The organism is Corallococcus sp. AB018, from assembly GCF_003986945.1.
In the GTDB taxonomy this organism is placed as follows: Bacteria; Myxococcota; Myxococcia; order Myxococcales; family Myxococcaceae; genus Corallococcus; species Corallococcus exiguus.
Genome location: NZ_RAWR01000036.1, coordinates 1 through 54,307, shown reverse-complemented (window position 1 = coordinate 54,307; position 54,307 = coordinate 1). Strand labels below are relative to the sequence as shown.

The following is a 54,307-nucleotide window of genomic DNA, read 5'->3' as shown; positions in this document are numbered from 1 at the left end:
GTCTGGGCCCAATCATTGGCGGAGCGGCCGCTGGCGTCGCGCACCGCGGGGGAGGCTCCCTGGTGGCGCAGCTGGTCGGCCACCTCCGTGCGGCCGAAGAGGACGGCGAACATCAGGGCCGTCTGGCCCAGCCGGTTGGTCTGGTCCACCGCGCAGGGCTGGGCGGAGAGCAGCTTCACCACGTCCGCGTAGCCCTTGAAGGCGGCGCCCATGAGGGCCGTGTTGCCCCGGTTGTCACCCGCGCACGCGTCCGCCCCGGCGTCGAGCAGCGCCTGCACCGTCCGGGTGTGGCCGTGATAGGCGGCGAGGATGAGGGGGGAGAAGCCTCGCGTGTCGCGGGCCTCCACGGGCGTGCCGGCCTTGACCAGCCCCTGGACGATGTCCGTCTCGCCTTCGCGCGCGGCGGCGAGCAGGTAGCGCTCCGCGTCGCTGGTGGCGAGCAGCCGTCCGGCGGGCGTCGCTGGAGCGCGCAGGGACATCCACGCGGCGGTCAGCACCGTGCACACCAGCATCACCAGACCCAACGAACCGAGCAGCAGCTTGCGAACCATGAGGGCGTCTCCGGCGAAGGAAGCGTGAAGGAGAGAGGGGGCCGCCGTGGCGTCACCGGCGGCCCCGGTGCGTCAGGTCACGGCTGGCCGGTGGTGGCGAGCGGGGCGATGGTGGCCTTCGCGTCGTCCAGCTTCACGTTCACGGCCTTGGCCAGGCGCGTGCCGTAGTCCGCGTTGGCCGCGTAGAAGTGGCCCACCATGCGCGCCTTGACCTTCGCGTCGCGCACCTGGCCCAGGTCGCCAGCCAGGTTCTGGATGAGCCGCTCCTTGCCGACCGCGTCGAGCGCCGTCCAGAAGGCGCCCGCCTGCGCGAAGTTGTCCGTCTTCGCGATGGGGCGCTGCTGCGTGGTGCCGGTGAGCGGCGCGTTGGAGAAGAGGGCGGAGGGCGTGTCCTGCGTCTCACGCGTGATGCTGGGCTCGTAGTTCACGTCCGACTTCGTGTTGCCGCTGTTCATCGCGCCGGCCTGGCTGTTGTTCTCCACCGCGGCGCGCGCGCGGTTCACCGGCAGCGACAGGTAGTTGGCGCCCAGGCGGTAGCGCTGCGTGTCCGCGTAGGAGAAGAGGCGGCCCTGCAGCAGCCGGTCCTCGGACGGCTCGATGCCCGGCGGCATCACGCCCGGGGAGAAGGCGGACTGCTCCGTCTCCTCGAAGAAGTTGTCCGGCATCTTGTTGAGGGTGAACCTGCCCAGCTTCACCGGAGGCAGCTTGTCCTTGGGCCACTCCTTGGTGGCGTCCAGCGGATCGAACGTGAAGCCGTCCAGGTCCTTGGGATCCAGCACCTGCACGCTCAGCTCCCACGAGGGGAACTTGCCGGCCTGGATGTTCGTGTAGAGGTCGTGCGTGGCGTGCTGGAAGTCCTCGCCGCCCAGCTTCGTGGCCTCCTCCACGGTGAGGCCCTTCACGCCCTGCTGCGACTTCCAGTTGAACTTGACGTACTTCACCTGGCCCTTGGCGTTGACGAACTTGAACGCGTGCACGCCGTTGCCGTCCATCTGCCGGTAGCTCGCCGGGATGCCCAGCTCCGTATAGAGCTGGGTGAGCATGTGCGTGGATTCCGGCTGGTGACTGAAGAAGTCGAAGAAGCGGTTCGGGTCCTGCCGGTTGGTGATGGGGGACGGCTTCAGCGAGTGCACCATGTCCGGGAACTTGATGGCGTCACGGATGAAGAAGATGGGCAGGTTGTTGCCGACCAGGTCCCAGTTGCCCTCGTCCGTGAAGAACTTCAGCGCGAAGCCGCGCGGGTCGCGCAGCGTCTCCGGTGAACCGCTGGGGTGGATGACCGTGGAGAAGCGCACGAACATCGGCGTCTTCTTGCCCTTCTGGGAGAAGACGGACGCGCGCGTGAGGTTGGAGAAGTCGCCGTAGCTCTCGAAGGAGCCGTACGCGCCCACGCCGCGCGCGTGCACCACGCGCTCCGGGATGCGCTCACGGTCGAAGCGCGCGAGCTTCTCGATGAGGGCGAAGTCCTCCAGGAGGATGCCGCCCCGCGGGCCGGCCGTCTTGGAGCTCTGGTTCGTGCCCAGCGGCGCGCCCGAGTCGGTGGTGATGGGCGGGGGATTGCCGGCGGCGAGGACGGGGGCGCCAGACAGCAGGACGGCGAACATCAACGAGCGTCGGTTCAAGGGGAACTCCTTGGGTTACGGGGGAACCGGGCCACCCCTAGAGCACGCCTCGTGCCGAACGTTCACCTTGTGTAATTTCAATGGTTTGAGTGCGGAGGTCTCAGCCTGATCACCGGCATTTCGGTGTTTGAACCGAAGTGGCGGTGGCGTTGATCGCCGCTTTATCGGTGCTCAAGCGTGCAGTGACATTTCGGTGAGAAGGCTTTTGTGTGATGCGTCTCGCCATTCAAGAGGCGCGGTGCGGCATCGTTTGCTGGCGGTGCGGGTGCCGCGTTCTTGAGCCGAAGGACGCGGGGCTCGGGTAGGGTGCGCGCATGTCAGGCCCGTTCATCGACGACGCGCGGATTGCCGAGGCGCGCAAGCTGGCGGACGAGATCGTCAATCCGATCTTCGACCTCATCCAACGCAACACCACTGTTTCCAATGAGCGCACCGTCTTGCGCTTCTTTGGCATTTCCGGCGCGGGTACGCGTGGCGTACCCCTGGCCAACCTCATGGTGGACAAGCTGCAGTCCGCCGGAGTGCTCAATCGGGGCGCCGCGTATTGGTACGGCCGCGCGCTTCAGCTGGGCGCCAGCAGTCCACTGGACGCCGTGGAGCGCATCACCGCGCTGCCCACGGACAAGCTGGGCGCGCTGTCTCCAGAGATGGAGGCCAACCTGCGGGACGCCGTGCGCGAGGAGGCTCGCGCGGCGATGGCGGAGCTGAAGTCCCGCATCGCCCAGCGCAACGCCCTGCGCGAGCAATTCCCCATGTCGCCCGCGCCGCACAAGTACGTCATCGTCGCCACCGGCAACATCTACGACGACGTGGACCAGGCGCGCGCGGCGGCGCAGGCGGGCGCGGACGTCATCGCGGTCATCCGCTCCACGGCGCAGTCGCTGCTGGACTACGTGCCGCACGGCGCGACGACGGAGGGCTACGGCGGCACCTACGCCACCCAGGAGAACTTCCGCGTGATGCGCGAGGCCCTGGATGACGAGAGCCGCAAGCTCAAGCGCTACATCCAGCTGACCAACTACTCGTCCGGCCTGTGCATGTCGGAGATCGCCTTCTGCGCGGCGTACGAGCGGCTGGACATGCTCCTCAACGACGCGATGTACGGCATCCTCTTCCGCGACATCAACATGCGGCGGACGTTCATCGACCAGTACTTCAGCCGCCGCATCTGCGCCCTGGCCGGCATCATCATCAACACCGGCGAGGACAACTACATCACCACCGCGGACGCGTACGACGCGGCCCACACCGTCATCGCCAGCCAGTTCATCAACGAGTGCTTCGCCAAGCGCGCGGGCCTCAAGGACTGGCAGCTGGGCATCGGGCACTCGTACGAAATCGACCCGTACCGCGACGACACGCTGCTGCTGGAGCTGTCGCAGGCGATGCTGGTGCGCCGCTGCTTCCCGGACGCGCCGCTCAAGTACATGCCGCCCACGAAGCACAAGGAGACGGACATCTTCTTCAGCCACGCGTACGACGTGATGGCGGACCTGGTGGCCATCTGGACGCGGCAGGGCATCCAGCTGTTGGGCATGATGACGGAGGCCATGCACACGCCGCTGCTCGCGGACCGGTACGTGGCGCTCAAGTCCGCGTCGTACATCCACCGCGCGGCGCGGGGCATCGACGAGGAGTTCACCGTTCGCGAGGACGGGAAGATCGCCAACCGCGCGCGGGAGGTCTTCGCCAAGGCGGAGGAGCTGCTGCGCGAGTGCCACACCGAGGGCATGGTGGCGGCCATCGGCAAGGGGCGCTTCGGCGACGTGAAGCGCGAGGAGACCGGTGGCAAGGGCCTGGACGGCGTGCTGGAGAAGGCGCCGGATTACTTCAATCCGTTCCTGGAAATGCTGGAGGCGTCATGATCCTGAGTACCTTTGTTGCCGTGATGGTGGCCGCGGGCGGCAGCGCGGATGCGTTGAGCAGCGTCACGGTGAAGAACATCGCGCTGAAGGCCCCGGCGGCGTGGACGCGCTCCAGCGTGGACGGCTCGGAGAAGTTCCTGGCGCCCTCTGGCGACGCGTACTTCATGGTGGACGTGGGCACGGTGCAGACCGCGGGCATGAAGGCGGAGCTGTGCCGCACGAAGATCCTCGCGAACATGGGCGGCGACAGCTGGACGATGCTGAAGGTCGGAGGTCAGCCGGCGGCCACGAAGATGGACACGGACGCGGCGCCGGACGGCAGCGGCAACGTGGACACCGTGACGTACGTGGGCTGCAACGGGAAGACGACCTGGTCGGTGGTCTTCTACATGGAGCAGGGCAAGAAGGACCGTTTCGCCGCGGTGGCCGAGAAGGTGGGCACCAGCGTGTCGTTCACGCCGCCCAAGGGCAAGAAGGGCTAGTTCGATGGTGAAGCCGAGCAAGCAGATCATCCGCCCCTACGGCGACCGTCGCGACGACGGCATGGTGCAGCTGTCGTTCACGCTGCCGGTGCCGCTGTCGGAGAAGGCCAAGGAGGCCGCCGCCCAGTTCACGAAGAAGATGGGCTTCACGGACGTGAAGGTGGCCGCCGCCGAGCGCGCGGCGGACCAGTACACGTTCTTCGTCGTCTACGCCCGCTCCAACGTGACGCTGGACTACGCGGAGATCGACGTGCCGGAGGTGGTGGTGCGCAAGATGGGGTTCAACGACCTCAACGCGCTCATCAAGGAGAAGGTGCGCCGGCGCATCGTCGTCTTCGGTGCGTGCACGGGCACGGACACGCACACGGTGGGTATCGACGCCATCCTGAACATGAAGGGCTACGCGGGCGACTACGGCCTGGAGCGCTACCCCGGCTTCGAGGCGTTCAACCTGGGCAGCCAGGTGCCCAACGAGGACCTGATCAAGAAGGCCACCGCGAAGCACGCGGACGCCATCCTGGTGTCCCAGGTCGTCACGCAGCGCGACGTGCACAAGGACAACTCGCGCCAGTTCATCGACGCGGCGAAGGCGGCGGGCATCCACGGCAAGACGCTCCTGCTGCTGGGCGGGCCGCGCGTGGACCACAAGCTGGCGCTGGAGCTGGGCTTCGACGCGGGCTTCGGGGCGGGCACCAAGCCGTCCGACGTGGCGAACTACATCGTGCACGCGGTGATGAAGAAAGAGGGCACGGAGTCCGCGGACTCCCACTACCAGGGGGAACCCACGTGAGCACTGGCACCAAGGCGGTACTGCGGCTGCGCATGGGCAGCCACGACGCGCACTACGGCGGCAACCTGGTGGACGGGGCGCGGATGCTCGGTCTGTTCGGGGACGTGGCCACGGAGCTGTGCATCCGCTCGGACGGGGACGAGGGCCTGTTCCGCGCCTACGACTCCGTGGAGTTCCTGGCCCCGGTGTACGCGGGCGACTTCATCGAGGCGGAGGGCGAGATCATCAGCGAGGGCAACACGTCGCGGAAGATGCGCTTCGAGGCTCGCAAGGTCATCAAGCCCCGGACGGACGTGAATGACTCGGCGGCGGACGTGCTGCCGGAGGCGGTGGTGGTGTGCCGCGCTTCCGGGACCTGCGTCGTTCCGAAGGACAAGCAGCGGGTGAAGCGATGAGCAGGCCCATGGTCCTCACCGCCGCCCTGGTGGGCGCGGAGACGACGCGCGAGCAGACGCCGTACCTGCCCATCACCGCGGAGGAGATCGCGGAGGACGCGGCGAAGTGCCGCGAGGCCGGCGCGGCGATGGTGCACATCCACGTGCGCACGGCGGAGGGCAAGCCGTCGCAGGACGCGGAGCTGTTCCGCGCGGCCATCCGAGCCATCCGCAAGCGCACGGACGTGCTCGTCCAGGTGTCCACGGGCGGCGCGGTGGGCATGGGCGTGGACGAGCGGTGCGGCGGGCTCACGCTCACGGGAGCGGACAAGCCGGACATGGCCACGCTCACCACGGGCACGGTGAACTTCGGGGAAGAGGTGTTCTGGAATCCCCGGCCGCTGGTGCGCGACATCGCGAAGCGCATCAAGAGCATTGGCCTCAAGCCGGAGCTGGAGTGCTTCGACGTCGGGATGATCGACGAGGCGCGCTACCTGGCGAAGGAGGGGCTGGTGGAGTTGCCGGCGCACTTCGACTTCGTGCTGGGCGTGCCGGGCACGCTGCAGGCGCGGCCGGAGGTGCTGGACTTCATGATCGCCTCGCTGCCGGAGGGGAGCTCCTGGACGGTGGCGGGCGTGGGGCGCCAGCAGCTCCCGTTCGTGGAAGAGGCCGCGAAGCGCGGCGGCAACGCGCGCGTGGGCCTGGAGGACAACATCTACCTGTCCAAGGGCGTGCTCGCGAAGGGCAACTTCGAGCTGGTGGCGGAGGCCGCGAAGCGGGCCCGTGCCGCCGGTCGTGAGATTGCCTCCCCCGAGCAGGCCCGGCAGCTGCTGCGCCTGGGCTGAGGTTTCACACGCGGAGCCATCACGTGAGGCCCGGGAGCGGACCCGCCCCGGGCCTTCGTGTTTCGTCTCCGCGATGATCGAAAGCGGTGCGGCCTCCCGGCTGCTTACGCGGCCCAGGCCCAGCCGACATGGCCGTCCGGACGCACCAGCAGGCCGCCCACGCCTTCGAAGTCCGCGCGTCCCAGGCGACCGCGCAGCGTCGTCACCTGGGAGGGCCAGCCGGGTTCCCAGCGGGGCAGGGGGCGTGCGTCGTCCTCGCCCAGACCCAGCAGCAACCACCGGCCCGGATGCAGCGCCGCGTAGAGCCGCGCGTCCGTGCCGAGCTCCACGTCGCTCAGGCGTCGGCCGCACCACTCGGACAGCAGCGGTGAGGGTGTCTGGGGCGCGGGCACATCCAGCGGCGCGTAGCCCACGTCGAGCGCCCCGATGTTGTCCGCGAGCTGGCGGTTCAGCCGGGGCTCACGGAGCAATCCGCTCAGCAACTCGCGCAGCGCCAGCGTCTCCCGTGTGGCGCCCATGAGGGCGGTCTGCGCCAGCGTGTTGTGGATCAGCGCTTCACCCACGGGACGACGCTCGCGCGAGTAGCTGTCGAGCAATGCCTCCGGCGCACCATCCTTCACCACCGCCGCGAGCTTCCATCCCAGGTTCATCGCGTCCTGCAGGCCGACGTTGAGCCCCTGGCCTCCCGCCGGGAAGTGGATGTGCGCGGCGTCGCCCGCGAGCAGCACGCGTCCCTCGCGGTAGCGCTCCGCGAGCCGCGTCTCGTTGCCGAAGCGGGACAGCCACCGGGGCTCGCGCATGCCGAAGTCAGAACCCGCGATGCGCAGCGTGCTCTCCCGCAGCTCCTCCAGCGTGACGGGTTCGCGCACCGGCGCCTTCTCCCGGAGCGGATCATTCACGACGATTCGGTGGATGCCCGGCGACATGGGCACCACCATCACGCCGCCGCGCTCGTTCGAGATGCCGAGGGCGGGCTGGGCCGGCGGCGCGCCCAACGTCACGTCGCCCAACACCGATGTGCGCGTCACGTCCGTCCCCGGGAACGGGATGCCCGAAAGCCTCCGTACCGCGCTCCGGGCTCCGTCCGCGCCCACCACGAAGCGCGCCCGGATGCGGAACGTGCCCGCGTCCGTGGATCCCTCCAGGTCCACGCCCTCGTCGTCCTGTCGCAGGGACTCCACCGTGTGGCCGCGCCGCACGGCCACGCCGAGCTCCCGCGCCCGTTCCTCCAGCAGGGCCTCCGTCACAGCCTGCGGAAGGAACAGCGTGTAGGGGAAGCGCGTGTCCAGGACGCTGAAGTCCAGGCGCGTGTCGAGCATCGCGAAGTGGCCGGTGGGCAGCGGCCGTCCCCGCTCCAGGAACCGGCCCTCCAGCCCTCGCAGGGCCAGCACCTCCAGCGAACGCGGATGCAGCGTCAGCGCCCGGGACTCGCGCACGGCCTCCACGCGCCGCTCGAACAGCTCCACCCGAACGCCCCCCAGCGCCAGCTCGCACGCGAGCCACAGCCCGGTGGGACCTCCCCCCACCACCGCCACATCAAGGACCTCCGCCATGACCGACCTCCCGCCCGAAGGCGTCAAACTAACGTTGTTAGGGATCGACTAACGGCGTTAGATTGTCAAGCCAGCGAGGGGCAGCGCGGGCATGCGAATCCAGCGGGAGCAGGTGGTGGCGGCGGCGTGGACGCTGCTGGACGATCACGGCCTGGAGGGCCTCACGATGCGCGTCCTGGCGAAGGCGCTCTCCATCCAGGCCCCGTCGCTGTACTGGCACTTCCCGGGCAAGCAGGCCCTGCTGGACGCGATGGCGGACACGCTGGTGCGGGACGTGGCGCGCACGCTGACGCCGGAGTCACCGTGGGAGCCGGTGGTGCGCACCGTGGCGGAGGAGCTGCGGCGCGCGTTCCTGGCCCACCGGGACGGCGCCCGCGTCTACGCCGGCACCATCGTGGTGTCCGAGCACACGCTGCGCGTCTCCGACACCGTGATTGGCGCGCTGACTCGGGCGGGGTTCGACTCGCGAGCGGCGGGCTGGGCGGCCTTCACCGTGCTCGACTACGTGCTCGGCTTCACCATCGAGGAGCAGGGCTTCACCGCGCAGGACGCCGAAGCGAAGGAGCGGGAAGGGGCGCTGCGTCAGCTCGCCTCGGCGCGCTATCCGCACGCGGCCGGCGCGGTGGACGCCATCCTGGACCGCGACTTCGACCGCCGGTTCGCCTTCGGGCTGGACCTGCTCGTGGCGGGTATCCGCGCGCGGCTGTCCACGCCGTAGCGCGTCGCTGTCAGGTTCTCGCCGCGCATTTCGTCCCGCTGCCCGGCACGCAGCGCACCCGCCGACACCGCCCCTACGTCCCGGCTGTCCGCGCCGGATGGCTCGGGCATCATGCCGCGCATTCCTCCCGCTCTGACGGGAGCCCACGAGGAGTCGCGCAGCGATGGACACGGGACTGCAGGGCAAGGGCGTGCTGGTGACGGGCGGCGCGGGCGGCATCGGCTCCGCGCTGGTGCGGGCGTTCGCGGGCGAGGGCTCGAAGGTCGCGGTGCACTACCACCGCAGCCAGGAGAAGGCGGCGGCACTGGCGCGAGAGGTGGGCGGCGCGGCCGTGCGCGCGGACCTCACGGTGGAGGCGGACGTGGACGCGCTGGTGCCCCAGGCGGTGAAGGACCTGGGCCGGCTGGACGTGCTGGTGTGCAACACCGGCGTCTATCCCGCACCCGATGAGCCGCTGTGGCGGATGTCGCTGGAGCGCTGGCGGCGCACGCTGGCGCAGAACCTGGACAGCGTGTTCTTGAGCTGCCGCGCGTTCCTGCGCCACGTGGAGACCACGGGCACGGGCACCATCGTCATCATCAGCTCCACGGCGGGCCTCTTCGGTGAGGCGGGCCACACGGACTACGCGGCGGCGAAGGGCGCGCTGGCGGCGGGCTTCGTGAAGAGCCTGAAGAACGAACTGCACCGCATCGCGCCCATGGGCCGCGTCAACGTGGTGTGCCCGGGCTGGACGGAAGTGGATCGCAACCGCGACAAGCTGGGTGACCCCAAATTCGTCGGCCGCGTCACGCGGACGATGCCGCTGCGCAAGGTGGGGCAGCCGGAGGACGTGGCGCGCGTCGTGGTGACGCTTGCGTCGGATCGCATCTCCGGACACGTGACGGGCGAGGTCGTCACCGTGGCCGGGGGCATGGAAGGACGGGTGCTGCATGAAGACTGACCTGGACGTGCGGACGTACAACCGCGAGGCGTGGAACGGCGAGGTGGGACGCGGCAACCGATGGACGCTGCCGGTGGATCCGGAGGTCATCGCCGCCGCGCGACGGGGCGACTGGAGCGTGGTGCTCACCCCGACGAAGCCCGTGCCTCGCGCGTGGTTCGGGGACCTGAAGGGCAAGGACGTGCTGGGCCTGGCGAGCGCGGGCGGCCAGCAGTGTCCGGTGCTCGCGGCGGCGGGCGCGAACGTCACCGTGTTCGACAACTCGCCCGCGCAGCTGGCGCAGGACCGCAACGTGGCCGAGCGCGAGGGACTCACCCTCCAGTACGTGGAGGGCGACATGCGCGACCTGTCCGCGTTCGCCGACGGGAGCTTCGACCTCATCTTCCACCCGTGCTCCAACTGCTTCGCGGAGGAGATTCTCCCGGTGTGGCGCGAGGCCTTCCGCGTGCTGCGGCCGGGCGGCGTGCTCCTGTCGGGCATCTGCAACCCGGTGCGCTACCTCTTCGACCCGGTGGACGAGGAGAAGGGCGTGATGCGGCTCAAGTACACGATGCCGTACTCGGACTTCACCAGCCTCACCGTCGAGGAGCGCCGCCGCTACACCGACAAGGATGAGCCCATGGTCGTGGGCCATTCGCTGGAGGAGCAGCTGGGCGGACAGATGGAGGCGGGCTTCGTGCTCACGAACCTGTTCGAGGACAAGTACGAAGGGGGAAAGGACCTGCTCTCCACGTTCCTGCCCACCTTCATGGCCACGCGTGCCCTGAAGCCTGAATCGCGTTCGTGACACAGAAGGGCGTTGCACCTGGCCGCCGCGAAAGCCTACAGGTGAGATGTCCGGGGGGTCCTCCCGGGCATCCCCCCATTCGTAGGAGTCGTCCATGAAGGTGTCGCTGCGTTTTTCCGCGGTCGTGATGCTGGGTGTTTCGCTGCTGGGCCTGGGCTGTGAGGGTGCGGACGCGAGGGACCCGCTGCAGGCCATCGAGGCGGGCGCGCAGGTGAAGGTGGATCCCGCGCTGGCGGAGGTGAAGCAGGGCGCCGTGGGTGACACGCTGATGCGCTGCACGCAGCCGCAGGATGGCAGCTACCTGGAGGTGGTCCAGACCGCCACGGGCTACGAGGCGGCCACGGTGGTGGAGGCCTATGACCCCTGGGACTGCCGTTGCACGTATGAGCAGCGCACGGTGCTGGGTCAGTACACGCAGTGCCGCCGCTCCACGGTGGACCCGCGCATCATGAACTGCTACCGCGTCGAGCCCGGTGGCTCGATTGGCAAGGTGGTGCTGTCCACCACGCGCGTGCAGCGCACGCAGATGGTCATCGGCAGCACGCAGACGGTGTCGTACACGGACCTGAGCATCGCGGCCATCAACCAGGACCCGGGCCACACGCCTCGCCAGGACTTCACCTACGGCCTGGCGGACTGCCAGTAGCCGGCGGTTTTCCGGAGGCGATTTAACCTTCGGCGGGCTCCGGGGTTTTGAGTGTCAGAGCGCGACGGGAAGCAGGCTGCACGGCTGCTCCCGGAGCGTTTTGACCTGAACCCGGAGTCCACACACCATGTCGCTCAAGTCCATGCTTCGCGGTACCGCCGTCGCCACGCTGCTCCTCGCCGTGCCCGTGCTCGCCCAGACGGCCGCGCCGTCCGACTCCAACGCCGGCCAGTGCGAGGGCCGCCGGGGCAAGCACGGCGGCGGGGGCCACAAGTTCGGCCGCATGGATCACCGGCTGGACAAGCAGGTCGCCGAAGGGCGCCTGACGCAGGCCCAGGCGGACGGCTTCAAGGCGGAGGCCAAGCAGCTCCACGAGGAGATGAAGGCCGCGCGCGCCTCCAGCAACGGCCAGGTCGACGAGACCACGCGCTCGCAGTTCAAGGAGCGCCGCAAGGCGCTGAAGGAGAAGATCAAGGCGGCGCTGGCGCCCACGCAGCAGGGCGCCTGAGGTCCCACCGTGATTGGGGAACGTGACGCGAGGGCCCCGGCCGGCACAGACTGACCGGGCCCTTACGTCCGCGGGAGTCCCCATGCTTCGCAGTCTCCTCGTCGCCCTCGTCGCACTGACCGCCGGCTGTCGCGCGCACTCCAGCGCGCCCCAGGCGGAAGCGGCGCAGGCCCCGGTGGGCGCGCCGGACGCGGCGGAGTCACCGGTGGAGCTGGTGGCGGACAAGGAGCTCCAGCGCGTGCAGAAGCGCGCGCAGTACATCGTCGAATCGGAGAAGGGCACCACCAGCGCCACGGACCTGCTGCAGGCGCGTCCGGACGTGGACCGCTCGCGGGTGAACGGGGTCTTCACCGTGCCGCGCGGCAACGCCTGGTACTCCGTCTTCGGCCGCTTCAATCCGCAGGACGCGTTCGTTCCCGCGTACGCGTACCGCGCGCCCATCGAGTTCTCCGGCGAGATGGAGGACTTTCCCGTCGAGTCCCTGCCCGAAGGCATGGACGCCCTGGCCCGCGCAGCGAGCGCCGCCTGCGAGCGCGTCTACCAGGTGCACGGCCGCAAGCAGCTCAAGCCCGTCGTGCTGGAGGAGGACGACGGCATCACCGTCTACGTGCTCCAGGGCTTCGACGACTCGAACCTGTACCTGCTGGGCGGCGACTTCCGCTTCAAGTTCAGCAAGGACGGCCGTCAGAAGCTCCAGGAGCTGCCCCTGCACCAGGGGCTCATCCCCGTGTCGGTCGCGCCGGACGCGGACGGCGAGCGGCCCCAGTTCTCCGCGCACGCGCACGTGCTCTTCCCGGGGCCGCTGGAGACGGAGCTCGCGCTGGTGATGCTCCATCCCGCGCTGGGCGGCCTCTTCGTGGGCGTGGAGGACCAGGACCGCGTCTACGCACTGTCGCCGGATGGCACCATCCGCGAGGTGCGCCTGAGCCGCGAGGAGGTCCTGCGTGAGCTGCGGCCGGACGGCACCTTCGCACCGCCCGAGGAGCTGAACGTCGCACCGGAGCCCGGCGCGGACGTGGTGCTCTGAACAGCTCCTGGCTCCGCAGTGTTGAGCTTCGTTCACGTCCTTCCCGGCGGTCCGTCATGGCCAGGGGGCGGAGTGCTTGAGTTCGCGCCCTCACGACAGGAGAACACGGATGGCCTTGCAGAACGACTACCAGGACGTGCTGGACGTGGCGAAGAACGTGGGCGCGAAGGTCGAAGCGCGCGAGGAGAACGGCAAGCTCATCATCAAGGGCACCGTCGACCACGCCTTCGACCGCGATCGCATGTGGGATCAGATCAAGGCGAAGCACCCGAAGTGGAACGATGAAATCATGGTCATGCTCACCGTGACCCACGAGGAGCCCTACGGCGTGCACACCGTGAAGTCCGGCGACACGCTCAGCAAGCTGGCCAAGGACATCTACGGGGACATGAAGCTGTACACGAAGATCTTCGAGGCCAACAAGGATCAGCTCAAGGACCCGGACCACATCAAGGTGGGCCAGGTCCTCAAGCTGCCGCCGAAGACCATCGCCAACCGCGCCTGAGTCTCAGCGCTCCCGCTTGCCGGTGGACCGCTGCTTCGCGGCCCGCCGGCCTGGTGGCTCAAGGGCAGTACGGGCACTCCACCGTCGCTTCGAGCGAGTCGTAGACGAGGCAGTTCTGGTCCGCGGCGCTGTCGTTCTTCTGCTGGCAGCGGTAGTTCCACACGGAAGCGCACTGCGTGTAGACCTGCGCGTCGCCGGTGGGGCCCTGGTAGGTGGACGTGCAGGTGCCGCCCGAGCTTCCACCCGACACGGTGCAGCTGTTGGGGTCGGTGTTGCTCGTGCACTTGAGGCTGGAGCAGTTGGTGCCGCTGCCCATCCACTTGCCCGAACAGCTGGAGGCCGAGGTGCGCTGATCACAGAGCACACGGTTCAGGTTCGAATCGTAGTAGGCGCACGCGCCGTTGCCGCTGCCGCCACCGCCGCCGCCGCCACCACCGCCGGAAGGCGTTCCCCAGCTCCAGTCGGGCGTCCTCGGCTCGGAGAAGCTGTTCAGCGACACCTCGCCGTCAGAGAAGCCCACGTCCTCGCACGAGTCGCCGTCGAAGTAGCCGCAGTAGTCCCAGCCGTCGCACCAGAAGTCGCGGCACTCGTCTTCGGTGTCCTCATTGCAGAAATAGATGGACGAGCCATGGACGCAGGCGCCCTGAGTGGGGAAGCACCCGGGCATCACGAGGCCCACGGCGAGGAACAGGAGGACAGCGGACACAACGCCCGTGAGCGGACGAGGAGATGGGGTCATGCCGCCGGAATGTAGCGTCAATTGGATGCGGGATTCAGCAGCCGCGATGCCACCGGAGGACTAGATGCCCCGCAGGCGCGCGGCCCATGCCAGGTACGCGCCGCGCGGATCCACGAGCGGATCCCGGAAGAGGGCGCGGATGTCGGCGATGTCCACCTGACCGGCGTCGAAGGCCCGGTAGAGGCTGTCCCCCAGGAGGTAGCCGAGCGCGTGGCTGACGCCGTGGAACAGGCGGTCGCGGCGCAGGGGGAGGAGCTTCACGGCCTCGTCGGGGGCCTCGGACTCCGTGGCCTTGTGGGCGAGGACGAAGGCGGCGATCTGCCGCTCCAGGCCCCGGGCCTCGCCGAAGCGCTTCGCCCACTCCGTGACGTTGGGGCAGGTGCGGCGCGGGTTGATCAGCTTGGAGCCGAAGAAGCCCAGGGCCTCTTCCAGACAGCGTGCGTAGAAGGCCTCGGACGCGCCGCGCGGGGCGTCCATGGCGTCGCCCACGGCGCAGTGGCGCACGAAGTGGGCGGCCTCCTCCGCGGCGTGGTTCAGGGACAATGACGCGAGGTAGGCCGTGCGCGCGCGCGGGATGTAGCCGCTCTCGCGCGACAGGATGTGCTTGCGCAGCTGGGACAGCTCCGCCTGCGTGAAGCGGCCGCGCCGACGGATGCGGGCGAGCACGTCGCCATCCGCCGCCGTCGTCACCTCCACCGAGTCCAGTTCGCGCCCGACGGACACGCCCGCGAGCCCACCGATGAGCTCCGCCATGTCCCGGAAGCGCTCCGCGGCGCTGCGGTCCAACAGGGGCGCGTCGTCGCCTTCGGCCTCCAGGTAGTCCAGGAAGCTCTGCTGGCAGAGGACGGGCGAAGCGTTCATCAGGCACAGCGCGCCGTCCGCCAGCTCCACGGCCTCCGCGCTGCCCAGCCGGCCTTCGCGCGCGAGGCGCCACCAGAGGCCTTCGGCGTTCTGGTACACGACGAGGCCGCGGCGCGGATGGGTGTCTCCCAACGCGCGCTCCACCTGCGCGGGCAGGTGGCAGGGCGCTGCGTGGAACTGGCCCACCAACACCATCACCAGCGGGACATCCTCAGCGCGGGCCACACGGGCGATGCGCTCCGCGGCGAAGGCGTCGCGCAGCGCGAGCGAACGCTCTCCCTGGGCCCGCCGGTCGATGGCGGCCACCTGGAGCTTGAGGCGCTTCGCGAAGGCCAGCACGGCGCGGATGCCGGCGCCGGGACCGAAGCCCGGGGTGGGACCATGGCCCAGCCGGGACATCAGGGTGCGCTCGGGCAGGCGTCCCGCGAGGTACGCGTCGAGGGCGGCCTGATGACGGCCCTCCACGCACTCGAGCGCCAGCACGACGCGGCGGCCGGAGGCGAGGGCGCGCTCGGCGAGGTCCAGGTAGGTCTGCTGGGCGAGCGGCAGCGTGTGGTAGTCGCCGACGTAGACGAGGTCCGACGCCGCGATGCGCTGGTGCACGTGGGTCAGGGAGACCACGCTCTGGTAGGTGCTCGTGCGCCGGCGGTACCGGGCCTCGTAGGCGCGGAAGGCTTCGGTGCGGCCTTCGACCACCCGGGCGATCTGGGCGCGTTGGCGGCGGAAGAGGGCGAGGTGAAGGGCAAGCGACGCGCGCATGGAGCGACAGGCACCGTCGCATGCGCTCGCGGGGGCGGCAAAAAATCGGCGGGACGCGGGAAGGTGGCTTGCTTGACTCGCATGGCCCTGCAACGGACCATCGCCGTCAATCTTGCAGACCGTTCTTCCTCGCACGCTCATCCTCTGTGCCGTGGTGTTCGCCGCGGCCCCCGTCCACGCGCAAGAGGCCGCGCTGCTGCACGCATCGCCGCCGCGCTCCGAGGCCCGACAGCCCCTCCAGCTGGATGCGACGCTGGTGGATGGCGCCAAGGTGCTGGAGCTCTTCGTCCGCTATCGCGGCCCGGGCGAGCCGTACGTCCAGGTCTCCATGGAGCGGCAGTACGGAGACCTGTACCGCGCGGTGATTCCCGCCGAGCACATGGTGCCACCCGGAGTGGAGTACTTCGTCGAAGCGGCGATGGTGAATGGGGAGCGCGCGCCGCTCTTCATGTCCGCGCTCCGGCCCGCGAGGGTGATGGTGGGGACGCAGACCGCTGAGCCCCCGCCGGTCCGCGCGCCGCCGGTCCGCAAGGGGACCCGTGACGCACCGAGGTCCACGCCCGACATCGATGCCTTCGCGCCGCCGTCGGGGGCAGGGGAGGACGATGACTCGGGGAGCGCTCCGACTCCGCCTCCTCCCGCGGGTCGTCCGGATGGAACGGGCGCACGCACGGGGACCACCGATTCGCGGACTTCGAATCGAACGGACAGCGTGGACTCCCGTCCGGGAGCTTCCGACCCGCGAGCATCGAGCACTCCCAGCGGTACGGATCCACGTGCCTCAAGCCGCACGGGCGGTGCGGACCCGCGTGCTTCGAACCGCACGGACGCGTCCGATCCACGCGCTTCGAGCCGCACGGACGGCACGGATTCGCGAGCCCCAAGCCGCACGGACGGCACGGATTCGCGCACGGCCCGAACGGACGGTTCGCGCGCGCCGACCCGAACGGACACGGCCGACCCTCGCGCTTCGGCTCGCACGAGCGGTACGGACTCGCGGGCTCCCGGCCGTGCTGACGGAAGCAACGCGCGCGCTTCCAGCTCCGACGACGCCATGGCCGCGCTCAACGCGGACCTTCCTCCGGAGCCTCGCGCTTCCTCCTCCCCCAGCGCCATGGACGACGACCTGGCGCTCTACAGCGCGGAGGACGTGCTCGCGGTGACGACCCTCCAGGAGGCGTCTGTCCGCACCGTGCCGGCCATCGGTGCCTCCTTCAACCGCGCGCAGATGATTGCCCTGGGTGCCCGCACGGTGGCGGACGTGCTGGACGTGGTGCCCGGCGTGTCCGTCAGCCGCGACGTGCAGGGCTTCCACCGCACCGCCATCCGGGGCCTGCGCAACGACGCGGAGGTGCTCTTCCTCCTCGACGGCCACCGCCTCAACAACTTCTTCGACGGCAAGGCGCTCATGAACCTGCCGGTGGAGAACCTGGAGCGCATCGAGGTCATCCGCGGCCCCGGCTCCGCCGTCTACGGCGCGGGCGCGTTCCAGGGCGTCGTCAACCTCGTCACCAACCACGCCGACGGCGTCCGCGGCGCCATCACCACCGGCGGTGTTCCTCGCGACGACGGCCGCCTGGCGCTCGCCACCGACGGCCATCTGTCCGCCGCGCACACCACCGGTGACCTGCGCCTGTTCGCGGACCTGGACCTCTGGACGCAGGAAGGCGACTCGCTGGTCATCGACCACGACGCGCTCGATGACGAGTCCGTGGCCCAGGGCCTTCGCGACGTGGACCAGCCCGCGGGCCGCACCCGTGACGGCCGCTTCCTCCTCAACGCGGGCGGAGGCGTGTCCTACGGCCTGGACAGCGCCGGCCGCGTGGGCATCACCGCTCGCTACCTCTCCGAGAAGCGCGATGCGCTCGTCGGCCTGTTCGACACCGTGGGCAACGACTCCCAGCTGTCCTGGGACGTGCTCCTCGCGGACCTCACCTGGGAGCGGCCCCTCTCCGACGGCGGCCAGGTGCGCGCCCGGCTGGGCTTCGATCAGCAGTCCACCGACCGCATGTTCCAGCTCACGCCCTTGGAGTTCCGCACCGGTGACGGCGCGGACCGCCTCTTCCCCGAGGGACTCCAGGAGCAGACGCAGGTCACCGTGCGCACCGTGACGGCCTCCGTGGACGCGGACCTCGCGCTGACGAAGGAGAACCACCTCACCCTGGGCTTCGTCGCCGAACAGCAGTCGCTGTCCCAGTACGACTACACCACGAACTACACGCTCGACGGCCGCCTGCGCCCCAGCCCCGCCGCCCCTGAAGGGCTGGTGGACCTCACGAAGGGCGCGGCCTCCCGCCGCCTCAACCTGGGCCTCTCCGCGCAGGACCAGTGGACCGTGCTCTCCGCGCTCACGCTCACCTTCGGTCTGCGCCTGGACGCCATCCAGCTTCCCGACGCGGAGGCGTCAGGAACGCTCGACGCCAGCAAGATGGTGGTGCGGGTCAACCCGCGCGTGGGCCTGGTCATCGCCGCGTCGGACGCGCTGGTGCTCAAGGCGCTGTACGGCCGAGCCTTCCGCGCCCCCACGCCCCAGGAGCTGGTCGAGCGCATCCCCGACACCGACTACAACCAGGGCCGCTTCGAGGGAAACCCGCTCCTGAAGCCCACCACCGTGGACACCTTCGAGCTGGGCATGGACCTGGTCCAGGCCGCGGGCGACACCCGCGTGCGCGTGCGCGCCAACGCCTTCCTGCAGAACTTCGCCTCGCCCATCACCCCGGTGGACACCAGCGGCAACATCGTCCCCCTGCGCAACCGCGAGCTGGGCGTGCGCGTGTACGGCGTGGAGGCGGAGGCCCGCCTGGAGGCGTCCAAGCGCGCCGCCGCGTGGGTCAACGCCAGCCTGTCCCGCGCGCAGGACCTGGAGGTGCCGGAGCAGGCCCGGCTGCTCACGGACGTGCCCCAGGCGCGCTTCAACGCGGGCGTGTCCATGCCCCTGGGGGACTGGGTGAACCTGGACGTGGTGGTGCGCTCCGGCGCCGAGCGGCGCAACAACAACCGCTCCACGCTGGAGCTCATCCGCCGCTATGAGATTCCCGCGTACAGCCTCATCACCGCGCAGCTGCGCACCGAGCCCATCTGGGAGCACTTCGAGGTGACGCTCTACGCACAGAACCTCTTCGACCACGACCTGCGCGACGACGTGCCCCGGCCGGACCGCGTCACCGGCCTGCTGCCGCGCGAGGGCGTGTCCGGCTACCTCACCCTGAGGGCCTTCTACTGATGGACCGCCGCCACCTCACCGCCGCGCTCGCGGCACTCACGCTCTTGCCCGGGTGCCTCGCGTACAACGACTCCTGCACCCCGCTGGTGGACGACCCCGACGCCGTCGTGGGCTACCTGGGCGAGGAGGTCCAGCTGGGCTCCGCCTTCACCCGCCACGACAACAACGCGCTGGGGCAGCTGGCCGCGGACGCGTTCCTCCACGCGGAGGATGGCGCCTCGAAGGCCACGGAGCTGGGCATCATCAACGGCGGCTCGCTGCGCGACGAGGGCCTGTGCGTCACCCGCACGTCCCTGCGCACGGGGCCGCTCACCGACGGCGTCCTGCACGAGGTCATCCTCTTCGAAAACCTCGTCGTGACGGTGGACCTCACGGAGAAGCAGCTCGTGGACCTCTTCGAGCACTCCGTGGAGACGCTGGCCGTGGAGGGGCAGGCCATCGTGTCTCCGTCCGGCGCGTTCCTCCACGTGTCCGACGGCACCAGCATGCGCGTGGACTGCGCGCGTGCGGCGGGCCAGCGCGTGACGGAGCTGCGCGTGCGCGGCCGCGCCGTGTCCATCCCCGCGCGCGACGACGCGTCCATCCGCTACCGGGTGGCGATGTCCACGTTCCTGCTGTCAGGAGGGGACGGCTACGGCGGCATCCTGGGCAACGCGGGTCAGGACCCGGACCGCAACCCGGTGACCGCGCGCAAGCTGGGCGGCACGGACGCCAACATCGCGGCGGCGTACATGAAGAGCACGTACCCCAGCCCGGTCCAGGCGCTGAAGGAAGCCCCGCGCATCGTCTTCGCTAACTGTGCCCGGCCCTCCCGGCCCGCCCCGCGCTGACGTCTCGCGCGGTGTCGGACTTACGGGGGCCGGGGTGGATGGAGCCCTACGGCTTCGAGGGCTCGTCCGAGGATGCCGGGGCGCTGGACGTCACCACCGCGGGAGCGGAGGTGGCTGTCTGCGCCGCGGCGGCCACCGGCCGTGGAGGCAGGGGGCCCAGCACGTCGTTGACCGAGGGCATGCGGCGGATGTCAGCGCGGGCGACCTTCCATGCCTGCTGGACGATCCACGACAGGGAACGATCCTGCCGCGTTGCCTCACGCTGGATCTCTTCCAGCATGTCCTCGGGAAAGTAGAGGGATTGCTTGCGGTGATCCGTGGTGGCCATTGCCCTGCCTTACGGCCTTTCTTCGCGCGGGTCCGTGCGCTCGTCGCCCGTGACGTCATTCACGGCAGGGAACGACTTGATGCGGTCGCGGGCGATCTTCCAGGCCTGCTGCACCACCCAAGAGAGAGAACGGTCCTGCCGGTTCGCTTCCTCCTGGATCTCCTTCAGCATCTCCTCGGGGAAGTACAGCGACTGCTTGCGCTTGTCGGTGCCTGCCATGCCTGGGTCTCCGGGGCGGATTCGAGGTGACGACCTGAACACACCGGAGCGGTTATCCGACAGACGCCCTGAAGGGTCAACGGTTTCGGAGCACTCAAGCGTGCGCCCGAGGGCTGAACGCTCCACTTCCGACAAAGAGTGCCCCGGTCAAAAAAGTGAAACGCCCCGGCCTCCACAGGGGAGACCGGGGCGCTTCGGAAAGAGGGACCGCAGGGAGCGAATCTCCGAGCGGCCCCGTGGACCCAGAGGGGGAGGGGGGGGACCCCTAGGTCCAACGTCATGAAGTCCAGAACGTCCGACCAACAACCGCGAAGCGCCGTTCTATTTCCGCCCCGCGTCCTTCCGTTGTGGGAATCATGGAATGCATCCCCACGCTTCCGTCACCGCGAATCTGTAACCCGGTCATCTGACACTCCATTCCGAACGCTGGCGCCATGCCTCGCGCGTCTCCTGAAAGCTCCTCGCTGCCCGGCAGGCTCGCCCGCTCGTATGCCGAGCACGGCGCCCGTTCGCGCTCGGTGCTGCTGGCCGTCTCCGGAGGCGCGGACTCCACCGCGCTCCTCGTCGGAACGGCGCGCGTGCGCGAGGCGCTGGCGCTGCACGTGGAGGTGGCGACGGTGGACCACGGTCTCCGGGCGGAGGCCGCGCGGGAGGTGACCTCCGTCGTAGGTCTGGCCGAGCGCCTGGGGCTGACCTGCCACGTCCGGCGGCTCGCGCTGTCGCCCGGGGCGGGGCTGGAGGCGCGCGCGCGCGCGGCGAGGTACGCGACCCTGGAGGTCCTGCGACAGGAGCGCGGCCTGGACTTCGTGGCCACCGGCCACACGCTCAATGACCAGGCGGAGACGCTGCTGATGCGCCTGTCCCGGGGAACGGCGCTCCGGGGCGCACGCTCCATCCACGCCCGTGCTGCCACGCTCCTCCGCCCGTTGCTCGCGTGCTCGCGCGAGGACGTGTTCGCCTTCCTGACCACCGAGGAGGTGGGGTTCGTGGTGGATCCGATGAACGCGGACCCGTCCTTCTTCCGCACGCGTGTGCGCCAGGACGTGCTGCCCGCGCTGAACCGCGCGGCGGGTTTCAGCACCGTGGAGCACCTGGCCACCTTCGCGCGGCTCGCCTCCGAGGACGAAGCCCTGCTCGACGGGCTGGCGGACGCGGCGTGGGAGCGGCTGGCGCTGTCCGGGGGCGGGCTGGACGCCGTGGGGCTTCGCGCGCTGGAGCCTCCGCTGTGGCGCCGCGTGCTCGCACGGCTGCTGGGCACGGCGGGCGCCCGGGTGGACCACGCCACGCTGGAGCGCGCGCGGGAGGTGGTGGCGCGCGGGGGCGCCATTCCTCTGAGCGACGGCTTCCTCCTGAAGGCCACCGGCGGGCGGGTGCGGTGTGTGGGACCTGGAGGGGAATCACCGCCCGCGCCGTTGGTGCTCGCGGGGCCGGGGGCCCAGGGGGACTTCGGCGCGTGGCGCTTCCAGGTGGCCGCGGAAGGATTTCCGCCCCCAGGCGTGTTGGCCTTGATGTTGGAGGAGGGGACGGCGTGGCCACTCACGGTGCGTTCGAGAAAGCAGGGCGACCGCGTCCGGACGCGCGCGGGCCACCGCAAGGTGCAGGACGTGATGGTGGATGCCCGCGTTCCTTCGGAGGCGCGCGACGCGCAGCCGGTGGTGGTGGACGCGCGCGGGGAACCGCTGTGGCTTCCCGGCGTCCTGCCGCGCTTCGTCGAACCGGGTGCGGCTTCGCGCGAGGTGGCTTCCCGACACTCGCTGTGGGCCTTTCCTCCGCTCACGAGCGAACGGAAGACCCCTCCGTTATAGAGTCGAAGCTTCGAAACGGGGGATGGTCGCGGTCCCCTAAATAGTTGAGGGCTTTTTGCTGTTGCTGATACGGTCCGTCGCTGGCCTGCACACGGGCGGGCGCCGGGCACATGACGAACTTCGCCAGGGTTCCTCCTGGCACGGCCCTCATCCCGCCGAGTACCGAAAGGGCAGCTGAAACGTGCGTTCGACCTACAAGACCATCGGGCTCTGGGTCATCCTGATCGTCCTCTTCGTCGCCTTCTACAATTTCTTCTCGCAAGGCAACGAGCAGGTGCAGGAACCGACCTTCACCCAGCTTCTGACCAAGGTGGAGGAGAAGAAGGTCCGTGCCGTCTCCGTCAAGGGCAATACCTACTCCGGTACGTTCAGCGACTCGAACGACAAGTTCCGGACGACGGGGCCCCCGCCGGACGTGGCCGTGCTCAACCAGCTCCGCGCCTCCGGCGTGGACGTGAAGTACGAGCGCGAGGAGCAGAACAGCCTCTGGCTGACCATCCTCGGGCAGTGGATGCCCGTCGTCTTCCTGTTCCTGTTCTTCATCTTCTTCATGCGCCAGCTCCAGGGCGGCAGCGGCAAGGCGATGACGTTCGGGAAGTCGAAGGCGAAGCTCCTCAGCGAAAGCCACAACAAGGTCACGTTCGCGGACGTGGCCGGCGTGGACGAGTGCAAGGAGGAGCTGGAGGAGATCGTCGCCTTCCTCAAGGACCCCAAGAAGTTCACCAAGCTGGGCGGCCGCATCCCCAAGGGCGTCCTGATGATGGGCCCCCCGGGTACGGGCAAGACGCTGCTCGCCCGCGCGGTGGCCGGTGAAGCGGGCGTCCCGTTCTTCTCCATCTCCGGCTCGGACTTCGTGGAGATGTTCGTGGGCGTCGGCGCCAGCCGCGTGCGCGACCTCTTCGAGCAGGGCAAGAAGAACGCCCCCTGCATCATCTTCATCGACGAAATCGACGCCGTGGGCCGCCACCGTGGCGCGGGCCTGGGCGGCGGTCACGATGAGCGTGAGCAGACGCTCAACCAGCTGCTGGTGGAGATGGACGGCTTCGAGTCCAACGACGGCGTCATCCTCATCGCCGCCACCAACCGTCCGGACGTGTTGGACCCGGCGCTCCAGCGCCCGGGCCGCTTCGACCGCCGCATCATCGTTCCCCGTCCGGACCTCAAGGGCCGCCTGGGCGTGCTGAAGGTGCACACCCGCCGCGTGCCGCTGGCCCCGGAGGTGGAGCTGGAGGTCATCGCCCGCGGAACCCCCGGCATGACGGGCGCGGACCTGGAGAACCTGGTCAACGAGTCGGCCCTGATGGCCGCGCGCCAGAACAAGGAGCGCGTGGACCTGGCGGACTTCGAGCAGGCGAAGGACAAGGTCTTCATGGGCCCGGAGCGCCGGTCCATGATCATGACCGACAAGGAGAAGCGGAACACGGCCGTCCACGAGGCCGGTCACGCGCTCCTGGCCAAGCTGCTGCCCGGCTGCGACCCGCTGCACAAGGTCACCATCATCCCGCGCGGCCAGGCCCTGGGCGTCACCTGGAGCCTGCCCACCGAGGACAAGGTGAACGGCTACCGCAAGCAGATCCTCGACCAGATCACCATGGCCATGGGTGGCCGCATCGCCGAAGAGCTCATGTTCAACGAGATGAGCAGCGGCGCGGCGAACGACATCGAGCGGGCGACGGAGACGGCGCGCGCCATGGTGTGCCGCTGGGGCATGAGCGAGAAGATGGGCCCGCTGGCGTTCGGCAAGAGCGACGGTGAGGTCTTCCTGGGCCGCGACTTCAACTCGTCCAAGGACTACTCCGAGGACACCGCCCGGCAGATCGACATGGAGGTCCGCAGCATCGTCGTGGGCTGCTACACCACCGGCAAGCAGCTGCTCACGGACAAGCTGGATGTGCTCCAGCGCGTGTCCGACGCCCTGGTGGAGTACGAGACGCTCGACGCCGAGGACGTGAACATCATCCTCCAGGGTGGCCAGCTCACCCGTGAGCGCCCGGCGCCGCGCGTGAGCTCCTCGCCGAAGCCGACGGAGAAGAAGGACAAGCGGAAGATCCTCGACGCGCTCGAGGGCCTGCCCAACATGGAGCCGAAGAAGGCGTAACGCCTCTCAAGGCTTCCTCCTGAAGTGACGAAGGCCCTTCCCGCGTATCGGGGAGGGCCTTCTGCTTTTCGCCGTGACGCCCTGCGCGTTCCAGTCGTCCTCCCTTCCCTGGACCCGGCGAAGCGGCGACACTGATTCACCGCCGTCCACACGCTTTGAAGGGGTCCTGACCGTGCTGCGCGCACGCCTCATCTCCCGCGACCGCCCCGACGACCTGTCGCTGGTCCTCCGCCGCCTGAACCTGTCTCCTCGCAACCGCGAGCACCTGGCGCGCGAGCTGGGCTACGCGCACGTGCTCGTCACCGGGGGCCGTCCCTCCTACGAGGAGGAGCTGGTGCCGCCATACGGCTCCAAGGAGCGGGAGAAGCTGCCCACCTGGACGCCGGGTGGACACGTGGACCACCCGGGCGAGGTGCTCCTGTCCGGCAGCCGCCAGCAGTTCGACCGGCTGATTTCGCTCGCCCGAAAGTCTCCTCGCACGGACGGCCTGGCGCGGGCCCTGGAGGAGGCGCTGTCCCCCGCGCCCATGCCAGCGCTGACCCTGAGCGGGCGGCGGTTCGAGTGGGGCACGCGTACGTACCTCATGGGCGTGGTGAACGTGACGCCGGACAGCTTCTCCGACGGCGGCAGCTTCCCGGACGCGGCCAGCGCCGTGGAGCACGCGATGAGGCTGGTGGACGCGGGCGCGGACATCCTGGACGTGGGCGGCGAGTCCACCCGGCCGGGCTCGCTCCCGGTGTCCGCGGACGAGGAGCTCTCGCGCATCCTCCAGGTGGTGGAGGGCATCAAGCGCCGCTCCACCGTGCCCATCTCCGTGGACACCACGAAGGCGGCGGTGGCGAAGGAGGCGCTCAAGGCCGGCGCCCACCTCATCAACGACGTCACCGGCTTCCACTCGGAGCCGGCGCTGGCCGGCGTGGTGGCCGCCGCGGGCGCCGCGTGTTGCCTCATGCACACCCAGGGCATGCCGAAGACGATGCAGCAGGACCCTCGCTACCAGGACGTCGTGGGCGAGGTGATGGACTACCTGGAGGAGGGGATGTTCCAGGCCACCGAGGCCGGCATCCCGCGCGAGCGCATCCTCCTGGACCCGGGCATCGGGTTCGGCAAGACGCTGGAGCACAACCTCTTCCTCCTGCGCCGTCTGGAGGAGCTGCGGGGGCTGGGGCAGCCCCTTCTGGTGGGCACCAGCCGCAAGTCCTTCCTCGGGAAGCTGACGGGCGGCAAGGGCCCCCAGGAGCGCCTGGCGGCCACCCTGGGCTCCGTGGCGGCCATGGCCATCCTGGGCGGCGCGGACGTGGTGCGGGTGCACGACGTGGGCGAGGCGCGGGACGCGCTGGCGGTGGCGGACGCCATCCGGCGGGCTCGGGGCGGCGGCGACCTGTACGGCGGCTGACGGGGGCAAGCCCCAACGTCGTAAACAGGCCAGGTCCGCACGCCTGGGCGCTTGCCTGGGTGACACCGCATCCCTAGCTTCGGGCCCACGTGCCGGACGGGGTATAAGCCCCGGACGCGAGTGGCCGGAGCCCTTCCGGCAATGGGAAAGGTGGAGCGGCACACATGGCGTACAGGATGGACATGCCCCCCAAGGAAGCTCAGAAGACGGAGCGGCTGTTCGGCACGGACGGCGTTCGTGGCGTGGCCAACGTCTATCCAATGACGGCCGAGGTCGCGATGAAGCTCGGCCGCGCCCTGGCGTACCTCATCCGCAGCGGTCCGCACCGCCACCGGGTCATCGTGGGCAAGGACACGCGCCTCTCCGGCTACATGCTGGAGCAGGCCCTGTCCGCCGGCCTCATCTCCATGGGCGTCGACGTGGAGCAGGTGGGCCCGCTGCCCACGCCCGGCATCTCCAACCTCACCACGTCCATGCGCGCGGACGCGGGCGCCGTCATCTCGGCGTCCCACAACCCGTACCAGGACAACGGCATCAAGTTCTTCTGGCGCGACGGCTTCAAGCTGCCGGACGAGACGGAAGCCAAGATTGAAGAGCTGGTCTCCAGCGGCGAAATCGACAACATCCGTCCCACGGCGACCAAGATTGGCCGGGCCATCCGCCTGGACGACGCGCGCGGCCGCTACATCGTCTACCTGAAGGCCACGTTCCCCCGCGAGCTGACGCTGGAGGGGATGACCATCGTGGTGGACTGCGCCAACGGCGCGGCGTACCGCACGGCGCCCGCGGTGCTGGAGGAGCTGGGCGCGAAGGTCATCGCGCTGGGCGTGTCCCCGGATGGCAAGAACATCAACCACAAGTGCGGCGCGCTCCACCCGGAGGGCCTGGCCAAGGCGGTGGTGAAGCACGGCGCCCACCTGGGCGTCGCGCTGGACGGCGACGCGGACCGCCTCATCGTCGTGGACGAGAAGGGCAACGTCGTGGACGGCGATGCCATCATGGCCATCTGCACGGGTGAGCTCGTCGCGCGCAAGGAGCTGAAGAAGAAGACGCTCGTCTCCACGGTGATGAGCAACATCGGCCTGGAGCGCGCGGTGTCCCAGTGGGGCGTGAAGGTGGTCCGCACGCGCGTGGGCGACCGGCACGTCGTGGACGAGATGCGCCGCAATGGCTACAGCCTGGGCGGCGAGCAGAGCGGCCACCTCATCTTCCTGAACCACACCACCACGGGCGACGGCACGCTCGCGGCGCTGCAGCTGTTGGCCGTGATGTGCCGCCAGCAGAAGCCGCTGTCGGAGCTGGCCTCCATCTTCCAGCCGGTGCCGCAGACGCTGCTCAACGTCGTGGTGAAGCAGAAGCGCGAGCTGGGTGAGCTGCCCACGGTGATGAAGGCCATCAAGAACGTGGAGCAGAAGCTGGGCAACAACGGCCGCGTGCTGGTGCGCTTCTCCGGCACGGAGCCCAAGGCCCGCGTGCTGATTGAAGGCGAGGACGCGGCGCGCAACGAGGCGTACGCCCGCGAAATCGTCGAGGCGCTCTCCAAGGCGCTCAACGGCTAGCGACGGCGGTTGACTTCCGGACGCCGGCCACGAATAGAGGGGCCGGCGCGGGCCCGGGTCCCTGGACAATCCCGCACCGCGCCAGCGCAAGGAGCGGGACGATGGGACAGCGACTGGGTGTCAACGTGGATCACGTGGCGACGCTGCGGCAGGCGCGGCGCACCGTGTATCCGGATCCGGTGACGGCCGCGGCGATGGCGGAGCTGGCCGGCGCCCGGCAGATCACCATCCACCTGCGCGAGGACCGGCGCCACATCCAGGACCGGGATCTGCGCATCCTCCGTGAGACGGTGCAGACGCTCCTGAACCTGGAGATGGCCGCCACCGCGGAGATGGTGAAGATCGCCTACGAGTACAAGCCGGACGTGGTGACGCTCGTCCCCGAGCGGCGCGAGGAGCTCACCACCGAGGGCGGCCTGGAGGTCGCGGGTCAGCGCGAGTCCATCGCGAAGATCATCAAGAACCTCAAGGACGGGGAGATCGCCGTCTCGCTGTTCATCGACCCGGACCTGGATCAGGTGCGCGCGTCGCACAAGGTGAACGCGGACCGGATCGAGCTGCACACGGGCCGCTACTGCGAGGCGCGCAACGAGAAGGAGCGCGCGCGGGAGCTGGCGCGCATCGTGGACGCGGCCAAGGCGAGCGCCAAGCTGGGCATGGGCGTGGCCGCCGGGCACGGGCTCAACTACGACAACGTGCAGGCCATCGCTCGCATCCAGGAGATCGACGAGCTGAACATCGGGCACGCCATCGTGGCGCGCGCGGTGCTGGTGGGCTTCGAGCGCGCGGTGCGTGAGATGCTCGAACTGATGCGCGACCCGGGGTAGGCCCGCATGCCCATCGTCGGACTGGGGTTGGACCTCTGCTCCATCGAGCGCATCCAGCGCATCCTCGAAGGTCCGCGCGCGGAGGCATTCCTCACGCGCGTGTACACCGACGGCGAGCGCGCGTACTGCGCGCCCCGGCACGACGCGGCCAGCGCGTACGCGGCGAGGTTCGCGGCGAAGGAGGCGCTGGTGAAGGCGATGGGCGTGCCTCCGGGCGTGAAGTGGCGGGACATGGAGGTGGTGCGCGAGGGCGGTCCGCCGCGCTTCGTGCTCTCCGGCGTGGCCCGTGAAGTGATGGAAGCGCGGGGGTGGGACGCGATGCTCGCGCTCACCCATGATGCCGGCGTGGCCGCGGCCACGGTGGTGCTCCAGACGAAGTAGGGAGGTTGGAAGCCATGCAGCGCGTGCTCACCGCGAACCAGATGCGAGAGGCCGAGAAGGCCGCCCAGGATCAGCACGGGATGCCGTCCGGGCTGTTGATGGAGAACGCGGGCCGTGCGCTCGCGGAAGCCGCCCGGAGCATCGCGGGCGCGGGCGGGCGCTTCACGGTGCTCTGCGGCCCCGGCAACAACGGCGGGGACGGCCTGGTCGCCGCGCGCTTCCTGCTGGAGGGAGGCGCCCGGGTGGTGGTGTCGCTGGTGGGGGACACCGGCAAGCTCACGTCGGAGGCGAAGCGCAACCTCCAGGCGCTGGAGGGCTTCGGTGAATCGCCGCGCGCCTTCGAGGCGCTGCCGGAGGCGGGCCCGGGCGACGTGGTGGTGGACGCCCTCTTCGGCACCGGCCTGAAGCGCGCGCCGGAGGGCGTCTTCGCGGACGCCATCGGCACGGTCGCGCGGTGGCGGCGCGCGGGGGCGAAGGTGGTGGCCGCGGACGTGCCCTCTGGCCTCCAGAGCGACACGGCGGAGCCCTTCTCGCCGTGCGTGGAGGCGGACGTCACGGTGGCCTTCGGCTTCGTGAAGCCCGCGCATGAGCTGGAGCCCGGCGCGTCGCTGTGCGGCGACGTGCGGCGCGTGGACATCGGCCTGGGTGGTGAGTCCACTCGCGCGGTGTCCGGCGCGGAGCTGTTCCGCGTGGAGGAGAAGGACGCGCGCGAGGCGCTGCCCAAGCGGCGCGCGGATTCGCACAAGGGCACCTACGGCCACGTGCTGGTGGTGGCGGGCAGCCCGGGCAAGACGGGCGCCGCGGCGATGGTGGCCCTGTCCGCGCTGCGCAGCGGGGCGGGGCTCGTCACCGTGGCCACGCGCCCGGAGGCGCTGCCGTGGGTGATGGCGCACTCGCCGGAGATCATGGGCATCCCGCTGCCGGGTGAAGGCCCGCTGGGGAAGGGCGACCTGGAGGCCCTCAAGGCCGCGCTGGAGGGCAAGGACGCGCTGGTGATGGGGCCGGGCATCCCCCGGGGGCCGGAGACGGGCGCGCTGATTGGCGACCTGCTGGCGTCCGTGGAGGTGCCCGCGGTGCTGGACGCGGACGCGCTCAACGCCGTCGCGGAGGACCTCAAGGTGCTGCGGGAGGCGAAGGGGCCCGTGGTGCTCACGCCGCACCCCGGGGAGATGGCGCGGCTGTGGGGCCGGACGACGAAGGACGTGCAGGCGCACCGCGTGGGCGTGGCGCTCAACCTGGCCACGTCGCTCAACTGCACGGTGGTGCTCAAGGGCTCGCGCACGCTCATCGCGGAGGCGGGCGGGCGCGTGTTCATCAACCCCACGGGCAATGCGGGCATGGCCACTGGCGGCACGGGCGACGTGCTGTCGGGCGTGTGCGGCGCGTTGCTCGCGCAGGGGATTCCGCTGCCCAAGGCCGCGTGGACGGCCGTCTACGCGCATGGGCTCGCGGGCGACCTGATGGCGCAGCAGCGCGGGTTGCTGGGCCTCATCGCCACGGACCTGCTGGTGGGCCTGGGCCACGTCTGGACGCGGTGGGAGCGATGACTAGCGCGGAGCAGCCCACGCGCTCGCGGCGGCTGGTGTCTCCGTCACCGGAGGAGACGCACCGACTGGGCGTGAAGCTGGGACTGCTGCTCCAGCCCGGGGACTTCGTGGGGCTGATTGGCGACCTGGGCGCGGGCAAGACGCACCTGGTGCGCGGCGTGGCGGAAGGGGCGGGTGTGGCGCAGTCGGAGGTGGCCAGCCCTACCTTCGCCATCGTGTATCCGTATGCCGGCCGCATCCCGCTGTACCACGCGGACCTGTACCGCCTGACGGACTACGACGAGCTGTACGCCACCGGGTTCCTGGACCTGGTGGGCGGTGACCACGCGATGCTGGTGGAGTGGTTGGACCGCATCCCCCAGGCCGCGCCGCGCGACTTCCTGCGCGTCACGCTCCGCCATGAGGGAGAGGACGCGCGGAGCCTCGACGTGGAGGCCTTCGGCGCGCGTCCTGCCGCGTTGCTCGAGGCGTGGCTGGGCTGAATCAGACCAGGGCGGGCTGCTCTGGCGGCCGCGGGTTCAGCACCCCGTCCGCCAGCGTCTGCACCTTCCAGCGGTGGAACGTGAGCCGCGAATCCACGCCCACCACGTCCTCTTCATCCACCGGCACCCAGTGCGGCCCGCCGCACAGCGACTCGCTGGAGACGAGGAACTGCTGGAGCGGCACCCCCGTGTTCGGCGTGCGCAGCGCTTCCGGGCAGCCGCTGATACCGGAGGAGATGAAGAGGGTGCGGTTGCGGCGCGTGGCCACCATCGCCTCGCCGTCCGTGACGAGGAAGTTCATCGCGGAGCGTTCCTTCGGCTCGCGGCTTCCCGGCACGTCCGTCAGCGTGGACACCAGCGTCATCGTCTCCGCGAGCGCCTGCGCCATCGCCTCCACGCTCACCGTGCCGTCGAGCGGCCCGCGCGCCGACAGCCGCGACAGGAACAGATAGAAGCAGCGCTCGCTGTCCGTGGTGCCCTTGATGTTGACGCGCAGCTCCGGGTGGATGAGCCCTTCCACGGTGGCCTTGTGCTTCGCGAACTCGCGCAGCGTGCCGTTGTGCACGAAGGACCAGCGGCCGAAGTGGAACGGGTGCGAGTTGCGCAGCTCCACCGCCCCCACGCTCGCCAGCCGGATGTGCGCCACCACGGTGCGCGCCGAGACCTGGCTCGACACACGCTCGAAGTCGGGGTCGCAGTGCGCGGGGCCCACGCCATGTGCGACGAGCGGCGAGGACTCCTGCCCGTACGTGGCGATACCCCAACCGTCCTTGTGTTCACGCGACTGGATGAGGAGGGAATTCCTCTCCGTCACCAGGGCGGTATGGACAGCGGCGGGAACAGCACTCCTGAATCCAAATAATCGGCACATGGTGGCAGCTGATCTCTACAACGGCCGGCCCACGAGGGAAGTTCCACCTGCCCCCTCGGCCGATGCCAGTTGTTCAGCGGCATCCACTCAGGGACAGTGATTCATACGCGCGCGAAACACCACACGTCCGCCCTTCACCACCACGCGCGCGTGACTGATACCCAGATGATAAGGCAGATGCCGGTAACTGCGACAGGCGAACAACACCAGGTCGCCCGCATCACCCACGGCCAGCCGCCCCTGCCGTTGCAACCCCAAGCATTGCGCGGCCCCTCGGGTGGCGGCCCAGTAGGCCTCCGCGGCTGACAGGCCGTTCTCCAGGCAGGCGAGCCCCAGCACCAAGGCCAGGTTCTCCGTCATGGACGAGCCGGGATTCACGTTGGAACCCAAAGCAATGTTGACGCCAGCGTCGCGCAGCTTCCGGCCGGGCGCGTAGGGGCGCATGCGCAGGAAGAGGGTGGAGGTAGGCACGAGTACGGCGGTGACGTTCGCGGCGGCGAGCGCGCGGATGCCCTCGTCCGTCACCTGCTCCAGGTGGTCCGCGCTGGCGGCGCCCACCTCCGCGGCGAGCGCTGAAGCGCCACACGCGGTGAGCTGATCCGCGTGCAGGCGTGGCGTGAGGCCCAGCGCCTTGCCCGCGTTGAGCAGCCGGCGGGACTCCTCCACGGTGAAGGCGCTGTCCTCGGTGAAGACGTCGCAGAAGCGCGCCAGGCCCTCGCGTGCGACGGCGGGCAATATCTCGTTGATGCAGAGGTCCAGGTACTCGGCGCGGCGGTCCTTGTACTCAGGCGGCACCGAGTGCGCGCACAGCAGCGTGGGCACCAGCTCCAGCGGGGACAGCGTGCCCAGGCGGCGCACCGCACGCAGCATCTTCAGCTCATCCGCCAGGTTCAGTCCGTAGCCGCTCTTCACCTCGGCGGTCGTCACGCCCTGCGCGAGCAGCCGCTCCAGGCGGGGCAGGGCGAGCGTGGCCAGCTCCTCCTCGCTCGCGGCGCGCGTGGCGCTCACCGTGTTGGCGATGCCGCCGCCGGCCTTGGCGATTTCGAGGTACGTGGCGCCCTGGTTGCGCAGGTCGAACTCGGCGGAGCGCTCGCCCGCGAACACCAGGTGCGTGTGCGGATCCACGAAGCCCGGACCCACGAAGCCGCCCTCGGCGTCGATGATCTCCGTCGCGTCCGTGAGCGCGCCCCTGGGCAGGCCGGACTCCGGGCCCACGTAGGCCACGCGTCCGTCCTTCACGCCAATGCCCGCTCCCGGGCGCGGGGTGAGGGCTGCTTCCGCGGGCTCGCGGTGGGTGCCCTCCACGGTGAGCACCTCGGAGGTGTTGCGCACCCACAGGTCCAGGGCTTCCATGCTCAGCGTCCTCCGCGTACGCCCGCCACGGGCGCGTTCCAACTGGTGTCACCCGAGTGCGCCCGGCCGAAGCCGCCGGACAGCTCCAGCTTCGTGCGCGACTCGCCGAACTTGAGCTGCGCCGCCACCACGGCGCCGTAGAAGTGCGTCGTCACCTGCGAGCCGGGGTTCACCAGCGACTGCTGCACGCTGAAGAACGGCACCAGGCCCAGCGACATGCCGGGCTCCGGCTGCACGGTGAACGCACAGGTGGCCTCCACGCCGAACAGGCTGCTGGTGCTGTCCGTGTCACCCAGCCCGAAGTCGGAAGCTCCTCGCAGGGAGAGGGCCGGGGCCATGCCCACCTTCTCCGAGCCGATGTAATACGACACGCCGGAGTAGACGCCGTAGCCGGGCGCCGGCAGGCCGACGAACTCGCCTTGCAGGCCCACGTGCCACGACAGGCGGTCGCTCACGGGCACCGTCACCGAGCCGTCGATGTCGATGCCCCACTGATCATTGTGGAAGGGCTTCGCGTCACCCTGGAAGGTGCCGTTCTCCCCGCGCTCCGAGAGCTGCGGAGCGTTGAGGCGGGGGCCGGCGCGCAGGCCCAGCTGGAAGAAGTTCTGCTGGGGGACGCCCGGGCCCAGGCGCATCACCATGGGCCCGGCGGTGGTGGGCGTGCATCCCGCGAGCACCCCCATCACCGCGGTCATCACGAAGGGTCGGACGCGTCGTGGCATCCGACGCACTCTAGGCGGTGATGCCGGGGATGCGCACGCCCCGCTCCTTCGCCACGTCGATGGCCTCCGGGTAGCCCGCGTCCGCGTGGCGCAGCACGCCCATGCCGGGGTCGGACGTGAGGACGCGCTCGATGCGGCGCGCGGCCTCCGGCGTGCCATCCGCGACGATGACCTGTCCCGCGTGCAGCGAGTAGCCCATGCCCACGCCGCCGCCGTGGTGGAACGACACCCACGAGGCGCCGTTCACCGCGTTCACCAGCGCGTTGAGGATGGGCCAGTCCGCCACCGCGTCCGAGCCGTCCTTCATGGCCTCCGTCTCGCGGTTGGGGGACGCCACGCTGCCGCAGTCCAGGTGGTCGCGCCCAATCACGATGGGGGCCTTCACCTCGCCCTTGCGGACCAGCTCGTTGAACGCGAGGCCCGCCTTGGCGCGCTCGCCGTAGCCCAGCCAGCAGATGCGCGCGGGCAGGCCCTGGAACGCCACGCGCTCCTGGGCCATGTCCAGCCAGCGGTTGAGCGACGCCTTCTGGGGGAACAGCTCGCGCACCGCGCGGTCCGTGCGGCGGATGTCCTCCGGGTCTCCGGACAGCGCCACCCAGCGGAAGGGCCCCAGGCCCTCGCAGAACAGCGGGCGGATGTACGCGGGGACGAAGCCGGGGAACTCGAAGGCGTTCTGCATGCCGCCCACCTTCGCCTGGCCGCGCAGGTTGTTGCCGTAGTCGAAGACGTGGCTGCCGGCGGCCTGGAAGTCGTTCATGGCCTGCACGTGCATGATCATCGACTCGCGGGAGCGCTTCACGTAGCCCTCCGGGTCGCGCTTGCGCAGCTCCGCGGCGGCCTCCAGCGACAGGTCCGTGGGGATGTAGCCGTTGAGCGGATCATGCGCGCTCGTCTGATCCGTCACGAGGTCCGGCTTGATGCCGCGCTTGTACAGCTCCCGGAACACCGACGCCGCGTTGCCGATGATGCCGATGGAGCGGCCCACGCGCTTCTGCTGCGCGTCCTTCGCCAGGGCCAGCGCCTCATCCAGGTCCTTGGCCACGACGTCCAGGTAGCGCGTCTCCACGCGGCGCTGGGCGCGGTGCGGATCGATTTCCACGCCCAGGAACACGGCGTTGTTCATGGTCGCGGCCAGGGGCTGCGCGCCGCCCATGCCGCCCAGGCCACCGGAGAGGATGAGGCGGCCGGCCAGGTCCTCGCTGCCGAAGTGGAAGCGGCCCGCGGCGGCGAAGGTCTCGTAGGTGCCCTGCAGGATGCCCTGCGTGCCGATGTAGATCCACGAGCCGGCCGTCATCTGGCCGTACATCATCAGGCCCTTCTTCTCCAGCTCGTGGAAGTGCTCCCAGTTGGCCCAGTGGCCCACGAGGTTGGAGTTGGCGATGAGCACGCGCGGCGCGTCCGGGTGCGTGCGCAGGATGCCCACGGGCTTGCCGGACTGCACGAGCAGCGTCTCGTCGTCGGTGAGGCTCTGGAGGCTCGCGACGATGCGGTCGAAGGAGGGCCAGTCCCGCGCGGCCTTGCCGGTGCCGCCGTAGACGACCAGGTCTCCGGGCTGCTCGGCCACGTCCGGGTCGAGGTTGTTCATCAGCATCCGGAGCGCGGCCTCCTGCACCCAGCCCTTGCAGGAGAGGGTGGTGCCGCGAGAGGCGCGGATGATGCGGGACATGCGGAAGACTCCTGGAAAGGGGGCGCCGCACCCTAACCGAACCCCCGGGGCCGCGGGGGGCTTGCGTGCAGGGCCAGCGTTGCTCCAGGACACGCTGGACGCCGTGCGTCAGTAGTCCTGGCGCGCGTCGACGGTGGCGCTGAAGTGGTACCGGTAGGTGCTGTCGTAGAACTTGATGCCGGTGCCCACCGCCGCGTTCAGGCCGTAGGCGCTGCCGGTGCAACCCGCGCAGATGACCACGCCGTTGCGCTGGATGTTCCACAGGCCGGTGATGTTGGACGCGGTGACGGACGTGACGGACGAGCCCACCAGGTCGAAGTCGTAGGTGTTGCCGTTGGCGGTGCCGTGGAAGCTGGCGTAGGCGGCGAAGGTGCTCTCGTTCCAGCTGACGGTCAGGTTGGCGCTCGTGGCCGGGTAGGTGGCCCCGTTGTCGCCGATGTACAGGCCGTGGGTGGACCAGATGCTGTGACCGGCCAGGGCGGGGGCGGACAGGAGCAGCGCGGCGGCGGCGAAGGGACGGATGGCGTTCATGGATGGCTCTCCAGGACTGCGGGGGGACGCGGGCGCTCCGGAAGGGACACTCCGCGTGCGCGCCATCCTGCATGAGCCCCGTGAAGCTTGGAAAACAAGTTTGTGACTGATACCGGGAGAGGTGTGTCAGACCCCGGGCCTGCCGGGAAGGCGCGGGCGCGGTAGAGTCGCGCCGCGCAGAGGTGGGACATGGATCAGGGACAGGACGGGAAGGGGAACGCGTTGGCGGTGCCGGCGGCCCAGCCTCCGTTGGAGAACCGGGCTCCGGACGTGGGGCCGGTGAAGACGGTGGCGGGCGGCGTGCCGGCGGTGCTGAGCGCGTTCAGGCACGTGCTGGGCGAGGCGGGCCCGTGGCGCGGCGGCAAGCTCATCTGGAAGGTGAACCAGCAGGACGGCTTCGACTGTCCGGGGTGCGCGTGGCCGGATCCCTCCCATCGGTCCGTGCAGGAGTACTGCGAGAACGGCGCGAAGGCGCTGGCGGAGGAGGGCACGCAGGAGCGCGTGACGCCGGAGTTCTTCCGCGAGTGGAGCGTGGCGCGGCTCGCGGAGCAGTCCGACCTGTGGCTGGGCAAGGCGGGCCGGCTCACTCACCCCATGGTGCTGCGCGAGGGCGCGGCGCACTACGAGCCCCTCTCCTGGGATGAGGCCTTCGCGCTGGTGGCGGAGGAGCTGAACGCGCTGGGTTCGCCGGACGAGGCGGCCTTCTACACGTCCGGTCGTACGAGCAACGAGGCCGCGTTCCTCTACCAGTTGTTCGTGCGGCAGTTCGGCACCAACAACCTGCCGGACTGCTCGAACATGTGCCACGAGTCCAGTGGCACGGGGCTGTCGGAGACGATTGGCATTGGCAAGGGGTCGGTGACGCTGGAGGACTTCGACCACGCGCAGGCCATCTTCGTCATCGGGCAGAACCCGGGCACCAACCACCCGCGCATGCTGACGGCGTTGCAGGCCGCCGCGCGCCGGGGCTGTGAAATCGTCAGCGTCAACCCGCTGCCGGAGACGGGGCTCAACCGCTTCAAGCACCCGCAGGAGGTGCTGCACCTGTTCGGCCCGGGCACGGCGCTGAACAAGCTGCTCCTCCAGGTGCGCATCAACGGCGACGTGGCGCTCTTGCAGGGGCTGGGCAAGGCGCTGCTGGACCGGGAGGCGAAGGCGCCGGGCACGGTGGTGGACCGGGCCTTCGTCGAGGGCAAGACGACGGGCTTCGACGCGTACGTGGCCCACCTGGCCACGGTGTCCTGGGACGACGTGGTGGAGCAGAGTGGGGTGCCGCGCGAGCAGATTGAAGAGGCTGCGGACATCCTGGCGCGCTCGGAGCGCACCATCTTCTGCTGGGCCATGGGGCTCACCCAGCACAAGAACGCGGTGGGCAACGTGCAGGAGATCGTGAACCTCACGCTCCTGCGCGGCAGCATCGGCAAGCAGGGCGCGGGCGTGTGCCCGGTGCGCGGTCACAGCAACGTGCAGGGCGACCGCACCATGGGCATCTGGGAGCACGCCAGGCCGGAGTTCATGGACGCGCTGTCGAAGGAGTTCGGCTTCGCGCCGCCGCGCCACACCGGCCTGGACACGGTGGGGACGATCCAGGCGCTGCACGACGGGCGCGTGAAGGTGTTCTTCGCCATGGGCGGCAACTTCCTGTCCGCGACTCCGGACACGGAGTTCACCGCGCGGGCGCTCCGTCGTGCGCGGCTCACGGTGCACGTGTCCACGAAGCTCAACCGCGCGCACCTGGTGCATGGGCAGCGCGCGCTCATCCTCCCGTGCCTGGGAAGGACCGAGCACGACGTGCAGGCCTCGGGGCGGCAGTTCGTGACGGTGGAGGACTCGATGGGGATGGTGCACGCGTCGCGCGGCGCCGTGGCCCCCGCGTCCGAGCACCTGCTCAGCGAGCCCGTCATCGTGGCCCGGCTGGCTCAAGCGGTGCTGGGGGCGCGCTCGAAGGTGTCGTGGATGTCCCTGGTGGAGGACTACGACCGGGTGCGCGAGCTGATCCAACGGTGCATCCCGGGGTTCGACGACTTCAACCGCCGCGTGCACCAGCCCGGCGGGTTCGCGCTGCCCAACGGGCCTCGCGAGGGACGCTTCACGACGAAGGACGGCAAGGCGCACTTCACGGTGCACCCGATGCCGCGTCACCGGCTGGAGCCCGGGCAGCTCATGATGATGACGCTGCGCTCGCATGATCAGTACAACACCACCGTGTACGGATTGGATGACCGCTACCGGGGCATCCACCAGGGGCGGCGCGTGGTGTTCCTGCACCCGGAGGACGTGAAGGCGCGCGGGCTGACGGCGGGGCAGAAGGTGGACCTCACCAGCCACTTCCAGGGAGAGACGCGGGTGGCGCGCGAGTTCCTGGTGGTGCCGTACAACATCCCGCGTCAGTGCGCGGCCACCTACTTCCCGGAAGCGAACGTGCTGGTGCCGGTGGCCAGCTTCGCGGACAAGAGCCGCACGCCCACGTCGAAGTCCGTGATCATCACCGTGGCCCCCAGTCTTGAGCCCTCGGCCCTGGTCCCCGCCAGCACCCAGAGGTCCGGGTGAGCCTCATGCCGTTGGTGGAAGCCTCCCTCTGGCCGGAGCCGCTCCAGGCCCTCCATGCGCGAGTCGCCGCGACGGCGCCGCAAGAGGCCGTGGCGTCGAGCGCGGAGTGGCGCGAGGACTTCGCCCGCTGGGTGCGTGGTGCTTCGCTGGAGGAGCGCACGCGCGCCCAGGCCGCCGCGTGGGAGCGGCTGTCCCCGGGCGAGCGCACCCCGGCCGAGCTCCTCTTCCTCCTGTCCACCCTCAGTGAGCTGCTCTGGCCCTACGAAGTGCCGCGCCTGGGGCTGTTGAAGCAGGTGCTCGCGAGGCGGGACGCCGCGGTGACGGCGCTTCGCGAGGCGGGCGACACGGAGAGCGCCGAGCGCATCCAGAAGGAGAGCACCGTCACGGTCTCCACCGTGCTCACGCGCTACCTCAAGCGCCACCCGGAAGCGCTGTCGAAGCTGGTGCGCGACGTGCCCTGCACCTACGACGGCCGCGCGCTGCGCTTCCAGGACGCGGTGGAGGTGGACCTCAAGTACGTCATGGGCACGGGCGCGAAGTCCGTGGACCTGCTGGAGCAGCTGCGTTCGCTTCTCCCCGACACCCGCGACGGTGGCCGCGACAAGCTCACCGACTTCATCCGCACGCGCGCCGCGCGCATTCCGTGGCGCGAAGCGAGTGAGGTGCTGGGCGAGCGCCTCTTCGCGCTGGCCACGTCCCCGGACGGCCGCAGCGGCATGCGCGGCTTCCTCGCGTGCTACCCCAACGGGCGCAAGGAGCCGGACTGGTGTTCGCGCGCGGGGCTCCTGCTGGCGCGCACCGTGGAGGTGGGCGGACCACCCGCGGTGGTGGAGAACCTCTGCGACCTGCTCACGCTCTTCGACGCGCCTCCGGTGGACGGGCTGCGCGGTGCATTGGGCGCGCTCGTGCAGAGCGACTTCGAGACCGCCGCGGACCTGGGCCACGCGCGCTTCGTGCTCGACCACTGTCAGGGCACGATGCGCAAGGCCGAGCCCGCGCTGGCGCTCACGCTCCTGTGGCTGGAGGAGCGCCTGTTCCGCGCCTCCGTGCGGCGCGGCGTGCCGGAGGCGTTCGAGCGGCGCACCCGCGCTCGCGCGAAGCTGGAGTCGCTGCCCGGCTTCACGCACCTGGTGTGGCTGGCGGAGGAGTGCGCGGAGATGTGGCCGCGCTTCCGCACGCCCGCGCGGCCCGGTCTGGATGGATTGGTCGCGTGGCGCAAGGAGGTGACCTGGCGCATGGGCAGGAAGCCCGTGCTGCGCAAGGCGGCCATCGAGTTCCTCCTGTGGTGCGCACCCGATGAAGCCTCGTCGGAGGCGGAGCTGGCCACGCTGTCGCTCGTCCGCAACGCCACGGATCGGCGGCTGGTGCGCAAGATGTTGGAGCATCCGTCTCCCCGCGCCCGCTTCCGCGCCCGCTCGCTCCAGTCCTACCTCCAGGCCGGAGCAGGGCAGGACAAGCACGCACCTCCCTCCGAGCCCTCCGAGCCCGCGACGCTGACGGCCTCCCTGCGCCACCTGCACGTGACGCGCGCGGTGCCCGTAGGCGGACGCACCTGGCTTCGCGACCGCGACCTGGAGGACCTGCTGGTGGGCGCGGTGGGACGCGTGGAGGCGGAAGCCGCCCAGCGCCATCTCCAGCGCTTCCGCGAGGAGACGCCGGAGCTGATCACAGGCCTGCTCGAAGGGCTGCGCTCGGAGCTGGCGCATGTGCAAGCCGCGCTGGGTTCGCTGGTGGCGTCGCCGCTGTCGCTGTCCATGACGGTGCACCGCCACCCGGAGCCTCCACCGGAGGCCGCGTCCGAGATCGCCTTCATCGTGTCCGTGGAGCGCGAGGGCTTCGTGCGCACGCGCCGGGTCGTCCGCGTGCCGGTGGCGAAGCTGGAGCAGCGTGGAGAGGGGCAGTGGCTGCCCACGTTCCGCCTGGGCCGTGATCGTCTGGATGCGCTGCTCGCGCGCACGGAGGCCGCGTTCTGCCTCTTCCTGGTGCCCGCCTTCGTGCGTCCGGAGCTGTGGGTGATGCCGGCCCGGCTGGCCCGGGCCTCGATGGAGGCGCAGGGCGCCTTGTCCGGCGTGCCGCGCGAGGCCGCGCAGGGGGCCTCGCGGTCCCTGGCGCAGTGGCTGGTGTACGACGTGCTGGGCCTGTGGGTGGGCGACGAGCGCCCCGACGTCATCGACGCCTCCCGCGAGGGAGACGCCGCCGCTGGCTTCGTGGTCGACCTCACCGTGCGCTGAACCCCCGGAAAAGCCCCGGGGAATTGTCCGGGAATATCCAGAAGCCCCGGCGTAATGGCCCATGAGGGGTGCTGGAACATGCCTGGGAGGGGTCCCGGGCAAACAAGTCCGTCCGTCGGCTGACGGGATGGCATGCCTCCACGCGCGCGTCGTCGCCGTGTCTCCAGGGGAACGAGAGGCATTCGTCATGAAGACTTCGTTGCGCGCGGCGTGGGCACTGTTGGGTCTGGCCGCCACGGTCGGACTGGGTGCGTGTGGTGAAGGCACTGGAGTGAACGCCGAGCACCGGCTCGTGTCGTCCTCCGACGAGCCAGTCCTCGCGCAGCAGGCGTCGGCACTGTCGGACACGCTGGAGCAATACGCGGCCAAGTGCGACGCGGCCATCGGCGCCACGGTGCCGGACTTCAACTGCGAGCTGGGCACGATCGTGCCCACGACGAACCACGTCAACGGCAAGTGTGACCGGCCCAACCGGCTCAACCAGCAGTGCGATCCCGGCAGCCGCTTCCAGGTGCTGAAGGACACGGCGGACGTGTCCATCGTCGCGCACTGCCGCAAGCAGGGGAACGCGGCGAACTACTACGGCGACATCGCCGTCATCCAGACGAACAAGAAGAACGGCGCCACCTGCTTCTACCAGGCGCTGGGCACGCTCTACGGCGCGGACGTGAAGGCGCCCTCCAAGGGCACCGGCGCGTGGAGCTGGAAGACGCCCGCGGACACGGCGTCCATCCGCTGCGTGCGCTGCCATGACAACGGGGCGCTGGTCCGCTCGCCGTACCTGACGCAGGTGACGGGCGCGAACAAGCTGCCGGGCGCGGGCGACTACGGCTTCAACCGCGACCAGCCCTACCGCTTCATCGGCGCCGACTTCGCGACGTGGAAGGCCTACAAGGTGGAGGTCGCCGGCAACGTGTGCCTGGGCTGCCACCGCATGGGCACGAACAACCAGCTGGGCTACGACGACGGCGTGGCGCTGGACCTGGGCATCCGCGCCACCGCGACGTCGGAGGTGGCGAAGAACCCGCATTCGCCCGCGTCGCCCATCTGGATGACGCCGGGATCCACCTACTACAGCGCGGACAACGCGGCGGCCGCCGCCGCCATCCGCGCCTGCGCGCTGCGCCGCAACGAGGTGCCGCTGCCCAACACGAACGCGTGCCGCATCACCCAGTACACGGACGTGGGCGTTCCCAACCTCCCGGGCACCTTCACGGCGGTGTGGGAGCCGAGCACGCAGTCGGAGATCCAGGCCTACGCCCGCACCTACGCGGACTATCGCGAGAAGTATGATCAGCTCTGGTCGCAGGGCTGGCGCCTGCACACGCTGCAGCCGTACGTGGTGGGGACGCAGGTGCTCTACAACGCCGTCTGGCGCCCGAGCACGGAAGGGGAGTTCCAGCTCTACGGCGCCACGTACACCGCCTTCCGGGCGAAGTACGACGAGCTGTGGCCGCAGGGCTGGCGCCTGAAGATCCTCCAGCCGTACGTCGTGAGCGGGCAGACGTATTACACGGCCGTCTGGCGCCCGAGCACGGAAGGGGAGATCCAGGTCTACGGCGCCACGTACGCGTCGTACCGCTCGACGTACGACTCGCTGTGGCCGCAGGGCTGGCGTCTGAAGCTGTTGCAGCCGTACGTGGTGAACGGCCAGACGTACTACACGGCCGTGTGGCGCCCCAGCACCGAGGGCGAGGTGCAGGTGTACGGCGTCACGTACGCGTCCTACCGCGCGACGTATGACTCGCTGTGGCCGCAGGGCTGGCGCCTGAAGCTGCTGGAGCCGTACGTGGTGAACGGGCAGACGCTCTACACGGCGGTGTGGCGGCCTGGCACCGCGGGCGAGCTCCAGCTGTATGCGTCCGACTACAGCGGCTACCGGGGCTCCTACGACGAGCTCTGGCCGCAGGGCTGGCGCCTGAAGATCCTCCGCGCCTACTGAGCGCGGTCCACCATCCGTCACCGGTCCCGGGGGGAACCGTTTCCTCAATGAACCTGCCGAGCGAGGAGTCCGCCGTGCCGCGTTTCCACTGCGAGATGAAGTCGGAGCAGAAGGGGGCGCGCGCGCGGGCCCCGGATGAACGCCCAGGGACCTACGTGGACGGGGTCCGGTGGCGCCAGTCGCGGGCCCGGGTGCGGAGCGGATCCACGGGGGGATACCTGCCCGCGCGTCACGAAGCGCGGGACGAGACGGTGGCGCCCGAGCCGTTGAACCGCGATGAGGCCCAGCGGGCGCTCCGGATGCAGGTGGCTCCGGAGCCCGCGGCGGCGTTCCCGGAACCGGCGCAAGAGCCCCGTCCTTCGCCCCCGCCAGAGCAGGCGACCTTCGGCGAGCTGGTGGCCACGTCCGCCGCGGCGAGGGCCAGCTTCCAGCGCATGGCTTGCGCGGCGGCGTGCAACGCCACGGTGCTGCTGGAGGGGGAGACGGGCACGGGCAAGAGCCGCGCGGCGCTCGCCATCCACCGCGCCGGGGCTCGAGCGAACGCGCCGTTCCTCGTCGTGGACTGCGGTGCGCTCCCGGCCAACCTCCTGGAGAGCGAGCTGTTCGGCCACGAGAAGGGGGCCTTCACCGGCGCCATCCAGCGCCGCGTGGGCGCCTTCGAGGAGGCCGACGGAGGCACCATCTTCCTGGACGAGATTGGCGAGCTGCCCGCCGAGCTCCAGCCCAAGCTGCTGCGCGTGCTGGAGAACCGGGAGATCCGCCGGCTGGGCTCCAACACGCACCAGGCGGTCAACGTGCGGGTCATCGCGGCCACGCACCGAGACCTGCGCGCGGAGGTCCAGGCGGGCCGCTTCCGCGCGGACCTGTTCTTCCGCCTCGCGGTGGTGGGTATCCCGCTCCCGTCGCTGCGCGAGCGCACGGAGGACATCCCTCTCATCGTCGAGCGCATCCTCGCGGGGCTGGGCGCCACGCCCGAACAGCTCGCGCAGTTCACCACGCCGGACTTCCTCACGTGGCTCCAGCGCGCCGCCTGGCCGGGAAACGTGCGTGAATTGCGCAATCACCTGGAGCGCTGTCTCGTCTTCCAGAGCGCGCTGCCGCCTACGACGCCGGATGCCATGAATGCCCTGGCCCCCGCCGTCCCTCGCGCGGTGGACGCCTCGTTGACGTACGCGGAGTCCCGGCGCCGGGCGCTGGAGACCTTCGAGCACGACTACGTCGAAGCGCTCCTCAAGCTGCACGGAGGCAAGGTGTCCCAGGCCGCCGCCGCCGCGGACATGGACCGCGTCTACCTGTACCGGCTCCTGCGCCGGCACGGGCTCAAGAGCTGACGCGAGCCGGGCTCACAAATCCCGCGCGCGGCGGGGGCGGGTGTCGGAGAATCCTCCGCATGTCCGCTCCCATCCTCGACCTGCACTCGCTCCCGGCGATGCCCGCCACGCTCCTGCGCGCGGCCAATCCCTTCGGGAAGTCCCGGGGCAGCACCACGCTGCCAGCCCTGACGCTGCGGGCGCATGGCTGCCGCGCGTCGCCCGTGCTGCTGGAGCGCTACCGGACCGCGTGCGGCTTCGACGCCGATGGCTTCCTGCCGCTCACGTATCCGCAGGTCATGGCCACGCCGCTGCACCTCCAGCTGCTGAGCCTGCCCGACTTCCCGTACTCCGCGATGGGCATCGTGCACGTGCGCAACCGCATCCAGCAGCACCGCCGCCTGCCGGACACCGCCGCGCTCACCGTGGCCTGCCGCTTCGACGGTCAGCGCGAGGTGCCCGCGGGCCAGGAGTTCGACATCGAGACGCGCGTCGAAGCCCAGGAGAGCGGCGAGCTGCTCTGGCAGGCCGTCAGCACCATGCTGCGCCGCCACGCCGGGCGGAAGGACAAGGACAGCGCGCGCAAGGCACCTCCGCCGGAAGACACGCGCTTCGCGTCCAGCCGCCCCGCGTCCTGGAGCATCCCCGCGGACACCGGACGCCGCTACGCGCGGGCCTCCGGCGACTTCAATCCCATCCACCTCACCGCCGTCACCGCGAAGCCCTTCGGCTTCTCTCGCGCCATCGCGCACGGCATGTGGACGCTCGCGCGCTGCGTGGCGGAGTCGGGCGAGGCGGCCCAAGCGGACTCGCTCCAGTTGGATTGCGACTTCAAGAAGCCCCTCTTCCTTCCGTCCCGGGTGACGTTCCAGACGGCTCGCGAGTCCGCGGGCGTGGCGTTCCGGGTGCTGTCGGAGGAGGGGAAGCCGCACCTCGTGGGGCGGCTGGGCTGACGAGACGGGCGACGCGCCGGCGGGCCGGAGAGGGGCCCGCCAGACGCGTCAATCACTCAGCTCCGGGAGGTCCGGCAGACTGTCCGGGTCCAGCTTCATCAGGGCGCACAGCCGGCTCAGCGTGGGGATGGTGGGGACCATCACCCCTCGCTCGACGCGGGCCAGGACTTCCACGCCCAGTTCCAGATGCTCCGCGACTTCCTCCATGGAGAGCCCCGCCTGCTGCCGCGCTGCCTTCAGCGCGGCGCCAAGCGCTTCGGCCCGCTCTCTCCGACTCTGTGTCATCCCCCGAGCATGGCGCCATCTGGCCCGCACGTCACTTGAATCCCACACGCCCCCCTCGTGGACGGTGGCCCGGCCGGGGGGCGCCTCCCCGGGACGTGAAGTCCCCAACAGCCCGTTTCCCCCAGGCTCCAGGCGGTGCCATGCCCCCCGCCAGGCCTTCCGGAGCGCTGTCTCCGCGACCCTGGCCCGCCCCGGAGGACGGGGCCGGGTGGGGTGGCCGCGCGTCCCGGCCGTGCGCACGCTGCTGCCCAGGAGGGGCCTTGCGCATTGGCGCCGGACAGGGGCTGTGTTACGCCGCCGCACCCTGTCTTCCATCTTGGGGACCCCAATCGAGGAGAAGTGAATGACCCGTCGTCACGTGCGAGTCGTCGGCGCGATGCTCCAGAACGAGATGGGTCGCTACCTCATCACCCAGCGTCCTCCCACCGCGTCGCTGCCCCTCCTGTGGGAGTTCCCGGGCGGCAGGGTGGAGGAGGGGGAGCAGGACACGGTGGCGCTCGCCCGCGAGCTGCTCGAGGAGATGGGGGTCCAGATCCAGGTGCTCGAGCAGGTCATGCACACCCGCCACGAGTACCCGACCTACGACATCGACTTCCGCGTGTTCCGCTGCCGCCTGAGCTACCCGGACGCGGAGATCCACCACCTGCGCGTGCATGACCACCGCTGGGTGGCGCTGGAGGAGATGGGCCAGTACCGCTTCCCCGACGCGGACGCGAAGACCCTGGCCCGGCTGCTGGACCTGGACCACTGACCGTGCGCGCCACCACGCGTCTTGTCGCCGCCGCGGGCCTCCTGCTGTCCGCCGCCTGCTCCAGCTCCCGTCCCGCGCCCACGGCCTCCAACGCGCCGGACGCCGGCATGCCGCAGGTGCCCGCCACGGGGCTCGAGGGCTGTCTGCTCTACACGGATGGCCGCCAGACGGGCGCGGTGCCCCGCGAGGTCCCGGAGCTGTCCGGCCTGGCCGCCAGCCAGCGCCACCCGGGCATCTTCTGGGGACACAACGACTCCAACAATGCCTTCGAGCTGTTCGCCCTGGACGAGACGGGCGCGGTGAAGGCCACGCTGAGCCTCACCGGCGCGGACCCCCGCGACATCGAGGACGTCGCCGTGGGCCCGTGCGCGCCCGGCGGCAAGGACTCCTGCATCTTCCTGGCGGACACCGGCGACAACTTCGAGCGGCGCAAGGAGGTGCGCCTGTTCCGGTTGCCCGAGCCCACGTCCGTCGCCAACGCCACGCTCCCGGTGGAGGCGCTGCCCTTCACCTACGAGGACGGCGCCCATGACGCCGAGTCCCTGATTGTCGACAGCCGCTCCGGCCAGGTGGGGATCCTCACCAAGACGCGTGCGTCCCTGGGCGACCTGTACGCAGTGGAGGGCCTGAAGCCCGGCGCCACGGGCAAGGCGCGCAAGCTGGGCACCCTGCGCGTGCCGGATGACGTGGACCGCCTGTCCACCGCCGCCGCCTTGCACCCCTCCGGCGAGCGCCTGCTGGTGCGCACGTACACCCGCGTGTGGGAACTGCGCCGCCCGGACGCGAAGCGGCTGGAGGACTTCGTCCAGGCGCAGGTGGTGGAGGTGCCGGGCGCCAGCCAGGCCCAGTCAGAGGCCGTGACGTTCCTCCAGGACGGCCGCGGCTACCTGTTGGGCAGTGAGTTCGCAGGGGAGCCCCTGGTCCGCGTCGACTGCCGCTGATCGGACAGTCGGGCCCGCGTTCGTCATCGTCCTGTCACGCCCTGCGGTTGACGGCTTGGCGGGGGTGACCATCTTTGGCCGGCTAAGGGAACCGTCACACGACATGGTGTCTGTGTGTACGGGGGAGGGGGAGGGCGAGCGTGCCGACGATGAAGCCACAGGACCTGCCGCCGGGGATGGGCCCGCGCGGAAAGAAGAGCGACAAGCCAACACCCACGAAAGGTGGGTTCAAGTTCGGCTCACCACTGGGCTACATCCTCCTGCTCGTGCTGGGGTTCCTGCTGTTCCGGAACGTGTTTCAGGACGCGGGCGTGCGCCGGGTGTCGTACAGCCAACTTCGCGACGCGGTGGAGAACAATCAGTTCAGCCGCGTGCAGATTTCAAACGAGTGGGTGAAGGGCTTCCTCAAGGACAACGCCCAGCCTCCTCCGGGTGAGCGCGGCACGCTGCGCAGCGAGCCCAGCGCCCTGCCGTGGATGGCCTACCGCGTCCCCGGTGACGAGGGCCTGGTGCCCCTGCTTGAGCAGAAGGGCATCCAGTTCGAGGCCGTGCCGCAGTCCAGCTTCAGCGAGGTGCTGTGGATCTGGCTCATCCCGATGGGCCTGCTCATCCTCTTCTGGAGCTTCATGATGCGCCGGATGTCCGGCGGCATGGGCCAGGGCCCGCAGAGCGTCATGTCCTTTGGCAAGACGCGCGCGAAGGTGCAGGCGGAGTCCGACACCGGCGTGGGCTTCAAGGACGTGGCCGGCGTGGACGAGGCCGTGGAGGAGCTCAGCGAAATCGTCGAGTTCCTCAAGACGCCGGAGAAGTTCCGCCGCCTGGGTGGCCGCATCCCCAAGGGCGTGCTGCTCGTGGGCCCTCCTGGCACGGGCAAGACGCTGCTCGCACGGGCCGTGGCGGGTGAGGCGGGCGTGCCCTTCTTCAACCTCTCCGGTTCGGAGTTCGTGGAGATGTTCGTCGGCGTGGGCGCGGCCCGCGTCCGGGACCTCTTCGCCCAGGCCACCGCGAAGGCGCCGTGCATCATCTTCATCGACGAGCTGGACGCCATCGGCAAGAGCCGCAACTCGGGCGTGGCCGGCGGCCATGACGAGCGCGAGCAGACGCTCAACCAGCTGCTCGCGGAGATGGACGGCTTCGACAGCCGCGCGGGCCTCATCATCCTGGCGGCGACGAACCGTCCGGAGATCCTGGACAGCGCGCTGATGCGCCCGGGCCGCTTCGACCGGCAGGTGCTGGTGGATCGCCCGGACAAGCGCGGTCGCGAGCGGGTGCTGGAGATCCACGCCAAGGGCGTGAAGCTGGCCACGGACGTGGACCTCAAGGTGATTGCCTCGCGCACGCCGGGCTTCGCCGGCGCGGACCTGGCCAACGTGGTGAACGAGGCGGCGCTGCTCGCCGCGCGCAAGAACCGCGACGCGGTGATGCGGGCGGACTTCGAGGAGGCCATCGAGCGCGTGGTGGCGGGCCTGGAGAAGAAGAACCGCCGCATGAACGAGCGCGAGAAGGAAATTGTCGCGCACCACGAGGCGGGCCACGCGGTGGTGGGCTGGATGCTGCCCTACGCCGAGCGGGTGACCAAGGTGTCCATCATCCCGCGCGGCCTGGCGGCGCTGGGCTACACCATGTCGCTGCCGCTGGAGGACCGCTACCTCATGTCGCTGGACGAACTGCGCGACAAGATGGCGGGCATGATGGGCGGCCGCGCGGCGGAGGAGATCTTCATCGGCGAGGTGTCCACCGGCGCATCCAACGACATCAAGCAGGCGACGGAGATCGCCAAGATGATGGTCCGCGACTACGGCATGAGCACGCTGGGTCCGGTGGCGCTGAGCGGTGAGCAGGGGCCGGGCTTCTTGCGGTCCGCGGGCCTGCCGGAGTCGCGCAGCTACTCCGAGCAGACGGCGCGGATGATCGACGAGGAGGTCCGCAAGATGGTCTCCGAGGCGTTGGACCGCGCCCGGGACGTGCTCAACACGAACCGCGAGAAGGTGGAGGCGCTGGCGGCGCGGCTCCTGGCGACGGAGGTCATCGAGGAGGAGGCGATGATCCTCATCCTGGGGCCCAAGGTGCAGGCGCAGCGCGGCCTGCTCCACCCGGAAGCGCGCTCGGTCATCTCCGCGCACCCCGTGGGGGGCACGGAGTCCGAGCCGCCGGTGCCGCCCACGCAGCACGCCGAGGGCAAGCTCGACTCATAGAGCAAGCCTGCCTGCCCTCCGGGCAGCCCTTCGCCCACCGGATCCACCGCCAGCCTGCGGTGACCGGTGGGCGAAATTACTTTCCAACGACAAGGAGGCGTCGCCGTGGAGAACCGGATTGGAAAGAGCTACGTCGCGCGGAAAGCGTTGTTCGCCAAGGGCCTGAAGGACGGCCGGCTCACGGTGCAGGAGATAGAGGAGGCGCTGCCCGCGGGGACTCTGACGGCCGCCGAGCGGTGGCTTCTCTACTACTCCCTTCGCGCCGCGCAGGTGGAGATCATCGACGAGGTGACCGGGCAGGTGGATCACGGCTTCATGGCGGAAGCGCCGCCAGCGGCCCCGTCCAACCACTAGGCGCGTTGACAGGACCGTCCTCGCGGTTAGGTTCGCGCCGCTCATCGAGGTTCGTTTCTTCCAACCCCTGGCGCAGGTTCGACAATGGACGGCAATCCCCGCAGCGACGAGACCCCGGAGACGCAGACCCCCTCCGACACCCAGGTGGAGGCGGCTGACTCCGACACGCAGGCCGAGGCCGCCCAGGATGGCGAGGTGGCGCGGCTCCAGGCGGAGCTGGAGGCGGCGCGCCGCCGGGTGAACGAGCTGGCCCGGGGGCTCCAGGACCTCACCAAGGACCGCGAGGAGTTCAAGCAGCGCATCACCCGCGAGCGGGAGCGCATGCTGGACGTGGAGCGCGGCAACGTGGCCCACACGCTGCTGGAGGCCATTGACGAGCTGGACCTGGTGCTCAACTCCAGCCAGCAGGACACGTCCCCCGTGGTGCAGGGCGTGCGGATGATCCGCGACAGCCTGCTGTCCAAGGCCCAGGCCACCGGCATCGAGCGCATCCAGGTGGTGGGGCGCCCCTATGATCCGAACGTCGCCGAGGCGGCGGACATGGAAGTGACGCCCATCCCCGCGGACGACCAGAAGGTGGTCGCCGAGTTCCGCGCGGGCTACCGCCTGAAGGACCGCATCATCCGCCCCGCCCGGGTGAAGGTGGCCCGGTACGTGGCCCCAGCCCAGGCTTGAAAGTCCAGGCCTGAAGTTCCTAGGGCCCGCGACCCCACGGGTGTCGCGGGCCGGGAAGGGTGGCGGCCACCGGACTGTTGGGCCCTGACGCCATGGCCCGCCGTGTAAGCTGCCACCCCGTGTCCGTCCGACTGTTCAGCGTCCTTTTCGCGGTGGCGCTCGCCCCGGTGGCTGGCGCCGCCGAGGATCCGCTCAAGCCCTGGCTCCAGGCCCGGGTGCGCGAGCATCTGGCCTACTTCGCTTCCCCTTCGCCCGCGACCGTGGACGCCCCGGCTACCGCTGGCGTGTCCTCGCTGTGGCGCGAGCGCCCCGCGGGCTACGCGGGCCTGCCCCACTTCACGCCTCCCACGTCGCTGGCGCCGCTGATCCGCGCGGTGGAGGCGGGCGTGGTGAACATCACCACGGTGGGGCCCGGCGCGGTGGTGGGCGCGGTGAAGCGCTCCACCGGCTCCGGCTTCGTGCTGACGCCCGACGGGCTCGTCGTCACCAACAACCACGTGGTCGCCAACGCGCAGGGCCCGGCGGTGAACCCCACTGGCTCCGGCGTCACGCCGGGCAAGGACGGCCCTCGCGAGGTGCCGGTGCAGCAGGTGTCCGTGCGGTTGGCGGACGGCCGCGAGTTCCCCGCGGACGTGGTGGGCCGGGACGCGTCCACGGACGTGGCGCTCCTGCGGCTGAACGGCGCCGGGCTGGGGACGCTGCCCGCCGTGTTCCTGGGCGACTCCGACGCGCTGGAGGTGGGGGACTGGGTGGTGGCCATCGGCAACCCGTTCGGCCTGGACCACTCGGTGGCGCACGGCATGATTTCGGCCAAGGAGCGCGTGCTGGGCGTAGGCCAGTTCGACGACTTCATCCAGACGGACGCGCTGATCAATCCCGGCAACTCCGGCGGCCCGCTCTTCAACATGAAGGGCGAGGTGATTGGCGTGAACACCGCCATCATCAGCGAAGGGCAGGGCATCGGCTTCGCGGTGCCCATCAACCTGGTGAAGGACCTGCTGCCCAACCTGCGGGAGAACGGGAAGCTGGAGCGCGGCTGGCTGGGCGTCGTCATCAACGAGGACGGCGCGGACCCCACCGCCACGGCGCCGGTGGTGAAGGACGTCTACCGAGGCAGCCCCGCCGCCCAGGCGCACATCCGCCCCGGGGATCGGCTGGTGGCGGTGAACGGCCGGCCCATTGGCAGCTACCTCCAGCTCCTGCGCAAGGTGGCGCTGCTGGCCCCGGGCACGGAGGCGAAGCTGACGCTGCTTCGTGACGGGGGCACCCAGGAGGTGGCGGTGCGGCTCGTCGCCCGGCCCGCGCAGGAGGCCACGGAGGGGCTCTCCAACCGGGGCGGCAGCAGCGCGAACGACCTGGGGCTGGTGCTGCGGGATTTGACGCCGGAGGTGGCAGCGCCCCTGGGCTACGAGGCCTTCCTGGGCGCGCTCGTGTCCGGCGTGGTGCCGCGCAGCCCGGCGGAGCAGGCCGGACTGCGCGCGGGCGACGTCGTCATGGAGGTGAACCGCCGCCGCGTGAAGGATGCCTCCGGCGTGAAGGCCGCCCTGGAGCGGGGCAGCGCCGGGGCCAGCATCCTCCTGCGCGTCCAGCGGGGCGACGCGCTCCAGTACATCGCCATCGCCCGCTGATCAGGCTCCGACGCCGGCCGCGCTACTTGCCGCCCGCGTCCTTGCCGTTGAGCCACAGCCCCAGCTGGTTGCCGGTGCGGCCCTCGGTGACGAGGACGGCCTCGATGCGGGCGTTGACGCCGTAGTTCTTTCCGCCGCCCTTCTTGGGCAGCGTCCACACCGACTGCGGGGTGAAGACGACCTGCGCGCGCACGCCCCGCGCCGTGAACATGCGGTTGAAGGTGCCGCCGTTCCACATGTCCGGCGCCGTGCCGCTCACCGTGAGGTAGTTCATCACCGGGTTGCCCTGCGCGTCCGTCTTCTTCGGAGCGCCGTGGCACAGGCCGTACTTCCCGCCCGAGAAGAAGGGCGTGATGTTGATGGTGAACTCGTTGGTGCCGGGGTTGAAGTCACCGGGGGACAGCATGCCCGCGTCGTCCTCGGTGACGATCATGTACAGGCGCTTGCCCGTGTACTTCTTGCGGAAGGCCTCCGCCTGCTGCTTGCACTGCGGATCCACGAGCGCCCCGTCACACTCGCCCACGTACTTCTCCAGGAAGGCCCCCAGCCCGCCCAGGGGTTCGGACTCGTCACGCAGCTTCGCGAAGCGCGAGTCGACGTCGGCCAGGGCGAGCGTGGGCACAAGGAGGGCGAAGGCGGCGGCCAGGATGCGATTCACGGCGGGAAACTCCGGAAAAAGGGGGGAAGGACAGCCCGGGGATGGTGCCACTCCCGCCACGCCGGGGGCAGCGCTTTCCCGTGAAACGGGACGTGGTGCGTCATGGTGAGTCAGGGTGCTCCAGGGTGGATGTAGGTGATTATTTGCCTACATCTGGCTACCGTGTAGTTTGCCCCTGTCCCCACCTGTTTCGGAGCCCTCCCCGAATGATCACGCAGCCCCAGGAACGCCGCTCCAATCTTCGCTTCGACAAGATTTTTACCGTGTACCTGTCCACCCAGGACGGAATGATGCGGGGCATCGGCCGCAACATCAGCGCGCGGGGCATGTTCATCGAGGTGCGCGACTCGCTGGGGCTGGGCGAGAAGCTGAAGGTGACGTTCGCGGGCGAGGACGGCACGGAGATGACGTGCCTGTGCGAGGTCCGCTACCAGGTGGCGCTGGCCTTTGGCCGCAAGGACGGGCGTCCCGGCAACAGCCGCGGGGTGGGGCTGCGCATCGTGGCCTACGAGACCATGGACGACGCGCCGCTGCTCCTGGTGGACCGCGAGCGGGTGATGCACTGAAACACCACGGGGCACGGCCCTTCCCGGCTGAAGCGGGAAGACACCGTGCCCCGGGGGGCAACGCGGGGCGCTGGCTTGAGGCCGGTTACTGCGAGAAGCCTTCCAGCAGGTAGTGGGCCTCGATGCGCTTGAGCGCCAGGATCATGGCGGCGCAGCGGCTGTCCACGGCCTTCCCGATGCAGTACGGGCGGCTGTCGTGCATCTCCGTCTTGCGCGGCTGGTTGCGCGAGATGTCCCGGATGATGCGGTAGTTGCGCTTCATGGCGCGCTCGAGGCGCTGATCGACTTCCGCCTCGCTCCAGCGCTCCATGCGCTTGTTCTGGATCCACTCGTAGTAGGACACCGTCACGCCGCCGGCGTTGGCGATGATGTCCGGGATGAGCTCGATGCCGCGCTTCTGCAGGACGCGGTCGGCCTCCGGGGTGGTGGGGCCGTTGGCGCCCTCCGCGATGAGCTTGACCTTGAGGCGCTCCGCGACGTCCGCGGTGATCTCGCCACCGAGGGCGGCGGGGACGAGGATGTCCGCCTGCACGTCCCAGAGGTCCTTCTTCTCGATGCGCTGGGCGCCGGGGAAGCCCACGACGGAGCGCTTGAGGTTCTTGGGGTCCGCCACATAGGCGGCCAGCGCGTTCACGTCGATGCCGTCGCCGTTGAAGATGGAGCCGTCAGCGTCGTTCACCGCGAGCAGGCGCGCGCCCATGTTCCCCAGGATCATGGCGGCGTGGCTGCCCACGTTGCCAAAGCCCTGGATGACGAAGGTCTTGCCCTTCACGCTCTCGCCGCGGTCGGCGTAGTAGTCCTCGATGCAGAACGCGACGCCCTGGCCGGTGGCCTTGCCGCGGCCTTCCGAACCACCGATGCGCACGTCCTTGCCGGTGACGATGCCGCGCAGGTTGTGGCGCTCGCGCTCACCGTCGGAGAACTGGCGGTAGAGCAGCGCCATGATCTCCGGGTTGGTGCCCACGTCCGGCGCCGGGATGTCGATGTTCGGCCCGATGAGGCTCTTGAGCCGGTACATGAAGCGCAGGGTGATGGCCTCGATCTCCTCGCGGCCGTACTCGCGCGGATCCAGCTGGATGCCGCCCTTGCCGCCGCCGAACGGGACCTCCGCGATGGCGGTCTTCCAGGTCATCTCCGCGGCGAGCGCCTTGAAGAGATCCAGGGACACCTCGCGGTGGTAGCGCAGGCCGCCCTTGTAGGGGCCACGGGCCTGGTTGTGCTGGACGCGGTAGGCCTTGAAGCGCTGCGACTCACCGGGGACCAGCTGGTACACCAGACCGTCCGGCAGGCGCAGGTGGCCGTGGCGGATGGCGACGTCGGAGCCCAGCAGGGCGCGGCCGTTCAGGATGAGGTTGCCGTTGGCCAGGCGCTCCAGGCCTTCGGGGTTGCGCACCTGGGTGACGGACAGGTCGGCGAAGGACTTCGCCGCCTCGGCGGACAGCGGCACGAGCCGGTCCTTGAGCTTCGCGGTGACGTAGAAGATGTGCTCGTAGTCGGGCTCTTCGAGCTCCAGACGCACCCGCTTGTCCAGGCCGATGAGATCCGCCGCGTAATTGAAGATCTCCATCGCCTCCGTGTAGATGGTGCGCTTGGGCGTAGGGGCCGGGGCGCGCATGAAAGTCTCTTCGCTGGCCATGATGGAACGTGCTCCTTGAGGGCCCACCCGGATGGGGGCCACTGGGGAAAGCGGCGCCCTTATGAGCACAGCCGCCACGGGGATTCAACCAGTCTGGCGGCAGGCCATTTCTCCAAATTATGGAGAAAAGTCGCGGGCTTAGCCGACGCGGTGTGTCACCCCAACAGATGCGCCGTGTCATCAATGTCAGGGCTTCTGGGGGATAGAAGCGGGCAGGGGTGG

49 protein-coding genes are annotated in these 54,307 nt (G+C 70.0%); 34 read left to right on the top strand and 15 right to left on the bottom strand.

The window, feature by feature from the left end:
• Positions 1-551: ankyrin repeat domain-containing protein (locus D7Y11_RS10550; RefSeq protein WP_148139199.1), on the bottom strand; the 551-nt coding region annotated here is incomplete at its 3' end.
• 77 nt (positions 552-628) lie between these two features.
• Positions 629-2,155, bottom strand: a complete 1,527-nt coding sequence (locus D7Y11_RS10545) for a catalase (protein ID WP_120574365.1) — start codon at positions 2,153-2,155, stop codon at positions 629-631.
• 332 nt (positions 2,156-2,487) lie between these two features.
• On the opposite strand from D7Y11_RS10545, the gene D7Y11_RS10540 reads away from it, so the two are divergent.
• The 5 genes from D7Y11_RS10540 to D7Y11_RS10520 are packed head-to-tail and all read left to right on the top strand — an operon-like array spanning position 2,488 to position 6,529.
• Positions 2,488-4,038 (top strand): lysine 5,6-aminomutase subunit alpha, encoded by a 1,551-nt coding sequence (locus tag D7Y11_RS10540; protein WP_120574364.1) that lies wholly within the window; start codon positions 2,488-2,490, stop codon positions 4,036-4,038.
• Positions 4,035-4,520 (top strand): hypothetical protein, encoded by a 486-nt coding sequence (locus tag D7Y11_RS10535; protein ID WP_120574363.1) that lies wholly within the window; start codon positions 4,035-4,037, stop codon positions 4,518-4,520. Before D7Y11_RS10540 ends, D7Y11_RS10535 begins: the two co-directional genes overlap by 4 nt.
• 4 nt (positions 4,521-4,524) lie before the next feature.
• Positions 4,525-5,310 carry an OAM dimerization domain-containing protein gene (locus D7Y11_RS10530; protein ID WP_120574362.1) on the top strand — a complete coding sequence of 262 codons (786 nt, stop codon included), beginning with the start codon at positions 4,525-4,527 and terminating at the stop codon, positions 5,308-5,310.
• Positions 5,307-5,705, top strand: coding sequence for a hotdog fold domain-containing protein (locus D7Y11_RS10525; protein ID WP_199733715.1), 399 nt, complete (start codon positions 5,307-5,309; stop codon positions 5,703-5,705). Before D7Y11_RS10530 ends, D7Y11_RS10525 begins: the two co-directional genes overlap by 4 nt.
• Entirely contained in the window at positions 5,702-6,529 is an 828-nt protein-coding gene (locus D7Y11_RS10520; protein ID WP_120574361.1) for a 3-keto-5-aminohexanoate cleavage protein, read from the top strand. Before D7Y11_RS10525 ends, D7Y11_RS10520 begins: the two co-directional genes overlap by 4 nt.
• A 104-nt stretch (positions 6,530-6,633) precedes the next feature.
• On the opposite strand, the gene D7Y11_RS10515 is transcribed toward D7Y11_RS10520, so the two are convergent.
• Positions 6,634-8,082: an FAD-dependent monooxygenase gene (locus tag D7Y11_RS10515; protein WP_126933599.1), complete on the bottom strand. Its 1,449-nt coding sequence runs from the start codon at positions 8,080-8,082 to the stop codon at positions 6,634-6,636.
• 91 nt (positions 8,083-8,173) lie between these two features.
• Between D7Y11_RS10515 and D7Y11_RS10510 the strand changes: the two genes are divergently transcribed.
• From D7Y11_RS10510 to D7Y11_RS10480, 7 genes are all read left to right on the top strand, one after another.
• Positions 8,174-8,800, top strand: a complete 627-nt coding sequence (locus D7Y11_RS10510) for a TetR/AcrR family transcriptional regulator C-terminal domain-containing protein (RefSeq protein ID WP_120574359.1) — start codon at positions 8,174-8,176, stop codon at positions 8,798-8,800.
• Between the two features lie 163 nt (positions 8,801-8,963).
• Positions 8,964-9,740, top strand: a complete 777-nt coding sequence (locus D7Y11_RS10505) for an SDR family NAD(P)-dependent oxidoreductase (protein WP_121776759.1) — start codon at positions 8,964-8,966, stop codon at positions 9,738-9,740.
• Positions 9,730-10,527 carry a class I SAM-dependent methyltransferase gene (locus tag D7Y11_RS10500; protein WP_126933598.1) on the top strand — a complete coding sequence of 266 codons (798 nt, stop codon included), beginning with the start codon at positions 9,730-9,732 and terminating at the stop codon, positions 10,525-10,527. Before D7Y11_RS10505 ends, D7Y11_RS10500 begins: the two co-directional genes overlap by 11 nt.
• Positions 10,528-10,621: 94 nt before the next feature.
• Positions 10,622-11,173 (top strand): hypothetical protein, encoded by a 552-nt coding sequence (locus D7Y11_RS10495; protein WP_126933597.1) that lies wholly within the window; start codon positions 10,622-10,624, stop codon positions 11,171-11,173.
• Positions 11,174-11,300: 127 nt separating this feature from the next.
• Positions 11,301-11,681 carry a hypothetical protein gene (locus D7Y11_RS10490; protein ID WP_120574355.1) on the top strand — a complete coding sequence of 127 codons (381 nt, stop codon included), beginning with the start codon at positions 11,301-11,303 and terminating at the stop codon, positions 11,679-11,681.
• Positions 11,682-11,763: 82 nt separating this feature from the next.
• Entirely contained in the window at positions 11,764-12,708 is a 945-nt protein-coding gene (locus tag D7Y11_RS10485; RefSeq protein WP_120574354.1) for a hypothetical protein, read from the top strand.
• Positions 12,709-12,817: 109 nt separating this feature from the next.
• A complete protein-coding gene (locus tag D7Y11_RS10480) occupies positions 12,818-13,213 on the top strand; it encodes a LysM peptidoglycan-binding domain-containing protein (RefSeq protein WP_120574353.1) in 396 nt (131 codons plus the stop codon).
• Between the two features lie 58 nt (positions 13,214-13,271).
• Here the strand turns inward: D7Y11_RS10480 and D7Y11_RS10475 are convergent, their stop codons facing one another.
• Positions 13,272-13,952, bottom strand: coding sequence for a hypothetical protein (locus tag D7Y11_RS10475; RefSeq protein ID WP_126933596.1), 681 nt, complete (start codon positions 13,950-13,952; stop codon positions 13,272-13,274).
• 60 nt (positions 13,953-14,012) lie between these two features.
• Positions 14,013-15,572 carry a ChaN family lipoprotein gene (locus tag D7Y11_RS10470; RefSeq protein WP_120574351.1) on the bottom strand — a complete coding sequence of 520 codons (1,560 nt, stop codon included), beginning with the start codon at positions 15,570-15,572 and terminating at the stop codon, positions 14,013-14,015.
• A gap of 112 nt (positions 15,573-15,684) precedes the next feature.
• Between D7Y11_RS10470 and D7Y11_RS10465 the strand changes: the two genes are divergently transcribed.
• Both D7Y11_RS10465 and D7Y11_RS10460 read left to right on the top strand, forming a co-directional pair.
• On the top strand, positions 15,685-18,795 hold the full coding sequence (locus tag D7Y11_RS10465; RefSeq protein ID WP_121751934.1) for a TonB-dependent siderophore receptor: 3,111 nt from the start codon (positions 15,685-15,687) through the stop codon (positions 18,793-18,795).
• A complete protein-coding gene (locus D7Y11_RS10460; RefSeq protein ID WP_120574349.1) occupies positions 18,795-19,625 on the top strand; it encodes a 5'-nucleotidase C-terminal domain-containing protein in 831 nt (276 codons plus the stop codon). Before D7Y11_RS10465 ends, D7Y11_RS10460 begins: the two co-directional genes overlap by 1 nt.
• A gap of 46 nt (positions 19,626-19,671) precedes the next feature.
• On the opposite strand, the gene D7Y11_RS10455 is transcribed toward D7Y11_RS10460, so the two are convergent.
• Positions 19,672-19,953: a TIGR04563 family protein gene (locus D7Y11_RS10455; protein ID WP_014396355.1), complete on the bottom strand. Its 282-nt coding sequence runs from the start codon at positions 19,951-19,953 to the stop codon at positions 19,672-19,674.
• A 9-nt stretch (positions 19,954-19,962) separates the two neighbouring features.
• A complete protein-coding gene (locus D7Y11_RS10450; protein WP_014396356.1) occupies positions 19,963-20,172 on the bottom strand; it encodes a TIGR04563 family protein in 210 nt (69 codons plus the stop codon).
• Positions 20,173-20,606: 434 nt separating this feature from the next.
• On the opposite strand from D7Y11_RS10450, the gene tilS reads away from it, so the two are divergent.
• From tilS to tsaE, 8 genes are all read left to right on the top strand, one after another.
• Complete coding sequence (tilS, locus tag D7Y11_RS10445; protein ID WP_126933595.1) at positions 20,607-21,977, top strand: tRNA lysidine(34) synthetase TilS; 1,371 nt, start codon at positions 20,607-20,609, stop codon at positions 21,975-21,977.
• A 181-nt stretch (positions 21,978-22,158) separates the two neighbouring features.
• A complete protein-coding gene (gene ftsH, locus D7Y11_RS10440) occupies positions 22,159-24,075 on the top strand; it encodes an ATP-dependent zinc metalloprotease FtsH (protein ID WP_120574347.1) in 1,917 nt (638 codons plus the stop codon).
• Between the two features lie 172 nt (positions 24,076-24,247).
• A complete protein-coding gene (gene folP, locus D7Y11_RS10435; protein ID WP_126933594.1) occupies positions 24,248-25,471 on the top strand; it encodes a dihydropteroate synthase in 1,224 nt (407 codons plus the stop codon).
• 164 nt (positions 25,472-25,635) lie between these two features.
• Positions 25,636-27,030 (top strand): phosphoglucosamine mutase, encoded by a 1,395-nt coding sequence (gene glmM / locus D7Y11_RS10430; RefSeq protein WP_120574345.1) that lies wholly within the window; start codon positions 25,636-25,638, stop codon positions 27,028-27,030.
• A 101-nt stretch (positions 27,031-27,131) separates the two neighbouring features.
• A complete protein-coding gene (locus tag D7Y11_RS10425; RefSeq protein WP_120550607.1) occupies positions 27,132-27,857 on the top strand; it encodes a pyridoxine 5'-phosphate synthase in 726 nt (241 codons plus the stop codon).
• A 6-nt stretch (positions 27,858-27,863) separates the two neighbouring features.
• Positions 27,864-28,238 carry a holo-ACP synthase gene (locus D7Y11_RS10420; RefSeq protein WP_120574344.1) on the top strand — a complete coding sequence of 125 codons (375 nt, stop codon included), beginning with the start codon at positions 27,864-27,866 and terminating at the stop codon, positions 28,236-28,238.
• A gap of 14 nt (positions 28,239-28,252) precedes the next feature.
• Positions 28,253-29,785 carry an NAD(P)H-hydrate dehydratase gene (locus D7Y11_RS10415; RefSeq protein WP_126933593.1) on the top strand — a complete coding sequence of 511 codons (1,533 nt, stop codon included), beginning with the start codon at positions 28,253-28,255 and terminating at the stop codon, positions 29,783-29,785.
• Positions 29,782-30,267 (top strand): tRNA (adenosine(37)-N6)-threonylcarbamoyltransferase complex ATPase subunit type 1 TsaE, encoded by a 486-nt coding sequence (gene tsaE / locus D7Y11_RS10410; protein ID WP_126933592.1) that lies wholly within the window; start codon positions 29,782-29,784, stop codon positions 30,265-30,267. Before D7Y11_RS10415 ends, tsaE begins: the two co-directional genes overlap by 4 nt.
• 1 nt (position 30,268) lies before the next feature.
• Here the strand turns inward: tsaE and D7Y11_RS10405 are convergent, their stop codons facing one another.
• The 5 genes from D7Y11_RS10405 to D7Y11_RS10385 form a co-directional block, all read right to left on the bottom strand.
• Positions 30,269-31,138: a class II glutamine amidotransferase gene (locus D7Y11_RS10405; RefSeq protein WP_120574341.1), complete on the bottom strand. Its 870-nt coding sequence runs from the start codon at positions 31,136-31,138 to the stop codon at positions 30,269-30,271.
• Positions 31,139-31,225: 87 nt separating this feature from the next.
• On the bottom strand, positions 31,226-32,491 hold the full coding sequence (gene hutI / locus D7Y11_RS10400; RefSeq protein WP_120574340.1) for an imidazolonepropionase: 1,266 nt from the start codon (positions 32,489-32,491) through the stop codon (positions 31,226-31,228).
• A 2-nt stretch (positions 32,492-32,493) separates the two neighbouring features.
• Entirely contained in the window at positions 32,494-33,213 is a 720-nt protein-coding gene (locus D7Y11_RS10395; RefSeq protein ID WP_120574339.1) for a hypothetical protein, read from the bottom strand.
• Between the two features lie 10 nt (positions 33,214-33,223).
• Positions 33,224-34,879: a urocanate hydratase gene (gene hutU, locus D7Y11_RS10390; RefSeq protein WP_126933591.1), complete on the bottom strand. Its 1,656-nt coding sequence runs from the start codon at positions 34,877-34,879 to the stop codon at positions 33,224-33,226.
• Between the two features lie 108 nt (positions 34,880-34,987).
• Positions 34,988-35,410: a hypothetical protein gene (locus D7Y11_RS10385; protein WP_126933590.1), complete on the bottom strand. Its 423-nt coding sequence runs from the start codon at positions 35,408-35,410 to the stop codon at positions 34,988-34,990.
• Positions 35,411-35,599: 189 nt separating this feature from the next.
• On the opposite strand from D7Y11_RS10385, the gene D7Y11_RS10380 reads away from it, so the two are divergent.
• From D7Y11_RS10380 to D7Y11_RS10360, 5 genes are all read left to right on the top strand, one after another.
• Positions 35,600-37,960: an FdhF/YdeP family oxidoreductase gene (locus tag D7Y11_RS10380; protein ID WP_126933589.1), complete on the top strand. Its 2,361-nt coding sequence runs from the start codon at positions 35,600-35,602 to the stop codon at positions 37,958-37,960.
• Positions 37,961-37,965: 5 nt separating this feature from the next.
• A complete protein-coding gene (locus D7Y11_RS10375) occupies positions 37,966-40,191 on the top strand; it encodes a hypothetical protein (protein WP_126933601.1) in 2,226 nt (741 codons plus the stop codon).
• A 187-nt stretch (positions 40,192-40,378) separates the two neighbouring features.
• Positions 40,379-42,133 (top strand): hypothetical protein, encoded by a 1,755-nt coding sequence (locus D7Y11_RS10370; protein ID WP_126933588.1) that lies wholly within the window; start codon positions 40,379-40,381, stop codon positions 42,131-42,133.
• Positions 42,134-42,180: 47 nt separating this feature from the next.
• Entirely contained in the window at positions 42,181-43,464 is a 1,284-nt protein-coding gene (locus D7Y11_RS10365) for a sigma-54-dependent Fis family transcriptional regulator (RefSeq protein WP_126933587.1), read from the top strand.
• A gap of 59 nt (positions 43,465-43,523) precedes the next feature.
• Positions 43,524-44,396, top strand: coding sequence for a MaoC family dehydratase (locus D7Y11_RS10360; protein ID WP_126933586.1), 873 nt, complete (start codon positions 43,524-43,526; stop codon positions 44,394-44,396).
• Between the two features lie 48 nt (positions 44,397-44,444).
• Here the strand turns inward: D7Y11_RS10360 and D7Y11_RS10355 are convergent, their stop codons facing one another.
• Complete coding sequence (locus tag D7Y11_RS10355) at positions 44,445-44,681, bottom strand: helix-turn-helix domain-containing protein (protein WP_043321491.1); 237 nt, start codon at positions 44,679-44,681, stop codon at positions 44,445-44,447.
• 343 nt (positions 44,682-45,024) lie between these two features.
• On the opposite strand from D7Y11_RS10355, the gene D7Y11_RS10350 reads away from it, so the two are divergent.
• The 6 genes from D7Y11_RS10350 (at position 45,025) to D7Y11_RS10325 (ending at position 51,225) form a co-directional block, all read left to right on the top strand.
• Entirely contained in the window at positions 45,025-45,432 is a 408-nt protein-coding gene (locus D7Y11_RS10350; protein WP_120574332.1) for a (deoxy)nucleoside triphosphate pyrophosphohydrolase, read from the top strand.
• 107 nt (positions 45,433-45,539) lie between these two features.
• Positions 45,540-46,373: a hypothetical protein gene (locus D7Y11_RS10345; RefSeq protein WP_233596552.1), complete on the top strand. Its 834-nt coding sequence runs from the start codon at positions 45,540-45,542 to the stop codon at positions 46,371-46,373.
• Between the two features lie 176 nt (positions 46,374-46,549).
• Positions 46,550-48,568 (top strand): ATP-dependent zinc metalloprotease FtsH, encoded by a 2,019-nt coding sequence (ftsH, locus tag D7Y11_RS10340; RefSeq protein ID WP_126933600.1) that lies wholly within the window; start codon positions 46,550-46,552, stop codon positions 48,566-48,568.
• Positions 48,569-48,673: 105 nt separating this feature from the next.
• Positions 48,674-48,922: an RNA polymerase sigma factor region1.1 domain-containing protein gene (locus tag D7Y11_RS10335; protein WP_120574329.1), complete on the top strand. Its 249-nt coding sequence runs from the start codon at positions 48,674-48,676 to the stop codon at positions 48,920-48,922.
• A gap of 84 nt (positions 48,923-49,006) precedes the next feature.
• Complete coding sequence (locus D7Y11_RS10330; protein ID WP_126933585.1) at positions 49,007-49,597, top strand: nucleotide exchange factor GrpE; 591 nt, start codon at positions 49,007-49,009, stop codon at positions 49,595-49,597.
• A gap of 92 nt (positions 49,598-49,689) precedes the next feature.
• Positions 49,690-51,225: a trypsin-like peptidase domain-containing protein gene (locus tag D7Y11_RS10325; RefSeq protein WP_199733714.1), complete on the top strand. Its 1,536-nt coding sequence runs from the start codon at positions 49,690-49,692 to the stop codon at positions 51,223-51,225.
• A gap of 22 nt (positions 51,226-51,247) precedes the next feature.
• Here D7Y11_RS10325 and D7Y11_RS10320 read toward each other — a convergent pair whose 3' ends face one another.
• Positions 51,248-51,883: a DUF6066 family protein gene (locus D7Y11_RS10320; protein ID WP_120574326.1), complete on the bottom strand. Its 636-nt coding sequence runs from the start codon at positions 51,881-51,883 to the stop codon at positions 51,248-51,250.
• Positions 51,884-52,089: 206 nt separating this feature from the next.
• On the opposite strand from D7Y11_RS10320, the gene D7Y11_RS10315 reads away from it, so the two are divergent.
• Positions 52,090-52,449, top strand: a complete 360-nt coding sequence (locus D7Y11_RS10315) for a PilZ domain-containing protein (RefSeq protein ID WP_120574325.1) — start codon at positions 52,090-52,092, stop codon at positions 52,447-52,449.
• 85 nt (positions 52,450-52,534) lie between these two features.
• Here the strand turns inward: D7Y11_RS10315 and D7Y11_RS10310 are convergent, their stop codons facing one another.
• Positions 52,535-54,085, bottom strand: a complete 1,551-nt coding sequence (locus D7Y11_RS10310) for a Glu/Leu/Phe/Val dehydrogenase (protein ID WP_120574324.1) — start codon at positions 54,083-54,085, stop codon at positions 52,535-52,537.
• Between the last annotated feature and the right edge of the window lie 222 nt (positions 54,086-54,307).

Bases quoted from the DNA above. Each gene is read 5' to 3' on its own strand.
- D7Y11_RS10385 (WP_126933590.1), bottom strand. From the start codon at position 35,410: ATGAACGCCATCCGTCCCTTCGCCGCCGCCGCGCTGCTCCTGTCCGCC.
- D7Y11_RS10325 (WP_199733714.1), top strand. From the start codon at position 49,690: ATGGCCCGCCGTGTAAGCTGCCACCCCGTGTCCGTCCGACTGTTCAGC.
- D7Y11_RS10535 (WP_120574363.1), top strand. From the start codon at position 4,035: ATGATCCTGAGTACCTTTGTTGCCGTGATGGTGGCCGCGGGCGGCAGC.
- D7Y11_RS10545 (WP_120574365.1), bottom strand. From the start codon at position 2,155: ATGTTCGCCGTCCTGCTGTCTGGCGCCCCCGTCCTCGCCGCCGGCAAT.
- D7Y11_RS10370 (WP_126933588.1), top strand. From the start codon at position 40,379: ATGAAGACTTCGTTGCGCGCGGCGTGGGCACTGTTGGGTCTGGCCGCC.
- D7Y11_RS10480 (WP_120574353.1), top strand. From the start codon at position 12,818: ATGGCCTTGCAGAACGACTACCAGGACGTGCTGGACGTGGCGAAGAAC.
- D7Y11_RS10375 (WP_126933601.1), top strand. From the start codon at position 37,966: ATGCCGTTGGTGGAAGCCTCCCTCTGGCCGGAGCCGCTCCAGGCCCTC.
- D7Y11_RS10490 (WP_120574355.1), top strand. From the start codon at position 11,301: ATGTCGCTCAAGTCCATGCTTCGCGGTACCGCCGTCGCCACGCTGCTC.
- D7Y11_RS10345 (WP_233596552.1), top strand. From the start codon at position 45,540: ATGCCGCAGGTGCCCGCCACGGGGCTCGAGGGCTGTCTGCTCTACACG.
- D7Y11_RS10330 (WP_126933585.1), top strand. From the start codon at position 49,007: ATGGACGGCAATCCCCGCAGCGACGAGACCCCGGAGACGCAGACCCCC.
- D7Y11_RS10530 (WP_120574362.1), top strand. From the start codon at position 4,525: ATGGTGAAGCCGAGCAAGCAGATCATCCGCCCCTACGGCGACCGTCGC.
- D7Y11_RS10540 (WP_120574364.1), top strand. From the start codon at position 2,488: ATGTCAGGCCCGTTCATCGACGACGCGCGGATTGCCGAGGCGCGCAAG.
- D7Y11_RS10380 (WP_126933589.1), top strand. From the start codon at position 35,600: ATGGATCAGGGACAGGACGGGAAGGGGAACGCGTTGGCGGTGCCGGCG.
- hutU (WP_126933591.1), bottom strand. From the start codon at position 34,879: ATGTCCCGCATCATCCGCGCCTCTCGCGGCACCACCCTCTCCTGCAAG.
- D7Y11_RS10510 (WP_120574359.1), top strand. From the start codon at position 8,174: ATGCGAATCCAGCGGGAGCAGGTGGTGGCGGCGGCGTGGACGCTGCTG.
- D7Y11_RS10495 (WP_126933597.1), top strand. From the start codon at position 10,622: ATGAAGGTGTCGCTGCGTTTTTCCGCGGTCGTGATGCTGGGTGTTTCG.
- hutI (WP_120574340.1), bottom strand. From the start codon at position 32,491: ATGGAAGCCCTGGACCTGTGGGTGCGCAACACCTCCGAGGTGCTCACC.
- D7Y11_RS10475 (WP_126933596.1), bottom strand. From the start codon at position 13,952: ATGACCCCATCTCCTCGTCCGCTCACGGGCGTTGTGTCCGCTGTCCTC.
- D7Y11_RS10310 (WP_120574324.1), bottom strand. From the start codon at position 54,085: ATGGCCAGCGAAGAGACTTTCATGCGCGCCCCGGCCCCTACGCCCAAG.
- D7Y11_RS10470 (WP_120574351.1), bottom strand. From the start codon at position 15,572: ATGCGCGCGTCGCTTGCCCTTCACCTCGCCCTCTTCCGCCGCCAACGC.
- D7Y11_RS10395 (WP_120574339.1), bottom strand. From the start codon at position 33,213: ATGCCACGACGCGTCCGACCCTTCGTGATGACCGCGGTGATGGGGGTG.
- D7Y11_RS10355 (WP_043321491.1), bottom strand. From the start codon at position 44,681: ATGACACAGAGTCGGAGAGAGCGGGCCGAAGCGCTTGGCGCCGCGCTG.
- tsaE (WP_126933592.1), top strand. From the start codon at position 29,782: ATGACTAGCGCGGAGCAGCCCACGCGCTCGCGGCGGCTGGTGTCTCCG.
- D7Y11_RS10485 (WP_120574354.1), top strand. From the start codon at position 11,764: ATGCTTCGCAGTCTCCTCGTCGCCCTCGTCGCACTGACCGCCGGCTGT.
- glmM (WP_120574345.1), top strand. From the start codon at position 25,636: ATGGCGTACAGGATGGACATGCCCCCCAAGGAAGCTCAGAAGACGGAG.
- D7Y11_RS10460 (WP_120574349.1), top strand. From the start codon at position 18,795: ATGGACCGCCGCCACCTCACCGCCGCGCTCGCGGCACTCACGCTCTTG.
- D7Y11_RS10505 (WP_121776759.1), top strand. From the start codon at position 8,964: ATGGACACGGGACTGCAGGGCAAGGGCGTGCTGGTGACGGGCGGCGCG.
- D7Y11_RS10315 (WP_120574325.1), top strand. From the start codon at position 52,090: ATGATCACGCAGCCCCAGGAACGCCGCTCCAATCTTCGCTTCGACAAG.
- tilS (WP_126933595.1), top strand. From the start codon at position 20,607: ATGCCTCGCGCGTCTCCTGAAAGCTCCTCGCTGCCCGGCAGGCTCGCC.
- D7Y11_RS10365 (WP_126933587.1), top strand. From the start codon at position 42,181: ATGAACCTGCCGAGCGAGGAGTCCGCCGTGCCGCGTTTCCACTGCGAG.
- D7Y11_RS10515 (WP_126933599.1), bottom strand. From the start codon at position 8,082: ATGGCGGAGGTCCTTGATGTGGCGGTGGTGGGGGGAGGTCCCACCGGG.
- D7Y11_RS10420 (WP_120574344.1), top strand. From the start codon at position 27,864: ATGCCCATCGTCGGACTGGGGTTGGACCTCTGCTCCATCGAGCGCATC.
- D7Y11_RS10455 (WP_014396355.1), bottom strand. From the start codon at position 19,953: ATGGCCACCACGGATCACCGCAAGCAATCCCTCTACTTTCCCGAGGAC.
- D7Y11_RS10405 (WP_120574341.1), bottom strand. From the start codon at position 31,138: ATGTGCCGATTATTTGGATTCAGGAGTGCTGTTCCCGCCGCTGTCCAT.
- D7Y11_RS10350 (WP_120574332.1), top strand. From the start codon at position 45,025: ATGACCCGTCGTCACGTGCGAGTCGTCGGCGCGATGCTCCAGAACGAG.
- D7Y11_RS10415 (WP_126933593.1), top strand. From the start codon at position 28,253: ATGCAGCGCGTGCTCACCGCGAACCAGATGCGAGAGGCCGAGAAGGCC.
- D7Y11_RS10425 (WP_120550607.1), top strand. From the start codon at position 27,132: ATGGGACAGCGACTGGGTGTCAACGTGGATCACGTGGCGACGCTGCGG.
- D7Y11_RS10360 (WP_126933586.1), top strand. From the start codon at position 43,524: ATGTCCGCTCCCATCCTCGACCTGCACTCGCTCCCGGCGATGCCCGCC.
- D7Y11_RS10520 (WP_120574361.1), top strand. From the start codon at position 5,702: ATGAGCAGGCCCATGGTCCTCACCGCCGCCCTGGTGGGCGCGGAGACG.
- ftsH (WP_126933600.1), top strand. From the start codon at position 46,550: ATGGGCCCGCGCGGAAAGAAGAGCGACAAGCCAACACCCACGAAAGGT.
- D7Y11_RS10500 (WP_126933598.1), top strand. From the start codon at position 9,730: ATGAAGACTGACCTGGACGTGCGGACGTACAACCGCGAGGCGTGGAAC.
- D7Y11_RS10450 (WP_014396356.1), bottom strand. From the start codon at position 20,172: ATGGCAGGCACCGACAAGCGCAAGCAGTCGCTGTACTTCCCCGAGGAG.